Consider the following 55,606-nt stretch of genomic DNA (forward strand, 5'->3'; position numbering starts at 1 on the left):
CGAGCCGGGGGGTGCCCGAGGCGGAGGCGGTGAAGCCGGTCCGGACCAGCGGGGAGGCGGTCCTGCAGATCATGGCGCACCCGGACGACGACCTGTTCTTCATGAACCCGGACACCAGCCAGTCCATCGCCTCCGGCCGCAGCCTCACGTCCGTCTACCTCACCGCCGGGGAGTCCGACGGCCGCAACGCCCGCCGCCAGGACCCGGAGCCGCCCGCCGACAAGGCGGCGTACGCGGAGGCCCGGCAGAACGGCATACGTGCCGCGTACGCCGAGATGGCCACCGGCAACCGCACCAGCCCCTGGGACCGCACCTCCATAGCGACGGCCGGCGGCGGCCGGGCCGAGCTGGACACCCTCCGCGCGAAGCCGCAGATCAGCCTGGTGTGGCTCCAGCTGCGCGAGGCGGGCAGCATCTCGGGCGACCGGCCGCACAGCCTGCACGGTCTGTGGGACGGCCGCGTGGAGCGCCTGGAGTCGCAGCTCGCCGCCGGTTCCCCGGTCCGCGAGAACTTCTCGTACAGCAAGGACCAGACCGTCGAGACGATCACCGGCGTCCTCGACAGGTTCAAGCCGACCTTCGTCCGGCTCATGGACCCGACGCCGGGCCTCAACGACAAGACCGGCAAGATGTCCGACCACCAGGACCACATGTACGGTGCCCGGTTCGCGCAGGCGGCGCTCGCCCGGTACGCGGACTCGCCCGGTCACCCGCCGTTCGCCGTACAGAACTATCTCGGGTACTCGACCGGTGGCCTGCCGCACTCCCTCGACCCGAGGAGCACCGAGGCGAAGCTGCGGACGCTGAAGACGTACGCGTGGTGGGACCACACCGACTACTGCGAGGACCCGGCCGGCTGCGGCGACCGCAAGGTGGCCGCCCGTCCCGCCGGGCACGGCTGGGCACAGTCGATCCGCTACGCCCGTGGGGGCTCGACGGCGTGGGTCCAGCAGGGCGCGGAGAAGGGCGAGCTGTACGCGTTCTCGGTGCTGGACGGCCGCCTGGCCGTGTGGCGCAAGGGCGGCACGTCGGACTGGACCGGGCCGGTCCTCCAGCGGGGCGACGGCCTGGACGCCGGCGTGACGTCGGTGCGGCTGCCGGACGGCCGGATCGCGGTGTTCGGTACGCGTACCGAACTGGACGGGGAGTACCGCCGCGAGGTGGTGGCGGCCGTGCAGGCGGCGCCGGGCGGGGCGTTCGGCGCGTGGCGGTCGCTGGGGACGCCGGAGCGGGACGACGAGAGCGGGACGTCCGACATCAGCCTGCCGGCGGTGCTGGTGGACCGGGCGGGCCTGATGACGGTGTACGTGCGCGACGCCGGCCACGCGATGAGCGTGAGCGCCCAGCGGGCGGACGGCGGGTGGGGGCCGTGGCGGTCGGCCGGCGGCCGGGACCTGCGGGGCGACCCGGTGGCGGCGACGGACGCGGCGGGGCGCGGTTACGTGTTCGCGGGGACGCCGAAGACGGTTCTGGCGTGGACGCGGGCCGCGCCGGGCGGGCCGGTGACCGGTCCGGTGCCGACCGGTCTGCCGGCGACCACGGTGGCGCTCAGCGTCACGCCGGACGGCGCCGACGGCGTACGGCTCTGGTTCCGCAAGCCGGCCTCCGGTGACGTCCGTACGGCCCGCTTCGCGGGCGGCAGCGGCCATGCCTCGCCGGTGCGGGACGTGCCGGGCGGCGTCGCGGGGCACGGCGCGGTGGGCGCGTCGGGCGGCCGGCTGGCGGTGCGCGCGGGCTCCGGCGCGGTGGCGACGGCTCCGGCCGGGGGCCGGTGGGTGACCGGGCGGTCGCTGTTCGCCGGCGCCCCGGCGGCCACCTCGTACGGCTTCGCGACGATGGGCCTGGACGGCCGGCTGAACTGGTCGCCCTGGGAGCGATGAGTCGGCGCCGGGCGTGGAGTCCGGCTTTGATGGACGTACTCACCGATGGAGGAGAACGCATGAACTGGACACTGGAAGTCGTCCTCGTCCCGGTCACCGATCTGGACCGGGCGAAGGACTTCTACGGCACGAAGTGCGGTTTCAAGGTCGACCTGGACACGGAGGTGGCCCCGGGGATCCGCATCATCCAGCTGACCCCGCCCGGCTCGCGCTGCTCGATCGCCCTGCAGAGCGGTATGCCCGCGGCACCGGGCGAGCAGACCATGGCCCCCGGCTCGCTCCATGGTCTCCAGCTGTGTGTGACCGACATCGAGGCGGCCCGCGCGGAGCTGACGTCACGGGGCGTGGAGGTGAGCCCCGTGCAGCACGTGGGTCCGGACGGCTGGACGGAGGGCAAGGGCGAGACGTGGAACTCGTTCGTGTTTTTCAAGGACCCGGACGGCAACGGCTGGACGGTCCAGGAGGCGCCCTCCGAACTGTCGGAGCGCTAGCGGCTCAGTAGTAGCCCTTCCGCCCGTCGAGCAGCTCCCGCATCGCGTCCAGGTGCCCGGCGTGCCGCGCGGTCTCCTCGACCATGTGGATGAGCATCCACCGCAGGGTCGCCCGGGCGGAGTGGTGGTCGGGGTGGCGGCCCACCTGGTCCAGGCCGTGGGCGGCGATGATCTCGTTGGAGGTCACGCACTGCCGCTCGTACTCCTCCAGGAGCTGCGCGAGCGGCACGCCCCGGACCTTCATGTCGAGGTCCTCTTCGCTCTCGTCGAGCTGGGGGTTCTTCTCGGCGGGCCTGCCCAGGAACAGCACCTCGAACCAGGCGTTCTCCACCCACCGCAGATGGGAGAGGAGCCCGGCCACTGTCATGTTCGGCGAGTGCGGCAGGACGGCCCGGTACGCGTCGTCCTCCGACAGTCCTTCGCACTTCCACTGGACGATAGCGCGCTGTGCGTCGAGCCAGCCGACGAGCTGGGTCCGCTCGTCCGCCACGAGCGGCGGACGTACACGAGGCAAGGTCATGCGCGCCGACATTAGCGCAGGCGGAACGCCGCCGTCGCCGTGCGGTGAACGGGCGCGCCCCGGGGCTCCTCCGCCAGGAGCAGTGCGCTGGTCCCGGATCACCCCGCACGGCGACGGCTGCCGAGGCGCTCAGGCCACTGAGCGCCCGGAGCCGCCGCTGGGCGAGGGAGACGGGCACCGGCACGCCGGGAAACACCGACGGGCCCGGCTGACCTGCCCTTACAGCACCGGCAGGTTCTTCCGCAGCTCGAAGGCGGTGACCTCGGAGCGGTACTCCTCCCACTCCTGCTTCTTGTTGCGGAGGAAGAAGTCGAAGACGTGCTCGCCGAGGGTCTCGGCGACCAGCTCGCTGCGCTCCATCAGGGAGATCGCCTCGCCCAGGTTCTGGGGCAGCGGTTCGATGCCCATGGCGCGGCGTTCGGCGTCGGAGAGGGCCCAGACGTCGTCGTCGGCGCCGGCGGGGAGTTCGTAGCTCTCCTCGATGCCCTTCAGGCCGGCGGCCAGCAGGACCGCGTACGTCAGGTAGGGGTTGGCGCCCGAGTCGATGGAGCGGACCTCGACGCGGGCCGAGCCGGTCTTGCCCGGCTTGTACATGGGGACGCGGATCAGCGCGGAGCGGTTGTTGTGGCCCCAGCAGATGTACGAGGGGGCCTCGCCGCCCGAGCCGGCGGTGCGGGTGGAGCCGCCCCAGATGCGCTTGTAGGAGTTCACCCACTGGTTGGTGACGGCCGAGATCTCCGCCGCGTGCTTCAGCAGGCCCGCGATGAAGGAACGTCCCACCTTGGACAGCTGGTACTCGGCGCCCGACTCGTAGAAGGCGTTGCGGTCGCCCTCGAAGAGGGAGAGGTGGGTGTGCATGCCGGAGCCGGGGTATTCGGAGAACGGCTTCGGCATGAAGGTGGCCTGTACGCCCTGCTCCAGCGCGACCTGCTTCATGACCAGGCGGAACGTCATGATGTTGTCGGCGGTCGACAGGGCGTCGGCGTAACGGAGGTCGATCTCCTGCTGGCCGGGCGCGCCCTCGTGGTGGCTGAACTCGACCGAGATGCCCATCGATTCCAGCATGGTGATCGCCTGGCGGCGGAAGTCCATGCCGACGTTCTGCGGGGTGTGGTCGAAGTAGCCGGAGTTGTCGGCCGGGGTCGGGCGGCTGCCGTCGAGCGGCTTGTCCTTCAGCAGGAAGAACTCGATCTCGGGGTGGGTGTAGAAGGTGAAGCCCAGGTCCGAGGTCTTGGCGAGGATCCGCTTCAGGACGTAGCGCGGGTCGGCGAAGGACGGCGAGCCGTCGGGCATGAGGATGTCGCAGAACATCCGGGCCGTCCCCGGGGCCTCCGCCCGCCAGGGCAGGATCTGGAAGGTGCCCGGATCGGGCTTGGCGATCATGTCCGACTCGTACACCCGGGCGAATCCCTCGATCGCCGAGCCGTCGAAGCCGATGCCCTCGTCGAAGGCCTGCTCGAGCTCGGCGGGGGCCACGGCGACGGACTTCAGGAAGCCGAGCACGTCCGTGAACCACAGGCGCACGAAGCGGATGTCGCGCTCCTCGAGCGTACGGAGTACGAATTCCTGTTGCTTGTCCATTTCCACACCCATCCTCGCTGATCAGGCCAGCATGCCACCACACGGTTTCGTGCACGTTGCGAACCCATAGTGCATGGAGCTCTGTGGCGTAGGTAACGGAGGCCTCGCAGACTGGTCCCATGGACCGTGGCGCACAGGAGCTGCCCGGCGCCGGCCGGCCGCCGGGCTGGCTGCGCCTGCTGCCGTGGCTGACGATGGTCCTGCTGGTGGTGGTCCAGCTGTCCACGCCCGAGAGCGTGCAGCTGGGTTTCGCGTTCGCCGTGGTGCCGCCCCTGACGTCGCTGCTGTACGGGATGCTCGGCACCGCCCTGGTGGCGGGCGCGATGTTCGGGCTGCTGCTGTTCCCCGCCATCCGGGCCGACGACGTCACGCACGGCGACCTGCTGGCGTTCGGGCTGATCGGGGTGGTCAGCGTGGTGCTGGCGTGGGTGCGGGCGCGCCGGGACGCGCAGCTGGTGTCGGTGCGGACGGTCGCGGAGGCGGCGCAGCTCGCCGTGCTGCCGCCGATGCCGGAGCGGGTGGGCCCGGTGCGGTGCGGGGCGCTGTACCGGGCGGCGGAGCGCGGGACGCTGGTGGGCGGCGATCTGTACGACGTACAGCCGGGGCCCTATGGGGTGCGGGCGATCGTCGCCGATGTGAAGGGGCACGGCCTGGCGGCGGTCGGGACGGTGTCGGCGCTGCTGGGCACGTTCCGGGAGGCGGTGCTCGACGAGCCGGAGCTGGCGGGGGTGGCGGCGCGGCTGGACCGGCGGCTGGTGGTGGATTCGGCGACGCACGAGGACGGGGAGCTGTTCGCGACGGCTGTGCTCATGGAGTTTCCCGAGGACGGCACGGCGGTACGGGTCCTCAGCTGCGGCCATCCTGCGCCGCTGCTGGTGGACGGCGACGGGGCGCGGGAGGTGGAGCTGGCGCCGGGGGCGCCGCTGGGGCTGGGGCTGAGGGAATTCCGGGCGCCCGAGGCGGTGACGGTGCCGCTGCGGCCGACGGACGTCCTGCTCGCGCACACGGACGGGGTGACGGAGGCGCGGGACGCGACGGGCGCGTTCTACCCGCTGGCGGCGCGGATCCGGACGCGGACCCAGCCGTCCGCGCCGGTGGAGCTGGTGCGCGCGGTGTGGCGCGATCTGTCGTCGTACGCGGACGAGGTCGCCGACGACGTGGCGCTGCTGGCGCTCAGTACGCCGGACGGGCATGGCTGACCGGGCGGGTGGCCCATTAACATCAGCGCCCATGGGGGGCCAGGGGCTCATACGCATGGTGCGTCCCATGGCGCTGATGAGCGCCGTGGCGACGCTGTTCGCCGCGCTCTTCGTCTGTCTCGCCCCGCACGGCGGCGCGGAGGGCCCGGACCGGGACCGGTACCGGGACCACGGGCGCGGGATGACGCTCGCCGTGGCCGCCGCGGAGGCCGTGGCGTCGGAGTACACCTGCCCGTACGACCGGGGCGACTGCGGGCTGTTCCCCTCCCTCACCCCCGCCGTCCTCACCGCCCCGCCGCTCGACCCGCCCCCGCAGCCGGACGCCGTGGTACGGATGGCGTCGCACCCCGCCGCCGGCCGGCCCGCCGCGTCCGAGGCACGGCCGCGCGCGCCGGATCTCCATGTCCTTCAGGTTCTGCGGACCTAGGCGGCCCGCCGCAGTTCCGGATCCCGTACCGACCACCGACTTTTCGAGAAGGAAGAACCACCATGGCTGCCAACCGATCCTCGACCGCCGACCGCCGTGCCCGGATAGAGGAGATGCGCCGCGCGGAGAAGGCCCGCGAGCGCCGCAACCGCATCATCACCATCTCCCTCAGCGCGGCCGTGGTCGCCGGCCTCGTGGGGTTCGGTGGATATGTGCTGAACAAGGAGAACGAGGAGAAGGAGCAGCGGGCGGCGGCGGCCAAGGCGCCGATCGAGGGCGAGAAGTCCTGGGACGCGAAGAAGCTGGGCCGCAACCACGTGACCACGCCGGTCACGTACCCCATGAAGCCCCCGGTCGGCGGTGACCACGACCAGGTGTGGATGAACTGCGACCGCAACGTCTACAAGAAGCCGGTCCCCGAGAAGCACGCCGTGCACTCGCTGGAGCACGGCGCGGTGTGGGTGACGTACAACGACAAGGCGCCCGCGGCCGAGGTGAAGAAGCTGGAGGAGAAGGTCGGCAAGACCTCGTACTCCTTCATCAGCCCGGTCAAGGACCAGGCCGGCGCGATCATGCTCAGCGCGTGGGGCAAGCAGGTCACCGTCGACGGCGCCGACGACCCGCGGGTGGACGCCTTCTTCACCAAGTACGTGCAGGGCCCGCAGACGCCCGAGCCGGGTGCCGCGTGCACCAACGGGCTGGGCGAGCAGTGACGCGTACGCAGTGGGCGGCCGTCACGGCGGTGGTGCTGGCGCTGCTCTTCGCCGGGGCGGCGACGGTCGCGTCGGCGGGCCCGGAGACCGGCGGCGGTGCCGCGACGGCGCCGGCGGTGGATTCGGCGGACGCCGGGTTCGCGCGGGACATGTCGGTGCACCATCAGCAGGCGGTGGAGATGTCGTTCATCGTGCGGGACCGCACGAAGGACGAGGAGGTGCGCCGGCTGGCGTACGACATCGCCAACACCCAGGCCAACCAGCGCGGCATGATGCTGGGCTGGCTGGACATGTGGGGCCTGCCGAAGGTCGCGCCGGGTGTTGAGCCGATGGCCTGGATGGGCATGCCGTCCCACGGCTCCTCGCACTCCGGCGTGCTGATGCCGGGCATGGCGACGGCGGCTCAGCTGGACCAGTTGCGGGCGGCGAGCGGCAGGCAGGCGGAGATCCTGTACCTGCGGCTGATGACGGAGCACCACAGGGGCGGTGTGCACATGGCGCAGGGCTGCGTCGACAGGTGCCGGCCCGGCGTCGAGCGGGACCTGGCCCAGGGCATGGTCGATGCCCAGGAGTCGGAGATCGCGCTGATGGCCGACCTGCTGAAGAAGCGGGGCGCGAAGCCTTAGGGCGCCACCGGCCGCGGCCGCCCCGGATGTCCCGGGGCGGCCGTACGGCGGTGCAGCGGTCGCGGTGCGGTGGGGGCGCGACGAGAATGGAGGCGCTCGGGGACCGACGTACGGCGCTATTTGGCGTTTTCGGAGGAAACGAACCCCATGACCACCGCCAAGGACATCATGCACCCCGGAGCCGAGTGGCTCCCCGCACACGAGACCCTCGACCGTGCCGCGCAGATGATGCGCGACCTCAACGTGGGCGCCCTGCCCATCGCCGACGAGAACGAGCGGCTCTGCGGCATCCTCACCGACCGTGACATCGTCGTCGGCTGCGTGGCCATGGGCCACGACCCGGCGCAGGTCACGGCGGGCAACATGGCGAAGGGCACGCCGCGCTGGATCGACGCGAACGCGGACGTGGAGGAGGTCCTGCGTGAGATGAAGGGCCACCAGATCCGCCGGCTGCCCGTGATCGAGAACAAGCGCCTGGTCGGCATGATCAGCGAGGCCGACCTCGCCCGTCACCTGTCGGAGTCCCAGGTCGCGAACTGGGCGGAGAAGGTGTACGAGCAGGGCTGACCGCCGCTCCACGCGGTGTACGGCGGGGGCGTGGCGCGCGTGCCGCGTCACGCCCCCTGTGCGTGCGCGTCTTCCCGCGCGAGTACGGCGTCGGCCAGGGCCCGCGGCCGGTCCAGCATCATCAGGTGGCCCGCCCCGGGTACGGCCTCGAAGCGGGCGCCGAGCAGGTCGGCGAGGGCGCGCTGGCGGCCGGTCCAGCGCGGGGACGCGGGCGCGGCGAGCACGGTGACGGGGACGCCCGGCGGGAGGGGCCGGCGCTCGCGCAGGGCGAGGAGCTCGGCGGCGACGGCGCGGTAGTGGGTGTTCTCCAGGAGGGCGCCGGTGAGCACCCGGGAGGTGCCGTAGCAGCGGCGTACGAGCGCGGCGGGGGCCGGGTCCGGGGCGTGGCCGGGGCGGGAGAGGCGCACCACGGCACGCCGGGTGAGCGGACCGAGCGCGGCGGGCGCCCCGGCGGCGGACAGCGCGGCGGCGACGGCGCGCGCGAGTGCGGTGCGGACGGCGGGGGCGGCGGGCACGCGCGCGTGCTCCTCGACGGACGCGTCGACGAGGACGATCCCGGCGGCACGGTCCGGGTGCAGCCGGGCGAACGCCTCCGCGTGGAACCCGGCGATGGAGTGCCCGACGACGGTCGCGGGGCCGTCCAGGTCCAGCGCGTCGAGGACGCCCGCGATCCGGTGCGCCTCACCGGCCGCGGACGGCGCCACGGCGGCCGGGCCGCTCAGGCCGTGGCCGGGGCGGTCGAAGCGGACGACGGTGCGGTACGGGGCCAGCAGCGGGACCACCGGGTCCCAGTCGAACCAGCTCATGGCGAGCCCGGCGCTCAGGACGCAGACGGGACCGCTGCCCTCGACGACCACGTGATGCGGCACTCCCCCGACCCGTACGAAGCCCACCGTCTCGTCCCCCTTGCCGCCGTGTGCACCCGGGCGGCCAGCCTGCCATGTGTGGTCCCGGCGGACCGCCGGGACATCATGTCGCTCTGACGATTACACTGGCCGGGTGCCTCAACTACGCCTCGCCCTGAATCAGATCGACTCGACCGTCGGCGATCTCGCCGGGAACGCCGAGGCGATCGTGCACTGGACCCGGCACTCCGCCGAGCAGGGAGCGCACCTGGTCGCGTTCCCCGAGATGGTGCTGACCGGTTACCCCGTCGAGGATCTGGCCCTCCGGTCGTCCTTCGTGGAGGCGTCCCGCAGCGCGCTGCGCGCGCTCGCCGCGCGCCTCGCCGACGAGGGCTTCGGGGACCTTCCGGTCGTCGTCGGCTACCTGGACCGCTCCGAGAAGGCCCAGCCCCGGTACGGCCAGCCCGCCGGCGCGCCGCGGAACGCCGCCGCGGTGCTGTACGGCGGCGAGGTGGTGCTGTCGTTCGCCAAGCACCACCTGCCGAACTACGGGGTCTTCGACGAGTTCCGGTACTTCGTGCCGGGCGACACCATGCCCGTGGTCCGGGTGCGCGGCGTCGACGTGGCGCTCGCCATCTGCGAGGACCTGTGGCAGGACGGCGGCCGCGTCCCGGCCGCCCGCAGCGCGAACGCCGGGCTGCTGGTGTCGATCAACGCCTCGCCGTACGAGCAGAACAAGGACGACGTCCGCCTGGAGCTGGTGCGCAAGCGCGCCCAGGAGGCCGGCTGCACCCTCGCGTACCTGGCGATGATCGGCGGTCAGGACGAGCTGGTCTTCGATGGCGACTCGATCGTCGTCGACGCGAACGGCGAGGTCGTCGCGCGTGCCCCGCAGTTCGCCGAGGGCAGCGTGATCCTCGACCTGGACCTGCCGGCCGCGTCCGAGGACGCGCCGACCGGCGTCGTGGACGACGGCCTGACCATCGAGCGGGTGATCCTGTCGGAGGAGCCGTTGCCCGCGTACGAGCCGGAGCTGGCCGGCGGGTACGCGGAGCGGCTGGACGACGACGAGGAGGTGTACACCGCGCTGGTGGTGGGCCTGCGCGCGTACGCCGCGAAGAACGGTTTCCGTTCCGTGCTGATCGGTCTGTCCGGTGGCATCGACTCGGCGCTGGTCGCCGCGATCGCCTGTGACGCGCTGGGCGCGCAGAACGTGTACGGCGTGTCGATGCCGTCCAAGTACAGCTCGGACCATTCCAAGGGCGACGCGGCCGAGCTGGCCCGCCGCACGGGCCTGAACTTCCGCACCGTACCGATCGAGCCGATGTTCGACGCGTACATGGGCTCGCTGGGCCTGACGGGCCTCGCGGAGGAGAACCTCCAGTCGCGGCTGCGCGGCACGATGCTGATGGCGATCTCCAACCAGGAGGGCCACATCGTGCTCGCGCCGGGCAACAAGTCCGAGCTGGCGGTCGGCTACTCGACGCTGTACGGCGACTCGGTCGGCGCGTACGGGCCGATCAAGGACGTGTACAAGACGTCGGTCTTCCGGCTGGCGCGGTGGCGCAACCGGGCGGCCGAGGAGCGGGGGCAGACCCCGCCGATCCCGGAGGCGTCCATCACCAAGCCGCCGAGCGCCGAGCTGCGCCCCGGCCAGGTCGACACCGACTCGCTGCCGGACTACGACGTGCTGGACCGGATTCTGGAGCTGTACGTCGACCGCGACCAGGGCAAGGACGCGATCGTCGCCGCCGGGTACGACGAGGAGCTGGTGACGCGGACGCTGCGGCTGGTGGACACGGCGGAGTACAAGCGGCGCCAGTACCCGCCGGGCACCAAGATCTCGGCCAAGGGCTTCGGCAAGGACCGGCGCCTGCCGATCACGAACCGCTGGCGCGAGACGACGACGGGCTGACGCCCGGCCGGTCTTCGGCCGAGGGACCGAGGGGGCTTCCCGCGACGACGCGGGAGGCCCCCTTCGCCGTGTCCATGAGGCCGGCCGTCACGGCGATCGCCAGGCCCATCACCGCCAGCGCCGCGCCGACGAGGGTCGGCGAGGTCCAGCCCCAGCCGGCGGCGATGGCGGCGCCGCCGAGCCAGGCGCCGCCCGCGTTGGCGAGGTTGAACGCCGAGTGGTTGGAGGCGGACGCGAGGGTCGGGGCGTGCTGGGCCTTGTTCATGACCAGCATCTGGAGCGGGGTGGTGGTCATGAAGCCGACCGCGCCGAGCACGACCACCGTCACCAGGGCGGCCCACTGCACGTGCATGGTGAAGCGGAACGCGACCAGCACCAGCGCGAGCGCGGCGAGCGACCCGTACAGCGTGGGCCGCAGCGCCCGGTCGGTGAGGGGGCCCGCGACGAGCGCGCCGAGCGTCATGCCGATGCCGAACAGGGCGAGGACCAGGGTGACGGACGACTCGCCGAAGCCCATGACCTGGGTGGTCATGGAGGCCAGGTACGAGTAGACGGCGAAGACACCGGCGAAGCCGAAGACGGCCGTCAGCAGCCCGAGCAGCACCTGCCGGTCGCCGAGCGCCCGCAGTTCGCGGCCGAGGCTCTGGTGGGCGTCGAGGGGTACGTACGGGATCAGCCGGGCGAGCGCGGCCATGGCGACCAGGCCGATCGCCGTGACGACCAGGAACGTGGCACGCCAGCCGAGGTGCTGGCCGAGCAGCGTCGCGGCGGGGACGCCCACGATGTTGGCGACGGTCAGGCCGAGGAACATCGTGGCGACCGCGCGCGCCTGCCGGCCTTCCGTGACCAGCCGGGCGGCGACGACCGCGCCGACGCCGAAGAACGCGCCGTGCGGCAGCCCGGCCAGCACGCGCGCGGCGACGAGCGTGCCGAAGCCGGGCGCGAGGGCGGAGGCGAGGTTGCCGACGGTGAACAGCGCCATCAGCAGCAGGAGCATCCGCTTGCGCGGGATACGGGAGCCGAGGGCGGTGAGCAGCGGGGCGCCGATGACGACGCCGATCGCGTACGCCGAGACCAGGTACCCGGCGGTGGGGACGGAGGTGTGGAGGTCCGCCGCGACGTTGGGCAGGAGCCCCATCATGACGAACTCGGTCGTGCCGATGCCGAAGGCTGCTATGGAGAGGGCCAGCAGGGCCAGGGGCATGAGGGCAGGGCCTTTCGAGACGTGGGCGTGCATAAGTTCCCTTACGGAACAAAGCCTCTCACGTCGATTGTTCCCCGCGGTGAACGGCGTATGGCCACCAGGCGTGAGGCCTGGCCTCCATCGGGGCACGGCGGCCCGTCCCGGCCCGGGGCGCCCGCCGGCGGCGTACGGTCGCGGGCCGGCCGACCGTGCACGGCGGCCCACCCGTCGCCGCCCGGCCCGTGCACAGGCGTCCCGCGCCGCGCGGCCGCCGACCGCTGCCCGGGGCTTCGGCGCCCGCGCTGGGGCGGAGGGGCGGCGGCACGCCCGGGCAGGGCGCCCGCCGGGGCTTCGGCGCCCGCGCCCTACAGCGTGACGCGTGCCGCGATCGGCAGGTGGTCGCTGTCCGTCTCCGGGAGTGTCCACGACGCGACCGGCTCGACGCCCTTCACCAGGATCTGGTCGATCCTCGCCATCGGGAACGCGGCCGGCCAGCTGAAGCCCATGCCGTCGCCGGCCGCGCCCTGCGTGGAGCGCATCTGGGACGTGACCGCGTTGAGCGACCGGTCGTTCATCGTGCCGTTCAGGTCGCCGAGCAGGATCACCCTGTCCAGGTCCTCGCGGACGATGGCCTCGCCCAGCGCGTCGGCGCTGTCGTCGCGCTGGTTGGCGGTGAACCCGGCGTTCAGCTTGACCCGCACGGACGGCAGGTGGGCGACGTACACGGCGACCTCGCCCTGCGGCGCGGTCACGGTGGCGCGCATCGCCCGCGTCCAGCCCAGCCGGATGTCCACCGGGCGGCTGTCGCTCATCGGGTACTTGCTCCACAGGCCGACCGTGCCCTGGACGGAGTGGTACGGGTACGTGTCGGCGAGCGCCTGCTCGTACACCGGGACCATGCCGGGCTTGAGCTCCTCCAGCGCCACCACGTCCGCCCCGGAACCGGCGACCTGGCGGGCGGTGCCCTCCGGGTCGGGGTTGTCGGCGTTGACGTTGTGCGTGACGACCATGAGGTCACCGCCGGCGCCCGACTTGTCGGTGACGAGCCCGCCGAACAGATTGAGCCAGATCACACCGGGCAGCAGGGCGGCGATCAGCGCGGTGGCCGAGCGGCGCAGCAGCGCGGCCACCAGGATCACCGGGACGAAGACGCCCAGCCACGGCAGGAACGTCTCTGTCAGGCTGCCCAGGTTGCCGATCTTGTTGGGGATCTGCGCGTGGAAGACCATCAGCAGCGCGATCGCCACGGCGCAGCAGGCGAGCAGGGCGCCCCGCCGCCAGATGCCCGGATCCCGGCGCCAGCGGTCGACCACCGACCGGACCCGGGATCCGGTGCGCCGCTGCTCCCGCGCGCTGCCGTTCCCCGTCTCCGTCACGTCCACCCGCGCCATGCCGCCGTCCTCACTGCCTTGCTCGTCGTGCTGTGTCGTACGCCCCCGCCCCGGACCCCGACCCTAGGGGATCAGGAGACGGCCGTACTGCCACGAGGACGATGGGGCGGCGCGGCGGGTTCCGGGGGCCCGGGAAAGAACGGACGCTGTGACAGAACGCGCACAAAACGAAGGCCGGCCGCCCACCTCCGGGGCCCCGGCGGGGATGGCCGCGCACCCACTTCCCCCCGCGCGGCACGAAGTGCCACCATGGACGTGGTCCGGGGACGCCGTAAGGGCGCCTCGAGATGACGAAGGAGCCGTTCACCATGACGCTTCAGGCTGCCTCGAAGCAGCCCGCCGACAGCAGCAAGGCGCTGTACGGCGGCAAGGGCACTCGCCGCATCACCGTCCATGACATCGCCGCCGCCAAGGAGCGCGGCGAGAAGTGGCCCATGCTGACCGCCTACGACGCGATGACCGCGTCCGTGTTCGACGAGGCCGGCATCCCGGTCATGCTCGTCGGCGACTCGATGGGCAACTGCCACCTCGGTTACGAGTCCACGGTCCCCGTCACGCTCGACGAGGTCGCGATCCTGTCCGCCGCCGTCGTACGGGGCACCAGGCGCGCCCTCGTCGTGGGCGACCTGCCCTTCGGCTCGTACCAGGAAGGCCCCGTGCAGGCGCTGCGGTCGGCCACCCGGCTGGTCAAGGAGGCGGGCGTCGGCGCGGTCAAGCTGGAGGGCGGCGAGCGTTCGCTGCCGCAGACCGAGATGCTGGTCCAGGCGGGCATCCCCGTCATGTCGCACCTGGGCCTGACCCCGCAGTCCGTCAACACCATGGGCTACCGGGTGCAGGGCCGCGGGGACGAGGCCGCCCACCGGCTGCTGCGCGACGCCAAGGCGGCGCAGGACGCGGGCGCCTTCGCGGTGGTCCTGGAGCTCGTCCCGGCCGAACTGGCCGCCGAGGTCACCCGGTCCCTGCACATCCCGACCATCGGTATCGGCGCCGGGCCCGACACCGACGCGCAGGTCCTGGTCTGGACGGACATGGCGGGGCTGACCGGCGGCAAGGTGCCGCGCTTCACCAAGCAGTACGCCAGCCTCCGGCAGACGCTCGGGGACGCGGCTCGGGCGTTCGCCGACGACGTGGTCGGCGGAACGTTCCCGCAGGAGGAGCACACCTTCCACTAGCCACTCCCGGTACAGACGACGGCCCGCCGACTTCCCCCATCGGCGGGCCGTCGGCGTGCGTCGGGCGTGCGTCGGACGTGCGTCGGGCGTGCGTCGGGCGCGAGGCTGCCGGGCGTAGCCTGGGTAGTGGACTCGGGGGACTTCCCACAGCCCGCCGGGAGGCGGTGAACGATGCCCGGAATCGTGCGCAAGAACTTCGACTCCGCAGACGAGACCCGGCCGTTCGAGGACGGCAAGGGCAAGCTCGACCTGATCAACACCGACAGGGGCCCGGTCGGCCGGGCCGTTTTCGAGCCGGGCTGGCAGTGGACCAAGCACGTCAAGCCCATCGCCGGTACCGACAGCTGCGAGGCCTCGCACGCCTGCTACGTCGTCAGCGGCCGGCTGAAGGTCGTCATGAACGACGGCACCGAGAGCGAGGTCGGCCCCGGTGACTTCTTCGCGGTCGAGCCGGGCCACGACGCCTGGGTCGTCGGTGACGAGCCCTGCGTCCTGGTCGACTGGGTCGGATTCGGCAACTACGCCGTGCCCGCGGGGTCCACCTCCTGACCCGTAGGCGATCTGTCGGTGATCGGTGGCCGCTGTCGGTGAGATGTCGGTGGCGGCTGCTGCCATGGGGGCATGACACGATCCGACACCAACGCCGTCGAGGTACGAGGCCTCGTCAAGCACTACGGCGCCACCAAGGCACTGGACGGGGTGGACCTCTCCGTACGCGAAGGCACCGTCCTCGGTGTGCTCGGCCCCAACGGCGCCGGGAAGACCACCCTCGTCCGCTGCCTGTCCACCCTGATCGTCCCGGACGCCGGGACCGCCACCGTCGCCGGGTACGACGTCGTCCGCGAGCCCCGGCAGCTGCGCCGCACCATCGGCCTCACCGGGCAGTACGCGTCGGTCGACGAGAAGCTGTCCGGCTGGGAGAACCTGTACATGATCGGGCGGCTGCTCGACCTGTCCCGCAAGGGCGCCCGCCGGCGCGCCGACGAGATGCTGGAACGGTTCTCGCTGACGGATGCCGCGAAGCGCCCCGCCATGACGTACTCCGGCGGCATGCGGCGCCGCCTGGACCTGGCCGCCTCCATGATCGGCCGCCCGGCCGTCCTCTACCTGGACGAGCCGACGACGGGCCTGGACCCCCGTACCCGCAACGAGGTGTGGGACGAGGTCCAGCGGATGGTCGCCGAGGGCGCCACCGTCCTGCTCACCACCCAGTACATGGAGGAGGCCGAGCAACTGGCGCACGAGCTCACCGTGATCGACCGGGGGCGGGTCATCGCCGGCGGCGGGGTCGACGAGCTCAAGGCCAAGGTCGGCGGCCGCACCCTCCAGGTCCGGCCCGTGGACCCCGCCCAACTCCCCGCCATGGCACGGGCCCTGGGCGACAGCGGACTGGCCGGCGTCGCGGGGGCGACGGTCGTCCCGGACGAGGGGCTGCTGTACGTGCCGATCCTCAGCGACGAGCAACTGACCGCGGTCGTCGGCCTGCTGGGCGCGCACGGCTTCGGCATCGCGCACATCGGTACGCATCTGCCCAGCCTGGACGAGGTGTTCCTGGCTCTCACGGGCGAGAAGACGCCGTCCGTGTCCGACACGATCCCCGAGGAGGTCGCCGCGTGAGCGCCACGACTGCCCCCGTTTCCGAGGGGCGGATCGGCCTGCGGGCCAACGCCCGGCACATCGGCGCTCTCGTGCGCCGCAACGCCCTGCAGATCAAGCAGGACCCGGAGTCGATGTTCGACGCCGTGCTGATGCCGATCGTCTTCATCCTGCTGTTCGTGTACGTCTTCGGCGGCGCGATCGCCGGCAAGGGCAACCAGGAGGACTACGTCAACTACGTCACGCCCGGCCTGATGGCGATGATGGGTCTCAACATCGCCATGGCCGTCGGCACCGGTGTCAACGACGACTTCAAGAAGGGCGTGATGGACCGGTTCCGGACGATGCCGATCGCCCGGTCGTCGGTCCTCATCGCGAAGATCGTCGTCGAGGTCGGCCGGATGCTGATCGCCACGACGATCCTGCTCGGCATGGGCTTCCTGCTGGGCATGGAGATCAGGACCTCGGTGCTCGACCTGCTGGCGGCGGTGGGGCTGTCGGTGGTCTTCGGCGCCTCGCTGATGTGGATCTTCATCCTGCTCGGTCTCACCATGAAGACGGCGCAGGCCGTGCAGGGGGTGGCCATGCTCGTGCTGATGCCGTTGCAGTTCGGCTCCTCCATCTTCGCCCCGCCGGCCTCGATGCCGGGCTGGCTGGAGACGTTCACCGACTACAACCCGCTGTCGAACCTGGCGGACGCCGCCCGGAACCTGATCAACGGCGGGCCGGTCGCCCACTCGGTGTGGGTGACGCTCGCCTGGGCGGCGGGCATCACGCTCGTCACGGCGCCGCTCGCGGTGGCCAGGTTCCGCAACAAGACCTGAGCCGTCTTCAGGTGCTGTGCAGCAGGGCGGCGGCCTCCTCGGCGGTGAGGCCGCCGCCCTCGGCGTACGCGGCGTCGAAGGCGGCGTCCCCGAGGGCGGCACGGGCCGCCCCCTTGGCGTCCGCCAGGTTCTCCCGTTCCATCGGGGTGAGCACGTGCCCGTCCGGGAGGAGACCGGCGTGCGTCCCGAGCAGCACGGCTCCCGTTCGCGCCCGGTCGCGGCCGCCCAGTCCGGTGAGCGCCCGGGCGGCGGTGACCAGGTGGATGGCCGGCATGTGCGGCGCGACCATCATCGACAGCGGCTCCCGGGCGTGGGCCAGGGCCCGGGCGGCCCGGTCGAGGGCGTCGGTGTACCGGCCGTCCAGGTTGTCGAGCCAGGCGAGCACGCCGAGCGTGAAGCCCTCGAAGAGGGACAGGGAGTCGTAGGCGAACTCCTCGCGGACCACCCGGAGTTGCTCGCGGGCCTCGGCGGTGCGGCCGGTGCGGCCCAGCCACAGCGCCAGATAGAGCCGGGCGGCCGGCACGGCCTCGTGGCCGGCGCTGCGGCCACGGGCCAGCACCTCGCGCAGGATCGCCTCGCCCTCGGCGCCCCGGCCGGTCTCGTTGAGCGTCTCGGCGTACCGGACGCGCAGCAGCGACATCTGGGCCTGGGCGCCGAGCCGCGCGGCGTGGCCGATGGCGGCCTCGAAGTCCTCGGCGGCGCCCTCGAACTCGCCCCGCCGCTCCCGGGCCTCGGCGCGCGCCGCCAGCGCCTCGGCCGCGCCCCAGGAGTCACCGAGCCGGTCGAAGATCTTCAGGCTCTCGTCGGCGTCGCGGGCCGCGTCGCCCGCCCAGTCGCTCCGGTTGGCCAGCACATTGGCACGCATCTGGAGGACACCGGCCAGCTCCCACTCGTACTGGTACCGGCGGCAGGTGTCGACGGTCTCGTCGAGGAGGCCGCGCAGCTCCCCGGGGTCGCCGGTGAGCAGCACGGCGTACCACCAGAGCGTGCCGGGCATGCGGCACGTCTGCGGCAGCCCCGGGCGGTACGCGCCACGCATCCGGCGCAGCCGCTCCAGGCCGTCCGGGGTGGTCCAGGTGGACGTCTGGTGGTCCATGTTGAGCAGCTGGACCAGGCGTACGCCGCGGCGCGCCTCCTGGAGCTGGTCGTCGTCCATCGGCGGCGGGGCGTCGGTGCACCGCTCGGTGAGGGGAGGTGCGGGGGTGACGGGTGGGGCGTACGGGTCGGGGCCGAGCGCGGCGGCGGCCTCGGACCAGTGCAGGGCGTCGGTACGCAGGTCGCGCATGTGCCAGTACCAGACCAGGGACAGGACGAGGCACAGCGCCTCGTGCTCGTCGCTGGCGGCGACGGCGCGGCGCAGCGCGGTGCGGAGGTTCTCGTACTCCAGCTGGAGGCAGTCGAGTGCGGCGCGCTGGCGCGGGCCGCGCAGCTCGGGGTCGGCGGTGCGGGCGAGCTCGCGGTAGTGGACGAGGTGGCGGTGCTCGGCGGCGGCGCGGTCGCCGGCCTGGTCGAGGCGTTCGGCGGTGTACTCGGAGACGGTTTCGAGGAGCCGGTAGCGCATGTCGCCGCCCTCCGTGGGGGTGGCGACGACCAGCGACTTGTCGACCAGCGAACCGAGCAGGTCCAGGGTGTGACCGCCGCAGACGGCTTCGGCCGCGTCCAGGTCGCAGCCGCCGGAGAACACCGACAGCCGCCGCAGCACGGCCCGTTCCGGCTCGTCGAGCAGGTCCCAGGACCAGTCGACGACCGCGCGCAGCGTCTGCTGGCGCGGCAGGACGGTACGGCTGCCGCCGGTGAGCAGCCGGAAGCGGTCGTCGAGCCGGTCGGCGATCTGGCGCGGGGTGAGCATACGGAGGCGGGCGGCGGCCAGCTCGATGGCGAGGGGCAGGCCGTCGAGGCGGCGGCAGATCTCGGCGCACGCGTCCGGGTCGTCGGCCACGTCGAAGCCGGGCCTTGCGGCCGCCCCGCGCTCGGCGAGCAGCCGCAGCGCCATCGGGTCGGGCAGCGGGTCGACCGGGCGAACCGTCTCGCCCGGTACACCCAGGGGTTCCCGGCTGGTGGCGAGGACGGTGAGCCCGGGGCACTCCTCCAGGAGCCGCTCGGCGAGCGTGGCGGCGGCGGTGACGACGTGCTCGCAGTTGTCCAGCAGGATCAGCATGCGGCGGCCGGAGCAGTGCTCGGCGAGCCGTACGAGGGCGTCGTCGGCGTCGCCGTGCCGCTCGGCCGCCCGCAGCTCCTCCGCGCCGGCGCCGCGCAGCACGGTCTGGCGCGCCCCGAGCGCGGTCAGCACGGCGTCCGGTACGGCGTCGGGGTCGTCGACCGGCGCGAGCTCGGCCAGCCACACGCCGTCGGGCCACGCCTGCGCGCCGCGCTCGGCGGCCTCCTGCGACAGCCGCGTCTTCCCGGCCCCGCCGGGCCCGAGCAACGTCACGAGCCGCGCCCGCGCGAGGTCGCCGAGGACGACCCCGATGTCCTCCTCCCGCCCCACGAAACTGGTCAGCCGCGCCCGCACATTCCCCCGGCGGGGCGCGGTCTCGGGCCGACCGCCCGACCCCCCGGCCGGACGACGCCCGTCGGGCGCCTCCCCCCGGCGGCCGAAGGCACCGGCGGGCGCCACACCCGCCCCCGGACCGGCCGGGCGGTGCGCGTCGCCCCCGCGACGGGGCCCGGTGTCGAGGTGGCCGTGGGAACCGCCCACGGGCGGAACGCCTGGCCCCGGGCCGGCGGCCGCGCCGCCCCGGCCGTCCCCGGCCGAAAAACGCCCATCGGACGCCTCGCCCCGGCGGCCGGAGGTACCCGGCGCGTCGCCCCCGCGACGGGGCCCGGCGTCGGGATGGCCGTGGGAACCGCCCACGGGCGGGCCGCCTGGCCCCGGGGCAGCCGGGCGGGCGGGGCCCGTGGCGAGGTGGCCGCCCGGGACCGGCGCGCCGTCACCGGCCGGACGGCGCACATCCCTCGCGCCGCCCCGGCGGGCGGAGGCAGGGGTGAGGAGTTCGGTGTGGAGGGTGCGGAGTTCGGGGCCCGGGGTGGTGCCCAGGCGGATGGCGAGGTCCTGGCGTACCGCCTCGTACGCCGCCAGCGCCTCCGCCGCGCGGCCCGCCGCGCGCAGGGCCCGGATGCGCAGCGCCTGGAGTGGTTCGTCGAGTGGGAACTCGCCGCACAGGGCGGCCAGTTCGGGCAGCGTCTCCTGGCCGCGGCCGAGCGCCAGCAGGGCCGTGAGCCGGGCGCGGCGGGCCTCGTGGCGGCGGGTCTCCCAGCGGGCCGCCTCCGCCGTCCGGTCGGGCAGGTCCGCGAGCGCCCCGCCCCGCCACAGCGCGAGCGCGTCGTCCAGGGCGGTCACCGCCTTGTACGGGTCGCCCGCCTCCAGCGCCCGTACGCCCTCGGCCGTGAGCCGCTCGAAACGGTGCAGGTCCACGTCGTCGGCGTCGGCGCCGAGCCGGTACCCGCCCGCCGCCGAGACCACCGCGTCCGGCCCGAGCGCCCGCCGCAACCGCCCCACCAGTGCCTGCAGCGCGCCCGGCGCGTCGGCGGGCGGGTCACCGTCCCACACCTCGTCGATCAGCAGCCCGACCGGCACGGTCCGCCCGGCGCGCAGCGCCAGTACCGTCAGCAGCGCGCGCAGCCGCGCCCCGCCCACCGGTACGGCGGAGCCGTCCGCGCCGTGGACCTGCGTGGGACCGAGCAGTGAGATGCGCACCGCCCCATTCTCCTTCCCCCGGCCCCTCGCGCCGTGTCCGGTACGGTCAATCGGTCCGCACACGCCCGCACGACTCCCTGGAGCGCCGCCCATGGCCACCGCCACCTCCCGCCACAGCGACCGGAGGGTCAGCCCCGTCTTCCTCGGGATCGCCGCCATCATGGCGGTCACCGGATGGGCGGTGTGGACGGGCTTCTCCGCCAACCTCGGCCTGGCCGTCTTCCTCTTCGTGACGGCCGGGTGGATCGTCTCCCTCTGCCTGCACGAGTACGCGCACGCCCGCACCGCCCACCACGGCGGTGACATCACCATCGGCGCGAAGGGCTACCTGACCCTCAACCCGCTGAAGTACACGCACCCGTTGCTGAGCATCGTGCTGCCGGTGGTCTTCGTGATCATGGGCGGTCTCGGCCTGCCGGGCGGCGCGGTCTTCATCGAGCAGGACCGTATCCGCAGCCGCGTCAAGCGCAGTCTGGTCTCGGCGGCCGGCCCGCTGACGAACGCCGTCTGCGTGGTCCTGTTCACCGCGCCGTTCTGGCTGGGCGCGCTGGACGGCGTACCGGTGCCGTTCCGCTTCGCGCTCGCGTTCCTGGCGCTGCTGGAGGTGTCGGCCGTGATCCTGAACTTCCTGCCGGTGCCGGGACTCGACGGTTACGGCGTGATCGAGCCGTGGCTCTCGTACAAGATCCGCCGGCAGATCCAGCCGTACGCCGCCTACGGACTGCTGGCCGTCTTCGCCTGCCTCTTCTTCATCCCCGAAGTGCGCGACGCCTTCTTCACCCTGGTGCACACGGTCATGCAGGGCCTGGGCATCGAGGAGCTGGAGACGTACTGCGGGCGGGACCTCTACCTCTTCTGGCAGGAGCAGAGCGCGGCCTGCCAGGACCTCGTCAGCCAGTGACGTTCTTCGCCCGGCGGTGGTAGTACCAGGCCATGTTCGAGGAGACGCCGGCCAGCAGCACCCATACGATGCCGAGCCAGGTGCCCTGGACGAAGGAGACCACCGCCGCGGCGGCGGCGAGGACGCAGACGGCGAGGGCGTACAGAGCGAGGCGGGGCATGGGGGACGGCTCCTGTCCGGGTACGGCGTGAAACGTGCCCGTCCAGTGTCCCCCATGCCCGCGAACGCCTAGACGTCGGTCAGGCGCAGGCCGGCGTGGGCCTTGTAGCGGCGGTTGACCGAGATCAGGTTGGCGACCAGCGCCTCCACCTGGTGGGCGCCGCGCAGCCGGCCCGCGAACACGCCGCGCATGCCGGGGATGCGGCCCGCGAGGGCCTGCACGATGTCCGTGTCGGCGCGCTTCTCGCCCAGCACCATCACGTCCGTGTCGATCTCCTCGACCGTCGCGTCCTGGAGCAGCACCGCGGACAGGTGGTGGAAGGCGGCGGTCACGCGCGAGTCCGGCAGCAGGGCGGCGGCCTGCTCGGCGGCGCTGCCCTCCTGGGGCTTGAGGGCGTAGGCGCCCCGCTTGTCGAAGCCGAGCGGGTTGACGCAGTCGACGACGAGCTTGCCACGCAGCTCCTCGCGCAGCGATTCGAGCGTCCTGGCGTGCCCGTCCCACGGCACGGCGACGATCACGACATCGCTGCGCCGCGCGCACTCGGCGTTGTCGGCGCCCTCGACGCCCAGGCCCAGCTCGGCGGCCGCGGCCTCGGCGCGCTCGGCGGCCCGCGAGCCGATGATCACCTTCTGGCCGGCGCGGGCGAGGCGGTAGGCGAGGCCGCGGCCCTGGTCGCCGGTGCCGCCGAGGACACCGACGACGAGCCCGGAGACGTCGGGGAGGTCGTACGGATCAGTAGTCATGGTCCCGACACTACGCGGCACACCCCCGTCCGGGTGACGCGCCGCCGAACGCCCACGCAAGGCACGGGAAGAGGGGACGATACGGCGCCATGGATGCCGTACGCGTCGCCCTGCTGCGTGAGGTCCTGGACGGTACCAAGTGGCCCGCGGCGGCCCGCCGGTTCGCGTCCGTCCTGCGGTCCTCGGTGGTGCCGCAGGGCGGCGGACTGCTGCTGGTGGGCACGGAGCGGTACGAGCCGTGGCACCTGGCCGCGCACCTGGTGGACGAGGCGGCGTGGTCGGGGCGGCCGGAGCTGGCACCCACGCTGGTACGGCACGGGGCGCGGCCCTCGGACCCGGCGCACCTGGCGGTGGGACTGGGCCGGCTGGAGGCGGCCGGGCGCGGCTCGACCCTCCTCGTGGTGGCCCCCGAGCGGCCGGACGGCGCCCTGCTGGAACGGGTGCACGACGCGCGGCGGGCGGGCGCGACGGTGCTGTCGCTGGACGGCGGCGACCGGGAGGTGCACGGCCTGGCGCACGAGGCGCTGACGGTGACGGAGGCGGACGACGTGGACCTCGACATCGTGCAGCACCTGGTGAGCGCGGCGGCCGGCGAGAACACCCTGCTGGCCGCGCCGCCCGGCCGCCGCCGGTTCCGGGACCGCCTGGCGCGCCTGGCCGACCATGTGACCTCGCCACCGCCCCCACGCTGGTAGGGCGCCCGGCCTTCCGGAGCGGCGGCCTGGCGTGCCCGGCCTCGGCCCTGAGGCCCCATTCCCACCGACCCGCAGACGACCAACGCCCGGTGCGGGCCGTGCCCCCCATCCCCCACCGCCCCGCAGATGGCCACCGGCCGGGGTGGGGCCGTGCAGGGTCGCCCCCGCAGAGGCCGGCGGCGACGGTCGGGCTCCCAACTCGACGTACCCAAGGCCGCCGGCCTCGAGGAGGTGAGCCCGGAGGGGCCCCGCCCCCCACCCACCGGCAGGCGCCGACCCGCACCGCGCCACCGGCGGTTGCCCCCGCCCCCGGGGCGAACCGGGAACGGTCACAGCCCCGGGTGGAACCGCCGACAGGGCACCGCCCCGGTCCCGTTGTGCCCACCCGTCCCGCCCCAGCGGGACGAATGCCCACAACAGGGGAGGAGCCGTCCACGACTGCCCACAACGGGGGGACCGCCCGGCAGGGCGACCGTCCACAACGGGGGAGGAGCCGGGCAACCGCCCACAACGGGGGGGAAGCACCACCCAACAGAGCGACCGCCCACAACGGGGGACCGCCCGGCGGGGCGACCGTCCACAACCGGGGGCGAACCCCAGCGAAAAGCGGCCGTCAGGAGGTGGGGCCTCCCTCGTCGCGGGGGGCGTCGTGCCATTTGGGGTCGGTTTCCCACTGGAGGTTGCGCTCACGGGCGGTCTCCATCGCGTGGGAGGCCTCCTCCCGGGTCGCGTACGGGCCGAAGCGGTCCGCCGCCCGGCACTCCGGGCCCTCCTCGACCCTCCCGTGCTTCAGGCAGTAGTACCACTCGCCCGGCTTTCCGACGGTACGCCTCTTGAACAGGGCCATCTCGGCTCCTTCCTCTGTCGCAATGGTGCCCCGCGATGCCTGGTTAGACTCGCTGGCATGTCTGGCCAGTCGCTGCTCGTACCAGGGGAGCTCTCCCCCACCCGTTCCGTTCCCGGATCCATCCGCCGCCCCGAGTACGTGGGCAAGCCCGCCCCGACGCCGTACACCGGCCCCGAGGTGCAGGATGCCGACACCATCGAGCGGATGCGCATCGCGGGCCGCATCGCCGCGCAGGCGATGGAGGAGGCCGCCAAGCACATCGCGCCGGGCGCGACCACGGACGAGCTGGACCGGGTCGCGCACGAGTACATGTGCGACCACGGCGCCTACCCGTCGACGCTGGGCTACCGGGGCTTTCCGAAGTCCCTGTGCTCCTCGGTCAACGAGGTCATCTGCCATGGCATCCCCGATTCCACCGTCCTGCGCGACGGCGACATCGTGAACCTCGACGTGACGGCGTACATCCACGGTGTCCACGGCGACAACAACGCCACCTACCTGTGCGGAGACGTCGACGAGGAGTCGCGGCTGCTCGTCGAGCGGACCCGTGAGTCGCTCAACCGTGCCATCAAGGCGGTCAAGCCGGGCCGCCAGATCAACGTCATCGGCCGCGTCATCGAGTCGTACGCCAAGCGCTTCGGCTACGGGGTGGTGCGGGACTTCACCGGGCACGGGATCAACTCCTCGTTCCACTCCGGCCTGATCATTCCGCACTACGACTCCCCGCACGCCACCACGGTCATCCAGCCCGGCATGACGTTCACGATCGAGCCGATGCTGACGCTGGGCACGCACGAGTACGACATGTGGGACGACGGCTGGACGGTGGTGACGAAGGACCGCAAGCGAACCGCGCAGTTCGAGCACACGCTCGTGGTCACGGACACGGGTGCGGAAATTCTTACGTTGCCCTGACGCGCCAGGCGGGTACGGTTTTACCGACAGACCGTCGGGAACCAGTTGACTTAGGTATGCCTAAGTAGGAAGATCGGCGGTAGTGGTGGCGGTCACGGCTGCCACATCCCGTCCCCTCGGTCCCCGGAGGCCCGCCTTGGACGCAAGCGGTACCGTCACCCCGTTCTCGACGCTCATCCGCACCGCTTCGCACCAGCAGCACACCGAAGCGGAGAACTCGACCTTCATGAGTGACCTGCTCGGCGGACGGCTCGGTGTGGAGGCCTACGCCCGCTACACCGAGCAGCTCTGGTTCGTGTACCGGGCCCTGGAAGGTGCCGCCGACGCGCTGGCGGACGACCCGGTGGCCGGGCCGTTCATACAGCCGGAGCTGTTCCGCACCGCCGAGCTGGAGCGGGACCTGGCCCACCTGCGCGGGCCGGACTGGCGCGCGGCGGCCACGCCGCTGCCCGCCACCACCGCGTACGCCGCCCGCGTCGAGGAGTGCGCCCGCACCTGGCCCGCCGGGTACGTCGCCCACCACTACACGCGCTACCTGGGCGACCTGTCCGGCGGCCAGATCATCCGCGACAAGGCCGAGCGGACCTGGGGCTTCGCGCGCAAGGGCGACGGCGTGCGGTTCTACGTCTTCGACCAGATCCCCAACCCGGCCGCCTTCAAGCGGGGTTACCGGGAACTGCTGGACCAGGTGAACGCCGACGACCTGGAGAAGCAGCGGATCATCGACGAGTGCAGGCGCGCCTTCGACTTCAACGGCGCCGTCTTCCGCGAGCTGGGGAGCGAGTTCCCGCTCAGCGCCTGACGTTCAGCGCCTGATCTCCCGCACCCGGCCGCCGAGTTCGATCGTGCCGTCGGGGCCGGGGGCCGTCAGCAACTGCGACCCCCGGCCCTGCGCGATGTTCAGCGCCCTGCCCAACCGGTCGGTGAGCAGCAGGGCGGCGGCGCCCGTCGCCTCGTCCTCCTCGATGCCGTCGCCGCGCCCCGGGAACGCCCGCGCCCGCACCCGGCCGGCCGCCTCGTCCTCCCACGCCCACGCGTACACCCACTCGCCGGGCGGCGGCACGTCCAGCGCGTCCACCTCGGCGGCGGATCCGTACTGGCGTACCGTCCGGTCCGGCGCCCACTCCGCGCGGGCGGTGATCCAGGTGAACTCGCCGTCCTGCCGCGCCCACACCTCACCCACCGGAGGGTTCACCACCTCCAGGTCCAGCAGCCAGGCCGTGCCCACGAGCGGATGCCCGGCGAACGGCAGGCGCACGCCGGGCGTGTAGATGTCGACGACCCCGCGCTCGGGGTCGTCGACGAACACGGTCTCGCTGAAGCCCAGGTGCTTGGCGAACGCCTGCCGGGACGCCTCGTCGGGGTGGAGCCGTCCGTCGCGTACGACACCGAGGAGGTTGCCGTGGCGGCCGTCTCCTCCGCAGAAGACGGCGAGCACGTCGTATGCACTGTTCACCCGGGCATTGAAGCACGCGTTCCGTACGCGTACGTGTGCTCAGACGGTACGGCGGCGGCGCACCGCGAACACCACGGCGCCGTGGGCCGCACCCGCACGACGGGGCCCCGCTCGTGGTTCCCGTAAGGGGTCTACGGGAGGGAACCCGAACCCGGCGCTCCGTCCGCTCCGGACCCCGGTAGGGTTCGGACGGTCATATGGGGGTCGAGGAGCAGAGGCAACCGATGAGAAGGCGAGTCCCAGGGCGGGTGGCGGCGGCGCTCGCGGCGACGACGGTGCTGGCGCTGACGGCGAGCGGGTGCGTGACGGTGCACGGCGAGCTGGAGGTCGTACCGACGGCGACGACGGACGAGGCCGCGCAGGCGCTGGCGGATTTCACCGACGCGTACAACAAGGCCGACAAGGCCTACGACCCCGCCCTCGACGCGGGGCGGGTCACCGGCGCCCTGGGGGCGATCAACCAGGCCGGGCTGAAGGCCCGCAGCGTCACCAGCCCCGGTGGCAACCCCAGCCACCGGCCGCTGGAGCTCACCGACGCCCGGTACGTCATACCGAAGAAGGCCGGCTGGCCGCGCTGGTTCGTCGCGGACACCGACTCCAACCGGGACACCGACCAGGGCGCGGACGACAGCCGCTGGGTGCTGGTCTTCGTACGCAACGGCCCGGAGCAGCTGTGGGAGGTCGCGTACCTGCAGATCCTGCCCGCCGACGGGGTCCCGAAGTTCAGGACGGACCAGGACGGGTGGGCCGAGCCGGCCGCGCCGGACTCCACGGCGCTCGCGGTGGCGCCGAAGAACCTGAGCGAGGAGTACTCCTCGTACCTGCAGACCGGGAAGCCGGCGCACTTCACGGCCGGGCCGCACACCTCGATGTGGCGCGACGAGCGGAACAAGGTCGCCCACCGGCCCGGGCTGTCCACCCAGTACGTGGACCAGCCGCTGGACACCGGTGACTACGCCCCGCTGGGGCTGACCACCCAGGACGGCGGCGCGCTGGTCTTCTTCGCGACACGGTTCTACGACCGGCAGACAGCGGCCAAGGGCTACCGGCCGAAGGTGAATCCCGACGTACGGGCGCTGATGACCGGTGAGGTCAAGAGCACCCTCACCAAGGAGTGGGTGTCCAGCCAGGCGGTGCTGGTGAAGCCGGCGGGTGCGCAGTCGGACCAGGTGACGGTCCTGGCCCGGCTTCAGGGTGTGACGTCGGCGACGGGTTCGTGACCCGGTTCAGCGGCTGAGCGGCCAGGCCACCGAGTGGTGGTCGTCGTGCTCGTCGTACTGGTCGGCGTGGCGGGCGCACGCGTCGGTGAGCGCCTCCAGCAGGGTCAGCGGGTCCGGCAGCGGGTGCTCCGGGCCGCGCACCCACTCCACGCCCAGCTCACCGGGTAGGCGGGCGGGCGGTACGAGGACGTAGGAGCCGCGGCAGTGCCAGCGCAGGCCCGGGTGCTCGTCCATCGTCTCGGGGTGGCAGTCCAGCTCGCACGGCCACCACTCGTCCTCGTCCTCGGGGGTGCCGCGGGTGGCGGTGAAGAACAGCATCCGGCCGTCCCCGGACTCGGCGACCGGGCCGACGTCGATGCCCTTGCCGAGCAGCCGCTCCAACGCGGCGCGACCGGCCTCCAGCGGAACGTCGAGGACGTCGTGGACCATGCCGGTCGCGGTGATGAAGTTGGCGTGCGGCTGGCCCTGGGCCCAGCGCTCGATCTGGGCCCGGTCGGTGGTGGACTGGGTCTGCCAGGCGAAGGAGACGGGATGGCGGGCGGGCGTGGGACAGCCGATGCGTTCGCATGAACATCGGTAGCCGACGGGGTACGCGGCGGGGGCGAGGGGCAGGCCTGCGGCGGCGGTGGCCCGGAGCAGATCTTCGCGGCTCGGTGTCTCGACGGCGGCCTTCTTCGGGCGCCGGCGCAGCCATTGCGCGAGTTTGTTCTCCGTGCCGCGGTAGCGGCCGATCCCGTCGCCCATCTATCCCCTCACACCTCTGCCAAGCCCTGCGGTCCCTGCCATGGTCCCACCATCCTGGGCCTTCGGTGACCGGAGTCCCCAACCTGGGTGGGGTGACGGTTTCCGCGACGCCATCGAACCGGTCATGTTGCGGGGCTATGGGGTGATTCGCACCCCGCTACGGGCCGCCAGGCGTGAGGAGCTCCACGGAGCGGCTCACCGGGGGCTCACGGGGGAGCTCCCGGTGAGCTCGCCGGGGGGCTCGCCGGGGGAGCTCACCTCGGGGTGAGGCCGTAGAGGGCGTACTCGACGAGTTTGTCCGCGTACGCGTGGCTCAGCGGCTGGGTGCGCAGCAGCCAGCGGTGGGCGAGCGGGCCGACGAAGAGCTCCAGCGCGACGCGCGGGTCGATGCCGGGGCGGACCTGGCCCTGCTCCCGGGCGGCGGCCAGGCGCCTGACGTACAGCTGGAGCTGCGGTTCCAGCAGCTGCTCGACGAACTGGGCGCCGAGTTCGGGGTTGACCACGCCCTCGGCGGCGAGGGCGCGCGAGGGGGCCTCGTACTTGGGGTCGTTCATCTCGTCGACCGTGGCCCGCAGCACGAACTTGAGGTCGGCCTCCAGGTCGCCGGTGTCCGGGATCCCGCTGTCCGCGTCGCCCCCGAGCGCCTCGTTGGCCTGGACGCCGAGGTCGACGAAGGCCTCCAGGAGGACGGCCGCCTTGGAGGGCCACCAGCGGTAGATGGTCTGCTTGCCGACCCCGGCGCGGGCGGCGATGCCCTCGATGGTGGTCTTGGCGTAGCCGACCTCGCCGACGAGGGCGAGGGCGGCGTCGTAGATCGCGCGGCGGGAGCGTTCGCTGCGGCGCGTGGAGTCGGGTGCCTTGGTCTCAGCCATGCGTCCAATCTACCAGTGGCGCGAGGCGAGACGTATCGTCTCTTGACAAGACGAGACGTCTCGGTTCATCCTTGAGGTACGTCAGCGAGACGGACGGACAACGAACCGAAGGAGCCCACCCATGACCCGTGGTGGAAACGGAAACCTGCTCGGCGTCGGCGGCACGCGCCGGAAGCTCTCCCGCGAGGCGCTGCGCGGCAGCGGCCGCGGAGGCGTCGGCCGGGGCGTCGATCCGGTCGCGCAGAAGCGGGAGTTGCTGCGCAAACTGAAGGAAGGACGTATGGCACCCGGCGCTTGACGAGCGCCGCCGTGAACTCACCCGTACGGTCCACTGCGCGAAGGCCCCTCACGGCGCACCATGGCTTCCACGCACACACCGTGCGCCTGCCGTCCGTGAGGAGCCTTCCTTGCCTCGTGACGCATCACCTCGCCGCTACCTGATGTGCCCACCCACGCACTTCAAGGTGACGTACTCCATCAACCCCTGGATGGACCCCGCGAAACCGGTCGACCTGCCGCTCGCCCTCACCCAATGGGAAGACCTGCGCGACCGGTACCAGGCGCTCGGCCACACGGTCGAGCTGCTGGAGCCCCGGATCGACCTGCCCGACATGGTGTTCGCCGCCAACGGCGCCACCGTCATCGACGGCCGGGTGCTCGGCGCCCGGTTCGCCCACGCCGAACGCGCCGCCGAGGCCGCCGTCCACCGCGCGTGGTTCCGGGCCCACGGCTTCACCGACGTCCGCGAACCCGACCATGTCAACGAGGGCGAGGGCGACTTCGCCGTCACCGCCTCGTACATCCTGGCCGGGCGCGGTTTCCGCTCCAGCCCCCTGTCGCACGACGAGGCGCAGGAGTTCTTCGGGCGGCCGGTGATCGGCCTGGACCTGGTGGACCCCCGCTACTACCACCTGGATACGGCCCTGTGCGTCCTGGACGACGCGGCCGACGAGATCATGTACTACCCCGGCGCGTTCTCCCCCGGCAGCCGCTCGGTGCTGCGCCGGCTGTTCCCCGGCGCGCTGATCGCCGAGGAGGACGACGCGGCGGCGCTCGGGCTGAACGCGGTGAGCGACGGCAGACACGTCCTGCTGCCACAGGCCGCGGTGGGGCTGTTCCGGCCACTGCGCGAGCGCGGCTTCGAGCCGATCGCCATGGATTTGGGCGAACTGCTCAAGGGCGGTGGCAGCGTGAAGTGCTGTACGCAGGAGCTGCGCGCCTGACGCACGGAGGGCCGGGCCCGTATATGGGCCCGGCCCTCCGTGCGCGCCGGTCCGCGCGGTCAGTCGTCGAGCTTGATGCGGAACCGGGCGATGTCGCCGTGGAAGGTGACCTCGGCCTGTCCCTCGGCCTCCACGTACTTCCCGGTGCCGCCGGTCACCGCGGAGAGCCCGCCGTGCGGGTGGCGGCCGAAGCGGTCGATGGTGTCGCTCAGGCTGATGCTGCCGTCGTCGGTGCGCAGCACGCGGTGGCACAACGCGACGTAACCGTGGCGCGTCAGGTCGACGGCGCTGCAGCGCGCCGAGGCGTCACCGATCTTCTTGCCGGGCCGGCCGTTCTTGTTGGTGTACAGGTGGGAGTGGACGGTCCAGTCGGCACCGACGCGCAGGCGCTCCGGCTTGCTGTCGGACTGCTTGACCGCGAGCCAGTCGAGCACCTTCACCGAGTCCTTCGGCGCGTCCTTGGGCGTGGGCTTGGGTGCCGCCTCGGCGGTGAAGGTCAGGGCGGTGGTGGCGAGCATCGCGGACGCGGCGGTCAGCACGCAGGCGGTGAGTCGGCGCGAGCGGGTGCGCAGCAAGGGAACCTCCAGGGAGTGAGGGGCTGGAACGAGCCCACCTCAACTCCACGAAGGCGCCCTGGGCAATTGCCACGGGCACGACGTCACCCGCGTGGTCGCCCACTGTCACCCCGTCAGCCCGTCAGCGGGGCGGCCACTCGTCCCCCCAGGCGGCGTCGCGGGCCGCCTTGTAGAGCGTGCCGTGCCGCTTGGTCACCGTGTCGCGGCGCAGCCCGTCGTCCTCGGTGCACAGGTCCAGCAGGACCTGCCCCTTGCGGATCTGCGGCTTGCGGATCACCCGGGCCGTGGCGGGGGCCACGGGGAACCGGGTCGCCACGACATAGGCGAACTTCTCGTCCTCGTACGCGAGTGAGCCCCCCTTCACCTGGCGGTGGAGGGAGGAGCGGCTGACCCGGGCGGCGAAGTGGCACCAGTCGGTGCCCGGCTCGATGGGGCAGGCGCCGCTGTGCGGGCAGGGCGCGGCGACCGTCAGCCCGGCCGCGATCAGCAGGTCGCGGGCGGCGATGATCCGGGCGTAGCCGTCGGGGGTGCCGGGTTCGACGATCACGACGGCCTGCGCGGCGCGGGCGGCCTCGGTGACGACGGCGGTGCGGTCCTGCTCGGTCAGCTCGTTGAGGACGTACGACACGGTGACGAGGTCGGTGCTCTCGATGCGGAGCGCCGCACTGATACGGGAGCGCTGCCACGCGGCGGCCTCCAAAGACGGGATCCCCGACGCGGCGGCCAGCTCGCGGCCCAGCGCCAGCGCCGGCTCGGCCCAGTCCAGCACGGTGGTACGCGCCGTCGCGTCCCACGCCTCGGCGACCGCCCAGCTCGCCGCGCCCGTCCCGCCGCCGATGTCGGTGTGCCTGCCCGGCACCCACTCCGGCGCCGCGTCCCGCAGCGCCGCCAGCGCCGCCCGTACCGCCTCGAACGTCGCGGGCATCCGGTACGCGGCGTAGGCGGCGACGTCGGACCGGTCGCGCAGCACGGGCGCGCCCGTCGGGACCGTCCCGCGGTAGTGGGCGATCAGCCGGTCGACTGCCTGCGCCGCCTGCGTCGGCGGCAGCCCGTCGAGCAGCCCGGCGAGGGCACCGCGCAGGGCGTCGGCGGTGGAGAGGGAGGCGTTCACCGATACATGGTAGGCGGGCGACGCGCGGTCGCGGCCGGGCGCGGTGGGCGGCCGGGCGCGGTGGGCGAGCGGGCGCGGTGGGCGGGCGCAGCCGCGGGCACGGGCGGGGCGCGGGCGGGCGGGCGCGGTAGGCGGGCGGGCGCGAGCGCGGTAGGCGGCACGGCGCGTCGGGCGCGCAGGCGGGGCAGGCGCGGTGGGCTGGCGGGCGCGGTAGGCGGGGCGACGCGGGCGGGCGGGCGCGGTGGGCGGGCGCAGCCGCGGGCACGGGCGGGGCGCGGCGCGGGCGGGGCGCGGGCGGGCGGGCGGGCGCGTAACTGCTCGGTGGCGGGCGGTAGTTGCTACGCTGGCCGCCCGTCGGCCGGGTGGGGGGACCATGAGACAAAGGATCGTGCGCATGGCCCTGGTGGCCGGCGTGGCCGTCCTGGCCGTCCTGGCCCTGCTGATCCTGCTCGCCACGTGGGGAACCGACGACAAGCGCCCCTCGGCGACGCCCGGGAAAGCCCGGAAAGCCGGCGCCGCGCCCGTGACCCGGCTCACCGTCCCCGACGCGTACGACACCTCCCGCGGCTGGGAGATCACCGGCGTCTCCCCCGAGTACGTCATCGCCCGCACCACCGGAGTGATCGCGTACCTGGAGCGGGTCGACGACACCCGGTTCCGCCTCCGCACCCTCGACGCGCGCACCGGCCGCCACGGCTGGGCGGGCCGGCCCTGGCGGCCGCTCGGCGACCCGGAGAGCTTCCCCGGCCTGCTGGCGCTGGCCAAGGAGGACCGGCAGTTCTTCGTGACCTGGTCGTACGGCAGGACCGGCGACGACCCGCTCACCACGGCCGGCAGCTTCGTGTCGCTCGACGTGTACGACGCGGCCGACGGCACCCGGCAGCGGGTGGAGGTGCCCTGGGCGGACGTACCGATAGTGACCGGCACCGGCCCGGGCGTGCTGATCAGCGACGGGCGGACGAGGAGCGCGGTCGTCGCACCGGACACCGGCGAGGTGAGCACGGTCCCGCCGCAGCGCCTCGGCCACCCCAAGGGCTGCGCGGAGTGCCGGCGGCTGACCGCCGTGCGCGGGGTGACGTCCAAGGGCCTGCTGGTGAGCGGTGCGCGGGGCTTCTGGGTGCCGGGCGGCTGGTTCAGCCGCGACCGGGCCCCGGCCGGCGCCGACCCGACGAGCGGGGTGCCCGCCTCACTGACGTCCGGGCACGTGCTGGCGCGGTGGCAGCAGAAGAAGGGCGCGGCGCGGGCGGCCACGCACGACATCTGGGCGGTCCACGAGGCACGGACGGGCAGGCCGCTGGTGAAGGCGGAGTGCCGCAGGCCGGCGATCGAACCGGGCGAGTATCCGCAGGCGGTGGTGTCGCCGGGCGGCCGGTACCTGATCGCCGGGAGCCTCGCCTTCGACCTGGACGCGCGGACCGGCCGCTGCTTCGAGGAGCCGGACGGTTCCACTCCGCTGACGCTGACCACCGTCACGGACGGGGGCGTGGCCTACGGCGCGGGCGGTGCCCGCAGCGCGGCGGACGCCCTGGCCGGCGGGGGCAGCCCGGTGGCGGTGGACCTGGCGACCGGGGTGCCCGAGGCGCTGGCGCCGAGCGTGCGGCTGCCGGCGGCGGAGGTGGCCGGGGTGGGCGTCTTCCGCTGGACGGACGCGCGGGACCGCGTCCACCTGACCGGTTACGCGCCAACCGCCTGACGCCGCCAGGGACGGCACAGGCCCACGAAGCAGGCGACGGCGCCCAGCGCGCACACCAGCTGGACCACGGCCATCGGGACCGCCGTCGCCTCGCCCGCGATGCCGACGAGCGGTGAGGCGACCGCGCCGACCAGGAACGACGACGTACCGAGCAGCGCGGAGGCCGAACCGGCCGCGTGCGGGGTGCGCATCAGGGCCTGGGCGCTGGTGTTGGGCAGCGTCACGCCCATGGCCGACATCAGGACGAACAGCCCGGCCGCGACGGGCACCAGCCCCACGTCGCCGAAGACCCCGCTGGTCATCAGCAGCAGCGCACCGGCCGCCAGGGCGATCACCACCAGGCCGAAGCCGAGCACCTTGTCCATGCTCACCCGGCCCACCAGCAGCTTGCCGTTGATCTGGCCGACCGCGACGAGCCCGACCGAGTTGATGCCGAACAGCAGGCTGAAGGTCTGCGGCGAGGCCCCGTAAATCTCCTGAACGACAAATGGACTGGCCGATATGTAGGCGAAGAGGGCGGCGAAGGCGAGACCGCCGGCCAGCATGTAGCCGGAGAACACCCGGTCGGCGAGCAGCCCGCGCATCGTGCGCAGCGCCTCGCCGACCCCGCCGCTGTGCCGCTTGGCGGGCGGCAGCGTCTCGCCGAGCCACTTCCACACGACGAGGGTGAGCAGGACACCGACCAGGGTGAGGACGTGGAAGACCCCGCGCCAGTCGGTGATCCGGAGGATCTGGCCGCCGATGAGCGGGGCGACGATCGGGGCGACTCCGGAGATCAGCATGAGGGTGGAGAAGAACCGGGCCATCTCGACGCCGTCGTACAGATCACGCACCACGGCCCGGGCGATCACGATGCCCGCCGCGCCCGCGAGGCCCTGGACCAGCCGGAAGGCGATGAGCAGTTCGGGGCTCGGCGCCAGGGCGCAGACGGCGGTGGCGGCGATGTAGAGGAGCATGCCGACGAGCAGCGGTCGGCGGCGCCCCCACTTGTCGCTCATCGGCCCGACGACGAGCTGGCCGAGCGCCATGCCGGTGAGGCAGGCGGTGAGGGTCAGCTGGACGGTGGCGGCGGGCGCGTGCAGGGCCTGGGTGACCTCCGGCAGGGCCGGGAGGTACATGTCCATGGACAGCGGCGGCAGCGCGGTGAGCCCACCGAGGACGAGCGTCACGAGCAGCCCCACGCGCCGCGCGGCGACGGGGCCCGTGCCCTCGGCGGCGGGCGGGGCGGTGGGGGCCCCGGTTCCGGTGCCGGGGCCAGGAGGGTCGTCGGCCCCGGTGCGGGGGCCAGGAGCGTCGTCGGCCCCGGTGGGGGCCGGAATGGCGGCCTTCGGGCGCTCGGTCGGTATGTGTCCTGGCGTACTCGGGCCGCTTTCCGGCATCTCATCTCCCTCGTGAGGTCCGGCCCCATGCTCTCAGCTCCCCCACAATTGTTGAAACCTCAATTGCGGGGGCTGGGCAGGGGCGGAACGTGCGGCGGGCGTGCCGCCGCCGAGGGCCGGGTCACACCGGCTTGAGGCCCGGGTCGCCCGCCTCCGTCACGAACGAGGCGGCCGTGGTGACGGGCGCGCCGGGCGTCGTCACGTGGGAGACCGTCCGGTAGTCGGCGCGCGCCCGCTCGCCGGTCAGGGTGACGGTCACATAGCCGCGCCGCCCGTTGTAGAACTTCAGGTGCGGGTTGGCGCGGGTGAGGTTGTCCCAGTTGGCGGGCCGGTCGGCGCCGTCCTTGCCGCTGGCGATGGACGTGGCGACGATCTCGGTGCCGACGGTCCGCGAGGCCGGGTCGTCGAAGTCGGCCTTGAGGTCGAAGGCGTACCCGACGTGGACATCGCCCGTCAGGACGACGAGGTTCTCGATCCCGGCCGCCGCCGCGCCGTCCAGGACGCGCCCCCGGGAGGCGGGGTAGCCGTCCCAGGCGTCCATGGACAGCTTGAAGTCGGGGGTGGGGACGTTGCGCCGCTGGGCGAAGGTGACCTGCTGCGGTACGACGTTCCACACCGCGTCCGACTCCTGCCACCCGTCGAGCAGCCACCGCTCCTGCTCGGCGCCGGTCATGGTGCGCGAGGGGTCCTCGGACTCGGGCCCGGGGGTCTGCCAGCCGTCTCCGTAGGCCTGGTTGGAGCGGTACTGGCGGGTGTCGAGGATGTCGAACTGCGCGAGCCGCCCGAAGCGCAGCCGCCGGTACAGCCGCATGTCGGGGCCGGTCGGCCGCTGCGGGGCGCGCAGCGGCTGGTTCTCCCAGTACGCGCGGTACGCGGCGGCGCGGCGCAGCAGGAACTCCTCGGGCGGTACGCCGTTCTCCGGGATCCCGCCGGCGTAGTTGTTCTCCGTCTCGTGGTCGTCCCAGGTCACGACGAACGGGTGCGCGGCGTGCGCGGCCTTCAGGTCGGGGTCGGACTTGTACAGGCCGTAGCGCAGCCGGTAGTCCTCCAGGGTGATGGTCTCGCGGTTGAAGTGGGCGGGGAGCTGCCGGTCGGTGTAGTTGCGGGCGCCGCCGGTGGCGCCCACGGCGTACTCGTACAGGTAGTCACCGAGGTGGAAGACGGCGTCCAGGTCCTCGTCGGCGAGGTGCCGGTAGGCCGTGAAGTAGCCGTCGTGGTACGCCTGGCAGGAGACGGCGGCCAGCTTCAGCTCACCGGCGCGGGCGCCGGGGCGGGGCGCGGTGCGGGTGCGGCCCGTCGGGCTGATCCAGGTGCCGGCGCGGAAGCGGTAGTAGTAGACACGGTCCGTGCCGAGGCCGGGCACCTCCACGTGGACGCTGTGGTCGAGCTCCGGGTGGGCGGTGGCCTGCCCGCGTCTGACGATCCGGGCGAACCGGGCGTCGTGGGCGAGCTCCCAGCGGACCTGGACCCGGGCCCGGGGCATGCCGCTGCCGGGCTCGTACGGGCGGGGCGCGAGGCGCGTCCAGAGCAGGACGGAGCCGGGCAGGGGGTCGCCCGAGGCCACGCCGAGGGTGAACGGGTCCTCGGTGATCCCCCGGGCGTCGGCCTCGGCGGCGTGGGCGGTGCCCGGCAGGTTCACCGAGAAGGCGAGGGCGGCGGCGGCCCCGGTGACGGTGAGAAAGCCGCGGCGGCCGAAGTGGCGGGCGGCGGCGCGGAGTTCGGGCGAGTGGTGGGCGCTGGACCGGTCTGCGGGTGTCATGGACCCCTCCCCTGATGGCGTCTGTCAGGGGCATCTCAGTAGCACTGGTTGTCGGGTACACAACATCCATATGTCGGCCACATGAGTTCCGCGTGCCGGACTCTCCCGTACGCTGCGGCCTCATGAGCGCAGCACACGGGATCGCGGTGGTGACGGGGGCCGGCTCGGGCATCGGCCGGAGCGTGGCGCTTGCCCTGGCGGAGGACGGCTGGGCCCTGGCCCTGGCCGGCCGCCGGGCGCAGCCCTTGGAGGAGACGGCGGCCCTCGCCGGGGTGGACGCCCTGTGCGTCCCGACCGACGTCACGTCGCCGGACGCGGTGACGGCCCTGTTCGCGGCCGTACGGGAGCGCTTCGGCCGGGTGGACCTGCTGTTCAACAACGCCGGCAGCTTCGCGGGGGGCGGCACGCCGGTCGAGGACCTGGACCACGACACATGGCGATCCGTCGTCGACGTCAACCTCACCGGCGCGTTCCTGTGCGCGCAGGCGGCGTACCGCCAGATGAAGGACCAGTCGCCGCAGGGCGGCCGCATCATCAACAACGGCTCCATCTCGGCGCACGTGCCCCGGCCGCACTCGACCGCGTACACGGCGACCAAGCACGCCATGACCGGCCTGACGAAGTCCCTGTCCCTGGACGGCCGCCCCTACCGCATCGCGTGCGGCCAGATCGACATCGGCAACGCGGCGACGGACATGACGCAGCGCATGGAGACCGGCATCCTCCAGGCCAACGGCCAACTGGCGGTCGAGCCGGTCATGGACGCGGCCGACGTGGCCCGCACGGTCGCCCACATGGCGGCGCTGCCGCTGGAGGCCAACGTCCAGTTCGCCACGGTGCTGGCCACGACGATGCCGTACATCGGCCGCGGCTGACCTCGCCGGGGGCGGGGACCTGCTTCACGCCTGGCCCGTCTCGAAGCGGCTCACCTTCCCGCCCTCCACCACGAACCGCCACGCCGTGCGCATCTCGCCCCAGGTGTCGTTGCGGTACCGGGCGATGAGGGAGAGGCCGTCGGCCTGCTCCGACTCGACGTCCAGGTGCCCGTTGGCGGAGAAGACCTCCCGCTCGGCCCACTGCCGGAGGTCCCGGTCGGAGCCGTCGTCGGACATGGTGGCACCCGGCGTGAGCGCGGCGTAGAACGCCTGCTGGTCATTGGCGTTGAGCGCCATGACGAAGGCGCGTACGGTCGGGTCGGTGAGCTGGTCCACGGGGACGGTCATGCTGTCTCCTTCGGTACGGGTACCGGTACGGGTACGGGGGTGCCTCACCCGTACACCCGCGTACCACGCTCCCCGTGGACCTTGCGCCGCCCGTGGCGTGTCAGTCCTTCGCCTCGGCGACGTGCGAGAACCAGCGCTCCGTCTCCTCGGCGCCCAGCACCCGCTCCAGCACCAGGTCGCCGGCCATCCCGGGGAAGAACCGCCCCGCCGCCCAGCCCCGCTGGTACGGCGGCGGGTCCAGGACCAGCAGGCGGGCGCCGTCGACGACCGGGATGTCGGACGGGGTGCCCTCGTTCCAGATCCAGCCGCCGTCCGCGCCCACCAGGTTGAACGAGCCGACCGTGTCGACCTGTCCGGGGGCGTCCCGGCACACGGCGACCTCCTGCGCGGACGGGGCGTCGCCCGGCAGGTGCAGGCCGCCGATGAGCGCGCCGGCCAGCAGGGTGTGGAGCTGGAAGTTGTCGCCCATGCCGGTCATCCGCATCGCGTATCCGGTACGGGTCTCCCGGTGCAGGACGACCAGTGGCTCGTCGTCGAGGACGCGCAGCGCGTACACCAGACACCTGAAGGTGTGGTCGGAGGCGTCCTGGACGCGCTCCGCGAGCGCGAGCAACTCCGCCTTGCCGGGCACCTGCTGACGTACCGCCTTGGAGTTCAGCATGGCGAGCGCGGCCATCTCCCACTGCGGGAGCGACCACCAGCCCATCGCGGCCTCGAAACCGGTCCGGTCGACGATCTCGTCGGTCAGCTCGTCGGCCTCGGGCTCCGGCAGGTCCCCGCCGCCGGTGGCCGCCCACCGCTCGCAGAACGCCTCGGCGGCCTCGAACCCGTCCCGTACGCCGCCGAGCACACCCGGCGCGCACGCCACCGCGTCGGCACCGCGCTCGACACACGCCCCGATGATCACGGCGACCACGGCCCGCGGCCCGGGCGGCACTTCGGCGAGCAGCGCGGCCAACCGGGGTCCGGCGGCCAGGAATTCATCGTCCCGGGCCTGCCCGTACGTCTTGTGCAGGCTCGCGTAGGCGCCTTCGGCACCGTCCGCGTCATGGGCCCGTACGGCCGTCTCGAACGCGTCGACGGCCCGCAGGAACCCGTCCTTCCCGAATATCATCCGGGCACCCTATCCAAACGGGTGAACGGGTGAACGGCCGAGTGCCGGGCTGATCGCGGGAGCGCCGAGGTGAACGGCCCGAGTGCCGGCCTATCGCCGGAGTGCCGGGTTGATGCCCGAGTGCCGGGCCGACCGCCGGGTTCGTCAGCCGCCGGAGGACAGCACGCGGCCGAAGAAGTCCTGCCGCATGGCGCGCTTCGCCAGCGCGAGGGTCTCCTCGGCGACCTCGTTCGCCCGGCTGGTTCCCTTCCGCAGCGCCTCGATGACCTCGCCCGGCTCCGCCTCGTACTGCCGGCGGTTCGTCCGGAGCGGCTCCAGGAAATCGTTGAGGGCCTCTTTCCAGCCACACCGCTCATGCCTGCCGGATGGTGTGCGAGACAACCTCCGCGATATTCGTTTCCCCAGGTCGAACCCGCGACTGTTCGCTGGTGGATCTTCTGGTGTTCGACGGTGAAACGGGAGTTTCTCCTATCCCGCGGGTCACTTCTCCCACCGTACGCGTGATGAACAGTGGTGTTCCGCGGCCGGTCTGCTCTGCAATCCTCGCTAATGATCCTGGGCGGATACGGGCATCCCAGCCCATGAGCGGAGACTCCCGTGGACATGCGCTACGAGGCCTTTTGCCTTACGGACTCCCTCTTCTACGACACCCCCGCACGCGCCGGCGACACCGCCGCCGACAGCGACGGCGACGGCGACTTCGAGCAGACCCGGTGTCCGGTTCCCGATACATGGGTGCGTGAGGACCTCGACGACTGGGTGGTCCTCCACCCCGACGGCGCCGAGTTGCCCCCGCAGGGGTGGAAGGTCCATGTATCGGCGTGCCTCGACAACGCGGAGGAGATCCTCGGCGCGGTGTGGGACTACTGCATCGCCCGGCGGATCTCCTTCAAATTCCGCCCCGGCCTCGACGCACTGCTCAACGCCAACATCAAATACGCGCCCCGGGGCGCGAGCGGGAAGTTCGTGACGATCTACCCGGCCGACGAGGCCCGGCTCAAGGACGTCCTCACCGACTTGGACGGCGTCCTGCACGGCCGGCCCGGTCCGTACATTCTCAGCGATCTGCGCTGGGCGTCAGGGCCCCTGTACGTCAGGTACGGGGGCTTCGTCAGGCGGTACTGCGTCTCCCCCGACACGGGTGAGACGGTGCTGGCCGTCGAGGACGCGTCCGGCCGGCTCGTGCCCGACCTGCGCAAGCCGGTGTTCGAGGTGCCCGAGTGGGTGACGCTGCCCGGCTTCCTGGAGCCCCACCTCGCCGCACGGGCCGGGACGACCGTCGCCGACCTGCCGTACCGGATCGAAAAGGCCCTGCACTTCTCCAACGGCGGCGGCCTGTACGCCGGTAGGGACACCCGCACCGACGAGCGCGTGGTGCTGAAGGAAGCGCGGCCGTACGCGGGGCTCACGGAGGACGGTGCGGACGCGGTCAGCAGGCTGCACCGCGAGCGGGAAACGCTGGAACGGCTGGCCGGCCTCGACTGCGTACCGGCGCTTCGGGACCACTTCGTCCTGGGTGAGCACCACTTCCTGGTCGAGGAGTTCATCGAGGGGCAGCCGCTCACGGACCTCTTCCGTGAGCGGTACCCCCTGACGTCCTCGGAACCGGACGACCCGGAACCGGACGACACCGCTGCCGTCGCCTACACCTCCTGGGCCGTCGACCTGGCGGGCCGGGTGGAGCGGGCGGTCACCGCGGTGCACGACCGGGGCCTGGTCATCGGTGACGTCCACCCGTCCAACATCCTGGTCCGCCCCGATGGCCGGGTGGTGCTGATCGACTTCGAGGTCGCGGCGGACCCGGCGGAGGGACGGCCACAGACCCTCGCCGCTCCCGGGTTCCAGGCCCCGGACGAACTGACCGGGTTCGACATCGACCGCTACGCCCTGTCCTGCCTGCGCCTGCACATGTTCATGCCGCTGACCCAGCTGATCGACCTGGACCAGGCCAAGGCGGCGCAGCTCGCCAGAGAGGCCCGCCAGTCGTTCCCGGTACCCCGCGCGTTCCTGGACGAGGCGGTATGGTTCATCACCGGAAGCGACAGCCGTACGCCTGCCGACGGCACCGAGCCGCGGCTGGACGCCGACCACGACGGCTGGCTGCGCGCCCGGGACTCCCTGGCCGCCGCCATCCTGGCCGCCGCCACACCGGACCGCGACGACCGGCTCTTCCCGGGCGACATCGAGCAGTTCGGGGCGCCGGGTGGCGGCCTGGGCGTCGCGTACGGAGCGGCCGGGGTGCTGTACGCGCTGGACGTGACCGGCGCCGGGCGCCACCCGGGGCACGAGGAGTGGCTCGTGCGGCGGGCCCTCAGCCCTGAGCCGGGCGCCCGCATCGGCTTCTACGACGGCCTGCACGGCGTCGCCCATGTGCTCGACCGCCTCGGCCACCGCGACGAGGCCCTGAAGGTCCTCGACATGAGCGCCGACGACGACCAGTGGGAGGCACTGGGGCTCGACCTGCACGGAGGGCTCGCGGGCATCGGCCTGAACCTCCAGCACTTCGCGGCGGTCACCGGCGAACCCGTGATCCACGACGCCGCCATGAGCGTCGCGCAGCTCGTCGCCGACCGGCTGGGCCCCGCCGACGGCATACCGGAGACCAGCGGCGGCCAAAACCCGCACGCCGGACTGATGCGCGGCTCCTCGGGGCCCGCCCTGCTGTTCCTCCGGCTGTACGAGCACACCGGCGACCCGGCGTTCCTCGACGTGGCCGCCACGGCCCTGCGCCGGGACCTGCGCCGCTGCGTCGTCCGCAGAAGCGGAGGGATGCAGGTCAATGAGGGCTGGCGTACCGTGCCGTACCTCGCCGAGGGGAGCGTGGGGATCGGCCTCGTCCTCGACGACTACCTGGCCCACCGCCAGGACGAGCAGTTCACGGCGGCAGCGGCCGAGATCCGCAGGGCGGCCTCGGCACAGTTCTCCAGCCAGCCGGGAATCTTCAGCGGCACGGCCGGGATGATCCTCCACCTCAGCCGCGCGTATCCCGTCGGCACGGCCGCCGAGCGGGACCCCGTGGTCGCCGGCCATGTGCGCCGCCTTTCCCGGCAGGCCCTCACCTACCAGGGCCACCTGGCCTTCCCCGGTGAGGCACTCATGCGGCTCTCCATGGACCTGGCCACCGGCAGCGCCGGCGTGCTGCTCGCCCTCGGCGCCGCCCTCCACCACGCCCCCGTGCAACTCCCGTTCCTGCGCTCCCCGTCGGCCGACGGGGAGCGGCACACAGCCGAACCATCGGATCTCGCGAGGAAGGGAGGTGACATGACATGACACTCCTCGATCTGCAAGGTCTGGAAACGCCGGGCCCGGAGACCGCCACGCACGGCGGCTCAAACACGTCGTCGACCAAGAGCTGCCGCGGAGGTGGCATCGGCGTCGGCGTGAGGGTCAGGCTCGGTCTCAAGATCAGGCTCGGGCACTGACGAAAAGGGCGGGGACGCCTCCGCGCGTCCCCGCCGTACCCATCCTGTCCCGCGACGGACCGCATGACCGACACCGCACACGCCCGGGAGGAGCCCATGGACCGACACTCCGCGAACCGTCTGCTGCTCGCGGCAGCTCTGCGGGGCGGCCCCTGGGTGGGCGTCATGCTGGTCACGTCGCTGCTCATCACTGGTGCCGGCGTCGTACTGCCGGCCGTCATGGGCCGCACCCTCGACGCCGTCCTCGGCGGACAGGACTCGGCACCGTGGCTGGCCCTGACCGGCGCGCTGATCTTCGTCCTGGTGGTCGCCGACGCGCTGGACGACTACGTGGGCGAGATGACCGAGGCCCGCTCCACCGCGTGGCTGCGCCACACGCTGCTGGGGCACATCCTCGCGCTCGGCACCCGCGCCACCCGCCGCTTCGACCCGGGTGACCTGGTGAGCCGGCTCGTGGGCAACGCCTCCCAGACCGGGCAGGTCGCATCGGGCATGGTGTGGGCCTTCATGAACCTCGTGCCCCCGATCGGCGCCATCGTCGCCCTGGCGCTGATCGACCCGTGGCTCTGCCTCACCTTCCTCGTCGGCCTGCCCGTCCTGGCACCTCTGGTCCGCGCCTTCATCCGCGACATCTCCGACCTCAACGACCGCTACTTCGACACACAGGGCAGGATCGCGGCACGGCTCACCGACGCCCTGACCGGAAGCCGCACGATCGCCGCGGCGAAGACCGTGGACCGCGAGGCGCGCCGCGTGCTCGCCCCGCTGCCGGAGCTGCACCGGCACGGCATGGGGATGTGGCGTTCCCTCGCCCGGATGTCGGCCCGGGAGGATCTCGTCGTCCCCCTGGTCATGGTCGCCGTGATCGCCGTGGCCGGCCTGGAACTCACCCGCGGGCGCATCACGCCCGGAGAGGTGCTCGCGGCCAGTCAGTACGTGGTCATGGCCACCGGCATCGGCTCGGTGGTGGGGACGCTCAACCAGCTCGTCCAAGCGCGCGCGACGGCCGGGCGGCTCGCCGAGGTGCTCGCCGAACCGCCCGTGGAGTACGGCTCCGATCACCTGCCCGAGGGCCGGGGACGGCTGGAGTTCCGGGGCGTCACGGTACGCGCGGGGGACGACACCGTCCTGGAGGACCTCGACCTGACCGTGCCGGGAGGCGCCCTGGTCGCCGTCGTGGGGCGCTCCGGGTCCGGCAAGTCGCTGCTGGCCGCGCTGGCCGGGCGGCTCGTCGACCCCGACGAGGGCGAGGTGCTGCTGGACGGCGTGCCGCTGCGCCGCGTGGACCGGGGTGAACTGCGGCGAGCGGTGGGTTACGGCTTCGAACGCCCCGTACTGCTGGGTGAGACCTTCGCCGACGCGATCGGGTTCGGGCCTCGTACCCCGACCACGGAGGAGCTGGTGGCGCACGCCGAGGCGGCCCGGGCGGACGCGTTCATCCGGCACATGCCCAACGGCTACGACACCCGGCTCGCCGACGCCCCGATCTCCGGCGGGGAGGCACAACGTGTGGGGCTCGCCCGGGCGTTCACGCAGGCGGGGCGTGTGCTCGTGCTCGACGACGTCGCCGCCAGCCTCGACACCGTGACCGAGCACCACATCAGCCAGGTGCTCACGGGCGCCCTCGCCGACCGCACCCGGCTCATCGTCACGCACCGGGCCTCCACCGCCGCCCGGGCCGAACTCGTCGTCTGGCTCGCCGACGGCGGGGTCCGCGCGCGTGGGCGGCACCATGACCTGTGGGCGGACCCCGGCTACCGCGCCGCGTTCCGGGCGGACGCCCTTCCCGAACGGGAGCCGCTGACCGCGGACGTGGGAGGTACGCGGTGAACGGGCGGGCCGGCGAGATCCTGCGCTCCTCGCTCCGCCGGCGGCGCCGTGAGTACGTGCGGCTGACCGGCTGGTCGCTGGTGCAGGCAGTGCCGGCCTTCCTGTCCGGCCTCGCCGTCGCCCGCGCCGTCGACCAGGGGTTCCTGGCCGATCGGCCCGGCGTCGGCTTCGCCTGGCTGGGCGTGCTGGCGGGCGCCTTCGTCGTCGGGGCATGGGCGACCCGGCACGCCGTCCTGGGCCTCGCCGCACTGATCGAGCCGTTCCGGGACGAGCTGGTCACCCTCGTGACCACCGGCACGCTGCACCGCTCGACCCGGCCGGGCGGGACCGCCGACACCGCCGGTGTGGCACGCCTGACCGAGCACGTGGAGATCGCCCGGGAGGCGTACGGGGCGGTCGTCATGTTCGTCCAGGGCTTCGCCGTCACGGCGGTGACCGTGCTGCTGGGCCTGGCGACCCTGGACCCCGCCTTCCTCGTCCTGGTCCTGCCACCGCTCCTCCTCGGGCTCGGGCTGTTCCTGGCGGCGCTCCGGGCGCTGGCCGCGAGGCAGCGGGCCGTCATCCTGGCCAACGAGCGCATCTCGGAGACCGCGAGCGCGGTGACCGGCGGGCTGCGGGACGTGATCGCGTGCGGTGCCGAAGAGCGCGTCCGCGCACGGACCGGCGCCTCGGTCGACGCCACCGCACGGGCCACCCGGAGCCTGGCACGGCTCACCGCGCTGCGGACCATCGCCCTGGGGATCGGCGGCTGGGTGCCGCTCGTCCTCATCCTGGCCGGGGTGCCCTGGCTCGTACGCAATGGCGTGACGGCGGGAGCGGTCCTGGGAGCGCTCACCTACGTGTCGCAGAGCCTGACCCCGGCGATGCAGGACTTCGTCGAGGAACTCGGGAGCAGCGGGCTGTGGCTGCTGGTCACCATCGGCCGGATCGCGGAGGTCGCCACCGGCGCGGTGGCACCCCCCGGCGCGCCCGCCCCGGCCCTGCCGCCGTCCGGCCCAGGGCCGGAGCCCGAGGCCGGGGCCGTCGCGGAGCCCGACCGGAGCCCGCCCATACCGCCACCGGGGGCTCCCCCGACGTACCAGCCCCACCCGTCGCCCCCGGCGCGCCCGCGCGACTCCCGCGTCGAGCTCCACGGGGTCACCTTCGGGTACGCCCGGTCCGCCGAGCCGGTGGTCCAGGATCTCGACCTCGAACTGCGCCCCGGCGAACACCTCGCCGTGGTCGGCCCGAGCGGTGCCGGCAAGTCCACCCTCGCCGCGCTGACCGCGGGGGTCCTCGCCCCGCAGGCCGGGCAGGTCCGCCTCGGCGGCGTACCGGTCCTGGCCCTGGACGGCGAGGACCTGGCCCGGCACCGGGTGCTGATCCCGCAGGAGGCGTACGTCTTCGCCGGCACCCTCCGGGAGAACCTCACCTACCTGGCCCCCGGCGCCGCCCCGGCGGAGGTGGAGTCGGCCGTCCGCGCCGTCGGGACCGCACCGCTCGTCGAGCGGCTGGGCGGCTACGACGCGCCGCTGGACCCGCAGGGGCTGTCGGCCGGCGAGCGCCAGCTCATCGCCCTGGCCCGGGCCCTTCTCCCGGCTCCACGACTGGCCTTGCTGGACGAGGCGACCTGCCACCTCGACCCGGTCGCCGAGGCGGTCGCCGAAGAGGCCTTCGCCCGCGGCCCCGGCACCCTGATGGTCGTCGCCCACCGCATCAGCTCCGCGCTGCGGGCCGACCGGGTCCTGGTCATGGACGGTACGCGGGTCAGCCTCGGCACCCACGACGAGCTGATGGCGGGCTCCGCGCTCTACCGCGACCTCGTCGGCCACTGGGACGGGAAGGACCCGTCCACGGTCACACCCAGCCCGACTCCCGCGCGATCCGGATCGCGTCGATCCGGTTCCGCGCCCCGGCTTTCCTGGTGATCGCCGACAGGTGGTTGCGGACCGTGGCCACGGACAGCGACAGCCGCTCGGCGATCTCCCCCGTGGGAGTGCCGTCCGCGGCCATCCGCAGCACCTCCACCTCCCGCGGAGTCAGCGGATTGTCCCCCGCGTCCAGCGCGACCAGCGCGAACTCCGGGTCGATGAACCGCTGCCCCCGCACCAGCTTGCGTACGCCGTGGACCAGGCGGTCCGCCGGGGCGTTCGTACTGATGACGCCGGCGGCGTGCAGGTCGAGCATCCGGCGTAGACGTTCGGGTGTCGGCGAGGCCATCATCAGCAGCATCCGGCAGTCCGGCAGCCGCGCCGTCAGCTCACCCTTCGCGGCGAACTCCTCGCCCTCTTTGCAGTCGACGTCGATCACGGCCACGTCCGGCCGGCACAGCATCGCCCTCGCGACGAGTTCCCCGTCCCCCTCCGCCTCGGCGACGACATCGATGTCCTCCTCGCGGGAGAGGAGAGCCGCGAGCGCCCCCCGCACGAGGCGGGTCTTCCCGACGAGAAGAACACGGATCAATGTCGCTCCCTGCGGCCGGTTGCCAGACCTGGCCCCGAACATGATTATCCCCGCCCCGCCCGGGATTTTCAGTTCGGCGGTGGGGCCGGCCGACTGGTACGGGCCGTGAATCCGTGTCCAGCCAGCGCCTGGCCCCGGCAGTGCGAAACTACTGCCGGGGCCAGGCGGGCCAGGTCGGCGAGCGATCAGAGGTACGGGGTCAGACCTGTGGGTCCCGGGAGGTCACCACGCGGGTGCGCCGCACTTGCCGCCCTGGAGGCAGGCCCTGAAGTTCAGGCCCTTGAGGCCCCTGTAGTCACCGCTGAAGGTGCCGCCCTTCGCGGCGGTGCGTATGGTCGTCCAGCCCTTCCCCTGCCACTTGGCCTGGAGCAGCACGTACTTCTTGTCCTTGGGGGCGTGGTCGTAGAACGTCCCCCAGAAGCTGCCGTAGTAGCTCTTGCCGTTCGCGCTGCTGTGCCAGGTCCACTTGACGCGAACGGAACCGGCTCCGTTGCTGGTCCTCAGCGTCCGGTCGGCCGACCCGGAACCCGCCGCCCGGACGTCGCCGCTGTCGGCCGGCGCGGCCGCGGCCGGCTGGACGACGGAGTGGGCCGCCGGCGTGGTCAGGGCCACGGCCGAGGGCGCTGTGGCACCGCTCGTAGCCGTGACGGCCCCGGCGGTGAGTGCGAGCGCCGCGAGCTTCGTACGCGTGTTCATGGCTGCGTTCCTCTCCGGCCACGGTCCGGCGTGCCCCCGTCGGGTCCTGCTTCCCGGGCCGTGGTCCTGGTGTGGTGCAACGATGCCCAGCCCGGTCCACGGGGGGCCACAGCCGGCCGCCGGTGTGGGAGCACACGGGACGTCCCACGCCCTGACCTGCTGGGACGGAGTGCGGGATGGGACGTGGGGAGACGGGGAGGGGCCGCCCTCCATGCCCTCAGCCGGTAAAGCACTCCTCCCGGCCGCTCGACGCTGCCTTGAGGCACACGCGGACTCCCGTCGTGCCCGTGCCGGTGTCGGAGGACATCGGGGTCGACAGATACCTCCCGGCTTCGGGGCTTGCTTCGGCCGTCACGTACTGGAACCGCCCGTCGGCCAGGAGCAGTTCGACCCGGTCACCCGCTTCGAGGCCGGTGGCCCGTACCCACAGGGCGCGACAGACTTCGGCGTGCCGCAGTTCCAGGCGGCGGCCGCCGGAAGCGGTGCGCCTGGCGAGGGTCTGGACCATCCCGCTGCCGCCGCATCCCATGTCCACGGGGTTCAGGCCTTCGCAAGCCTCCGCGGTACACCCGGGGTTACGTACCGGGGGCTCCGCGGTGGCCCTCGGTGGGTCCTGCCGCGTCCCGGCCATCGATACCCCGAGCACGGCCAGGAACAGCGCCACGGCAGCGCCGGCGAACACTGCCCACCGTCCCCGACGCGCGGCGGGCTTCCCGCCCGGAGCGGTGACCGACTGCGCCGATGGGACAGCGCTGCCCGGGTGCTGCCCCCGGCCGCTCCACGTGGCGTCGGCGAGTTCCCACAACGCGAGCAGCGGTTCGGCGGGTTCCCGCGTGATCCGGCAGAGCGCCTCGACTGCCCCACGCGGTACGGGTTTCTTCCCGTTGAGGTACCGCTCCCAGGACGACTTGCTGTACGGAGTACGGGCGGCCAGCGCCGCCATGCTCAAACCGCTCCGCTCCCGCGCCCGGCGCAGCTCGGTCACCAGTTCCTCGCACGCGGCACTGGTGATCATCGACGCAGCTCCCCCCAGGTGTCCGGGCCGATGATTCCGTCCACGACCAGGCCGTGCTTGGCTTGGAACGCCTTTGTGGCCGCTTGGGTCCGCTCGTCGTAGAGCCCGTCGAAGGCCTTGGGGTCGAAGCCGTGTTCGCGGAGCAGGCACTGTGCTTCCACCACATCGAAACCGGTGCTGTTGATGTCGAGCAGCATCGCGCGGGTGTCGCTGTGGCCGGCTCGCAGTTCCCCGTTCCCGCGCTGGATGTCGCAGCGGTACGTCTGACCGCGCAGATAGCCGGTGGTGGCGGCCCGGGTGCCGGCTGTCGTCACCGGAGCGTCGTCGTCCCAGGCGCCTGCTGTCATCAGCCCGGCGCCGAAGGACACCGCCACAGCGGCGATTGCCGCCGCCAGCGTACGTCGCATGGGCAAGGTACGCGCCGGACGGGGCTCGCGCAGTGCCGGAGAGGTGGACGGCCCGGACGGTGCCGGCTCACCCGGCCCGCCGCCTTTCCGTGTGCGTGCGGCGACTTGGTGCAGCACCACGAGGCGGGTCGGGTCCGTGCCGCATACCTGGGCCAGCTCTTCGACCGCCTCACGGGGCACGGGCTGCTTTCCGTTCAGGTACCGCTCCCACGAAGAGCGGCTGTAGCCGGTCCTGTTGGCGAGCGCGGCAAGACTCAGACCGCTGCGGTCCTTCAGACGTCGTAACTGGACGAGCAACTGACGTTCGCTGTCGTCGAGCGCCGCGGGCAGTTCCTTCCATCGGGACATGAGCAACTCCCCCTGTTGGTCAGTTCCATGCGTTCAACGACTTCCACACGCGCGGCTGCGCGACCGGTTGCACCGATGCGCGATCCGGACACGTCCCAGCGGGCCTTCGACCGCGCGGCACCCCCTGCGGGGTGTGACATGGATCACCTGGTTGCCGCATCACTCCTGGTAGACCGACTTTATGTGATGAACCGATGACTGTCTGTATGAAAATCTTGGGCCGACGTGTAACTCCAGAGGGGTGCCGGATCGGTGTGAAGGCAGAACAAGCCGTTGTTCCGCCCGTACGGCAACGTCGCCGCCGGGCTCCGATCCTGGATCAAGAAGGAGGCTTCGTGGGGCCCACTCGGACCCGGTACACGCACGGCTCGGCCTGCGTCTATCGGATGACCACCGCGTGCTCCGGAGCCGTCGAACGGCCTGCCGCCCGCACCGCCTCGCAGGTCCGCTCCACCCTCGGTCACCAGGCCGACCTTCGGCCCGACCGGCCGATCCACCAGCACCGCCCGACCGTACTCCCGGCCTCCGGCAGCAGCCCGGTACCACGGAGGGGCCGATGAACGATCCGTTCGGCAAAGAACGCGACCTCGTCGGCCCCGACCCCGGCCAGCCGGGCCTCGACCCCCGCGGCGAGGAATTCTTCCGGGAGAACCTGGACACGTTCATGCGCATAGCCGCCTACCGCCTGCGCAACCTGCACGACGCCGAAGACGCCTTGATGGAAGCCATGGTCACGATGCACCGGCGGATCGAGCGGATCCTCGCGGCCTCGAAACCCATCGCACTCGCCACGAAGATCCTCAACGACGCGATCACCGACTACTACCGCAGCAGCGTGCGGATCACGAAGAACGAGCACCTCGTCGCAGAGATGCCCGCGGCCTCCGCCCTGACCGAACTGGGCCGCTATGACCGGCTCGACAGGGCCATGGAGGAACTGGAAGTCATCGCGCCGCAGCAGGCTCGGTGCGTTCAGATGTACGACCTCATCGGGCTGTCCTACGCCCAGACCGCCGAGATCCTCGGCATCACCCAGAGCGCTGCGAAGACCGCCGCGTGCCGGGGCCGTCAGCAGCTGACTCAGCCCATGCTCACGGAACTTCCCAAGGAGAAAGGGGACTCCTAATGCCGGAAGACCTTCTGAACCAACAGGCCGGGACCGTCCACGAAGAGACCGCTCGCAACGCCGGGAAACCCGGGCACACCCCGGACCAGCCGACCGAGAGGGACCAGCCGCGGGACGGAGCGGGAACGGAGGGCGCGATGAAGCTGATGACCCGCCAGGCCGAAGCGATCCGCGCGCAAGTCCTGCAGCACAGCACCGAGGACTTCATGCAGCGCCTGGCAGCACGGATCACCTCCGAAGCCCGGCGGCCGGCACGCATTCAGTACGCGCCCGCGGGCCCGGCCGTCGGCGCGCACGACCCTCACCCGGGCGAGACCACGGAGATCACCCAGCTGCCCGCACCGGCCGCCGGTCCTCTCCCGCGCACGCTGCGGCCGGACGGGCGGCCGCAGCCGCGGCGGCCACGGGTACGGCGCCGCCGCCCGACACCGATCAATACCTCCGATCCCGCCAAGAGCCAGTACCTCGCCTTCGGCTACGTCACCGAGCTGTGCAGCACAGTGCTGCGCTCAGCCGAGATCGACACCCTCGCCGCATTCGCGGCGGACTACGACGAAGCCGGAGCCCGCACCTTCGGGTGCCTGCTCTACAGCCTCGACAAGCGCGAGTCCGCGATGTACTGGTGGCGCTTCGCCGCCGGCGCCGGAGACCCCCTCGCCGCGCACCTGCTCGCCGCCCACCACGCGGCCACCGGCCCGAGCACGGACTCCCGAGCCTGGTGCGCCTTCTCCCGGATGCTCGGTTTCCGCGCTGACCGGCACGTACCCAAGCCGGTCCGCCACCGCACGGAACTCGCCGAGAACTTCGCCCGCGAGATTCCGATGCGCGACGAAACGCGGCTCTTCATGCGTTACGCGCACCTGCCACAGGGCCTCGCGGCCCGGTAACCCCATCTCTATCCACAGCGCCGCGCCCGGCCGGCACGCATACCGACCGGCGCGGAGGAGACATGCCCTCATGCACAACATCATCGAGAACGTCATCGCCGGCGTCATCGTCGTCGCCATCACCTGGCTGTCCGCCCGGGTCTGGACCCGCTGGCACCGCAAGGAGCACAGCGACTAGGACACCCGCTGCCCGGCACGGCCAAAGTCCAGGGGGACTGCAGGGCCCCAGGTACGGGCGGGCAACGCGGCCACATGCATGGTGGCCCCGACCAAGGAAAACCCTGGTCGGGGCCACCATGGCAGACGAGTCGGGCTGTACGCCGGGTTCTGTGCCCCGGGACCTCGCGGTCGTCGGGGCGACGGCCATCCATCTAGGACCGGCGTTGCCGCCGGCCTCGTGCGGTCTACCCGCGGACTCGGGCGAGCAGCCCTCAAACGTCCGCGCAGGGACACCGAGGTGTCCCCTCTTGACCTTGCTCCGGGTGGGGTTTACCTAGCTGCCCAGGTCACCCTGGGCACTGGTGGTCTCTTACACCACCGTTTCACCCTTACCGAGGACCGAGGTCCCCGGCGGTCTGTTTTCTGTGGCACTGTCCCGCGGGTCACCCCGGGTGGCCGTTAGCCACCACCCTGCCCTGTGGAGCCCGGACGTTCCTCGGGAAGATCCCCGGAGGGTCTCCACGCGGCCGTCCGCCCGGCTCGTCTGCCGTGCAGACCATGGTACCCGCAGCACTTCAGAGGAAGTCGGCGGTCTCCAGGTCGAAGCCGAAGGGCTCGGGGAGAGGCAGCGGCTTACCGAAGGGCATCGTGACGACCTGGCGGTAGTCCTCGCCCTCCGGGTCGCTGAAGAGCGTCACCGAGGACCCCTCACGGTCGACCAGCAGGTACAGCGGGATGCCGCCACGGGCGTAGCAGCGCCGCTTGGTCTCCCGGTCCCGCTGCGGCCGGGTGGAGGTCACCTCGACGACGAGCGCCACGCCGTCGCACGGCATCCAGGACTCCGCGCCCCGGAAGAGTCGCAGCTCGGCGGGGGCGAAGGTGCCGTCCGGGATCACGTGGCTCCTGGGGCAGCTTCCTCCGCTCGGCAGCTTCAGGCCCTTGTTGCCGGAGAACTGCATGCGGGTGCGGGAACGCCTGATCACCTGCTCCACGATCAGGCTGTTGTAGTCCTCGTGGTCCCCGTCCGGCGGCGGCGTCACGACAATCTCCCCCTCGATCAGCTCGGCTCGGAAGCCCTCCGGCGTCTCCAGCGCCAGGAAGCCCTCCAGCAGGTCATCCGCCTGCGTGAGCGGTGCATGTGCCATGGCAGTCATGTCACGCCCCTTCCTCGGTCGCTCGTCAGACTGGGACATCGCCGGGCCGCCTGTCCGTGAGATGGGAGTCGTTCCTTCGATCGTGGCACATGATCGAGGAAGGCCGCAGGATTGCTGTTGACCTTGCCGCGGCGTCAACGTTTCTACTGGGCCTCATGCGGATCGGAGAGATCGCCGGCCTCGTCGGCATCACATCGCGGGCGGTACGCCACTACCACCACCTCGGGCTGCTGCCCGAGCCCCGGCGGCTGGCCAACGGCTACCGGGACTACACGCTGCGGGACGCCGTGCTGCTGGCCCGGATCAGGCGGCTGACCGAACTCGGGCTCGGGCTGGACGAGGTGCGGAACGTGCTGGCCGGCGACGCGGGGCGGGAACTCGTCGACGTACTGGAGGAGCTGGACGCCGATCTGGCGCGGCAGCAGGCGGAGATCGGGGCGCGCCGGGAGCGGCTGGGGGTGCTGTTGGAGCAGGCCCGGGCGGGGCGTCTGCCCGCCGAGGGGCCGGTGTCGCCGGTACTGGCGGAGCTGTTCGGGGACATGGCCCGGGCGTCGGCCGCGCTGCCGGGGCCCGAACCGGCGATGGCCGTGCGGGACCGGGAGATGCTCGCCCTGCTGGAGACGGTGGTGCCGGAGGAGGAGGGGGCGCGGCTGCTGGGCGCCATGCGGACGATGGCCGGGGCGCCGGGTGCGATGGAGCGGGCGTACGAGGTGTACGCACGGCTCGACGCGCTCGCGGACGCGGCGGCCGACGACGTACGGGTGGAGGAGACCGCGCGGGCGCTGGCGGCGCTGCTGCCGGACGAGGTGGTGCCGGAGGACATGGGGGACCTGGAGGGCGGGACGTTCACCGAGGTGTTCTTCGCGGACTTCTCGGCCGCGCAGGCGGAGGCCGTCCGGCGGGCGCTGCGGATCGCCGCGGAGCGTGCGCGGTGAGGCGGGTGGTGCGGGGCGTGGCGTACGCCCTGCTGCCGGCCGAGGTGGTGCTCGCCGTGTGCCTGGTGGCGGGGGTGCGGATACCGGGCGCCGTGGTGGTGGCGGCGGAGGTGGCGGTCCTCGCGCTGGTGGGCGCGGAGGTCGTGGTGTTCGTACGGCTGCGGCGGCGGGGGCTGACCCGGCGCCAGGCGGTGTACGAGCTGGTGCCGGAGCCGGTGGTGCGGCTGGTGGGGCATGAGCTGCGGCTGATGGTGAGCCTGGTGCGGTGGGTGGCGCGGCGGCCGCAGGGGGTCGGCGGGGCGGGGGTCGAGGCGTTCGGGCACGCACGGGACCAGGCCGCGTACATGTACGGGTTCCTGTTCGTGTGCGTGGTGGAGACGGCCGGCATGTCCTACCTGCTGGCCTCGTGGCCGGTCGTCCACGCCGTGGTCCTGGTGCTGGACGTCTACACGGTGCTGTTCGTGCTGGGGTTGCACGCGGCGTCCGTGACCCGGCCGCACGTGGTGGACGGGGACGCGGTGCGGGTGCGGCAGGGGGCGCACGTGGACGTGGTGATACCGCTGGAGCGGATCAGCGCCGTACGGCACGAGCTGCTGTTCTCTCACGAGAAGGAGGAGGGGGTGCTCAATCTGGCGGTCGCCTCGCAGACGTCCGTCACCATCGAGCTGAGCGAGGCGGTCACGGCCGTACGGCTGCTGGGCAAGAGGTATCCCGTACTCCTGGTGCGGTGCCATGCCGATGACGCGCGGGGTTTCGTGGACGCGGTCAGGCGGGCGCTCACGCAGGAGCGAACAGGGCCTTCGCCCGTCCCGGGTCCGCCTGCGTGAGCCGTACGCGCAGCCGCTCCCCCAGCGGGAGCGGGCGCGGGCCGCCCTCGACGCGCGCCACCACCGCCGGGTCCTCCAGGTGGACGGTGCCGATGGACGGGTCGCGGTCGTGCAGGTCGACGACGTACGCGTCGAAGACCTCGCCCACCCGGTCCTTGAGCAGGGCGGCCTCCACGATGTCGACGCACTCGCGCTCGACGGTGCCCGCCCGGCGTGAGCCCTCCGCCATCCGCTGCGGCAGGCCGGGCAGGGCGGCCCGTACCCACTCCGGGGGCCCCTCACCCGCGACGGCGGCCACGCACAGCTCACCGGCGTACCGGTCGACGAGGCGCCGCAGCGGGGCGGTGCAGTGGGTGTACTCGTCGGCGACGGCGGCGTGGACGGCCGGCACGGGGGTCTTGCCGTCGGTGAAGACGGTGTAGCCGGCGCCGCGCAGGAGCGTGGTGCAGTCCTGGAGGAAGGCGGCGTGGCGGGTGTCGCGCGGGTCGAGGGAGCGGACGAGGGCGGCGTACGAGACGTGGTGCGGCCAGTCGATGCCCAGCGCCTTCGCGGAGCGCCGCAGCCGGGCGACGGCGCCGTCGGGGGCGGTGGGGAGCGTACGGAGGATGCCGGTGCCGGCGGCGGTCATCAGGTCGGCGGCGGCCGCGCCGGTGAGCAGGGAGATCTGGGCGTTCCAGGCGTCGGCGGGACGGGGGGCACGGTACTCCAGCTCGTACCCGTGGTCGCGCTCGACGATCTCCTGCTCGGGGACGTTGAGGGAGATCCCGCCGCGTTCCACTTCCAGCCGTTCCCGCAGGGTGCCGATCTCGCGGAGGAGGGCGAGCGGCTCCTCGGCGGTGCCCGCGTCGAGCTGCTGCTGGACGCCCGCGTAGTCGAGCCGGGCGCGGCTGCGGACGAGGGCGCGGTGGACGTCGGTGGCGACGCGGCGGCCCTCGGCGTCGAGGTCGATGCGCCACAGGAGCACGGGGGCGGTCTGGCCGGGGAGGAGGCTGGCGGCGCCCTCGGAGATGACGGGCGGGTGGAGGGGGATGCGGCCGTCGGGGAAGTAGAGGGTGAGGACGCGGCGGTGGGCCTCGGCGTCGACCGCGCCGCCGGGGGCGA

General features: G+C 72.8%; 53 protein-coding genes, 1 other RNA gene and 1 pseudogene (2 of these 55 only partly in view). 29 read left to right on the forward strand and 26 right to left on the reverse strand.

What is annotated here, in order from left to right; translation table 11 throughout:
- Both BKD26_RS08290 and BKD26_RS08295 read left to right on the forward strand, forming a co-directional pair.
- Window positions 1–1,880: the 3' portion of a PIG-L family deacetylase gene (locus tag BKD26_RS08290; RefSeq protein ID WP_084897176.1), read on the forward strand. 127 nt of this gene lie to the left of the window's left edge; only the last 1,880 of its 2,007 coding nucleotides appear in the window; the start codon falls outside the window, past its left edge; it ends in the stop codon at window positions 1,878–1,880.
- A 59-nt stretch (window positions 1,881–1,939) separates the two neighbouring features.
- Window positions 1,940–2,371 carry a VOC family protein gene (locus BKD26_RS08295; protein ID WP_084897177.1) on the forward strand — a complete coding sequence of 144 codons (432 nt, stop codon included), beginning with the start codon at window positions 1,940–1,942 and terminating at the stop codon, window positions 2,369–2,371.
- A gap of 4 nt (window positions 2,372–2,375) precedes the next feature.
- Here BKD26_RS08295 and BKD26_RS08300 read toward each other — a convergent pair whose 3' ends face one another.
- Window positions 2,376–2,891, reverse strand: coding sequence for a DinB family protein (locus tag BKD26_RS08300; protein WP_084897178.1), 516 nt, complete (start codon window positions 2,889–2,891; stop codon window positions 2,376–2,378).
- A 219-nt stretch (window positions 2,892–3,110) separates the two neighbouring features.
- Complete coding sequence (locus BKD26_RS08305; RefSeq protein ID WP_084897179.1) at window positions 3,111–4,472, reverse strand: glutamine synthetase family protein; 1,362 nt, start codon at window positions 4,470–4,472, stop codon at window positions 3,111–3,113.
- 119 nt (window positions 4,473–4,591) lie between these two features.
- Here BKD26_RS08305 and BKD26_RS08310 point away from each other — a divergent pair, with 119 nt between their 5' ends.
- The 5 genes from BKD26_RS08310 to BKD26_RS08330 all read left to right on the forward strand — a co-directional run bounded on the left by BKD26_RS08310 (window position 4,592) and on the right by BKD26_RS08330 (window position 8,004).
- Entirely contained in the window at window positions 4,592–5,671 is a 1,080-nt protein-coding gene (locus BKD26_RS08310; RefSeq protein WP_084897180.1) for a PP2C family protein-serine/threonine phosphatase, read from the forward strand.
- 67 nt (window positions 5,672–5,738) lie between these two features.
- A complete protein-coding gene (locus tag BKD26_RS08315; protein WP_084897181.1) occupies window positions 5,739–6,098 on the forward strand; it encodes a hypothetical protein in 360 nt (119 codons plus the stop codon).
- A 62-nt stretch (window positions 6,099–6,160) separates the two neighbouring features.
- Entirely contained in the window at window positions 6,161–6,811 is a 651-nt protein-coding gene (locus BKD26_RS08320; protein WP_084897182.1) for a DUF3105 domain-containing protein, read from the forward strand.
- Window positions 6,808–7,437, forward strand: coding sequence for a DUF305 domain-containing protein (locus BKD26_RS08325; protein ID WP_084897183.1), 630 nt, complete (start codon window positions 6,808–6,810; stop codon window positions 7,435–7,437). Before BKD26_RS08320 ends, BKD26_RS08325 begins: the two co-directional genes overlap by 4 nt.
- Window positions 7,438–7,584: 147 nt before the next feature.
- The gene (locus BKD26_RS08330) at window positions 7,585–8,004 is read left to right on the forward strand and encodes a CBS domain-containing protein (protein ID WP_084897184.1); all 420 of its coding nucleotides are present in this window, start codon (window positions 7,585–7,587) and stop codon (window positions 8,002–8,004) included.
- 47 nt (window positions 8,005–8,051) lie between these two features.
- On the opposite strand, the gene BKD26_RS08335 is transcribed toward BKD26_RS08330, so the two are convergent.
- Window positions 8,052–8,897: an alpha/beta hydrolase gene (locus tag BKD26_RS08335; protein WP_084897185.1), complete on the reverse strand. Its 846-nt coding sequence runs from the start codon at window positions 8,895–8,897 to the stop codon at window positions 8,052–8,054.
- A 106-nt stretch (window positions 8,898–9,003) separates the two neighbouring features.
- Here BKD26_RS08335 and BKD26_RS08340 point away from each other — a divergent pair, with 106 nt between their 5' ends.
- The gene (locus tag BKD26_RS08340) at window positions 9,004–10,764 is read left to right on the forward strand and encodes an NAD+ synthase (protein ID WP_179166463.1); all 1,761 of its coding nucleotides are present in this window, start codon (window positions 9,004–9,006) and stop codon (window positions 10,762–10,764) included.
- Here BKD26_RS08340 and BKD26_RS08345 read toward each other — a convergent pair.
- Window positions 10,730–11,968 (reverse strand): MFS transporter, encoded by a 1,239-nt coding sequence (locus BKD26_RS08345; protein ID WP_084897386.1) that lies wholly within the window; start codon window positions 11,966–11,968, stop codon window positions 10,730–10,732. The genes BKD26_RS08340 and BKD26_RS08345 overlap by 35 nt on opposite strands.
- A gap of 344 nt (window positions 11,969–12,312) precedes the next feature.
- A complete protein-coding gene (locus BKD26_RS08350) occupies window positions 12,313–13,338 on the reverse strand; it encodes an endonuclease/exonuclease/phosphatase family protein (RefSeq protein ID WP_084897186.1) in 1,026 nt (341 codons plus the stop codon).
- Between the two features lie 308 nt (window positions 13,339–13,646).
- Between BKD26_RS08350 and panB the strand changes: the two genes are divergently transcribed.
- From panB to BKD26_RS08370, 4 genes are all read left to right on the forward strand, one after another.
- Entirely contained in the window at window positions 13,647–14,510 is an 864-nt protein-coding gene (panB, locus tag BKD26_RS08355; protein ID WP_084897387.1) for a 3-methyl-2-oxobutanoate hydroxymethyltransferase, read from the forward strand.
- A 171-nt stretch (window positions 14,511–14,681) separates the two neighbouring features.
- Window positions 14,682–15,059, forward strand: a complete 378-nt coding sequence (locus BKD26_RS08360; RefSeq protein WP_084897187.1) for a cupin domain-containing protein — start codon at window positions 14,682–14,684, stop codon at window positions 15,057–15,059.
- A gap of 72 nt (window positions 15,060–15,131) precedes the next feature.
- Window positions 15,132–16,127, forward strand: a complete 996-nt coding sequence (locus BKD26_RS08365; protein ID WP_084897188.1) for an ATP-binding cassette domain-containing protein — start codon at window positions 15,132–15,134, stop codon at window positions 16,125–16,127.
- Window positions 16,124–16,930 carry an ABC transporter permease gene (locus BKD26_RS08370; RefSeq protein ID WP_084897189.1) on the forward strand — a complete coding sequence of 269 codons (807 nt, stop codon included), beginning with the start codon at window positions 16,124–16,126 and terminating at the stop codon, window positions 16,928–16,930. The genes BKD26_RS08365 and BKD26_RS08370 overlap by 4 nt, the downstream gene beginning before the upstream one ends.
- 7 nt (window positions 16,931–16,937) lie before the next feature.
- Here the strand turns inward: BKD26_RS08370 and BKD26_RS08375 are convergent, their stop codons facing one another.
- Window positions 16,938–20,627, reverse strand: a complete 3,690-nt coding sequence (locus BKD26_RS08375) for a BTAD domain-containing putative transcriptional regulator (protein ID WP_241518579.1) — start codon at window positions 20,625–20,627, stop codon at window positions 16,938–16,940.
- 91 nt (window positions 20,628–20,718) lie between these two features.
- Here BKD26_RS08375 and BKD26_RS08380 point away from each other — a divergent pair, with 91 nt between their 5' ends.
- Entirely contained in the window at window positions 20,719–21,528 is an 810-nt protein-coding gene (locus BKD26_RS08380) for a site-2 protease family protein (RefSeq protein ID WP_084897191.1), read from the forward strand.
- On the opposite strand, the gene BKD26_RS40160 is transcribed toward BKD26_RS08380, so the two are convergent.
- Entirely contained in the window at window positions 21,518–21,688 is a 171-nt protein-coding gene (locus BKD26_RS40160; protein ID WP_179166464.1) for a hypothetical protein, read from the reverse strand. The genes BKD26_RS08380 and BKD26_RS40160 overlap by 11 nt on opposite strands.
- Before the next feature lie 68 nt (window positions 21,689–21,756).
- Complete coding sequence (npdG, locus tag BKD26_RS08385) at window positions 21,757–22,431, reverse strand: NADPH-dependent F420 reductase (protein ID WP_084897192.1); 675 nt, start codon at window positions 22,429–22,431, stop codon at window positions 21,757–21,759.
- Window positions 22,432–22,520: 89 nt separating this feature from the next.
- Between npdG and BKD26_RS08390 the strand changes: the two genes are divergently transcribed.
- A complete protein-coding gene (locus tag BKD26_RS08390) occupies window positions 22,521–23,126 on the forward strand; it encodes a hypothetical protein (protein ID WP_084897193.1) in 606 nt (201 codons plus the stop codon).
- A gap of 613 nt (window positions 23,127–23,739) precedes the next feature.
- Here BKD26_RS08390 and BKD26_RS08395 read toward each other — a convergent pair.
- Window positions 23,740–23,973, reverse strand: coding sequence for a hypothetical protein (locus tag BKD26_RS08395; protein ID WP_084897194.1), 234 nt, complete (start codon window positions 23,971–23,973; stop codon window positions 23,740–23,742).
- Between the two features lie 57 nt (window positions 23,974–24,030).
- Between BKD26_RS08395 and map the strand changes: the two genes are divergently transcribed.
- Entirely contained in the window at window positions 24,031–24,888 is an 858-nt protein-coding gene (gene map, locus BKD26_RS08400; protein ID WP_084897195.1) for a type I methionyl aminopeptidase, read from the forward strand.
- Window positions 24,889–25,024: 136 nt separating this feature from the next.
- Entirely contained in the window at window positions 25,025–25,690 is a 666-nt protein-coding gene (locus BKD26_RS08405; protein ID WP_084897196.1) for a biliverdin-producing heme oxygenase, read from the forward strand.
- A gap of 3 nt (window positions 25,691–25,693) precedes the next feature.
- Here BKD26_RS08405 and BKD26_RS08410 read toward each other — a convergent pair whose 3' ends face one another.
- A complete protein-coding gene (locus tag BKD26_RS08410) occupies window positions 25,694–26,344 on the reverse strand; it encodes a PhzF family phenazine biosynthesis protein (RefSeq protein ID WP_084897197.1) in 651 nt (216 codons plus the stop codon).
- A 224-nt stretch (window positions 26,345–26,568) separates the two neighbouring features.
- Here BKD26_RS08410 and BKD26_RS08415 point away from each other — a divergent pair, with 224 nt between their 5' ends.
- Complete coding sequence (locus BKD26_RS08415) at window positions 26,569–27,564, forward strand: hypothetical protein (protein ID WP_084897198.1); 996 nt, start codon at window positions 26,569–26,571, stop codon at window positions 27,562–27,564.
- 6 nt (window positions 27,565–27,570) lie between these two features.
- Here the strand turns inward: BKD26_RS08415 and BKD26_RS08420 are convergent, their stop codons facing one another.
- A complete protein-coding gene (locus tag BKD26_RS08420) occupies window positions 27,571–28,308 on the reverse strand; it encodes a bifunctional DNA primase/polymerase (RefSeq protein WP_084897199.1) in 738 nt (245 codons plus the stop codon).
- 254 nt (window positions 28,309–28,562) lie between these two features.
- On the reverse strand, window positions 28,563–29,180 hold the full coding sequence (locus tag BKD26_RS08425) for a TetR/AcrR family transcriptional regulator (protein ID WP_084897200.1): 618 nt from the start codon (window positions 29,178–29,180) through the stop codon (window positions 28,563–28,565).
- Window positions 29,181–29,301: 121 nt separating this feature from the next.
- Here BKD26_RS08425 and BKD26_RS40165 point away from each other — a divergent pair, with 121 nt between their 5' ends.
- The gene (locus tag BKD26_RS40165; protein WP_179166465.1) at window positions 29,302–29,478 is read left to right on the forward strand and encodes a DUF6243 family protein; all 177 of its coding nucleotides are present in this window, start codon (window positions 29,302–29,304) and stop codon (window positions 29,476–29,478) included.
- 103 nt (window positions 29,479–29,581) lie between these two features.
- Window positions 29,582–30,403 (forward strand): annotated as a pseudogene (gene ddaH / locus BKD26_RS08430) (dimethylargininase); the annotation flags it as partial.
- Between the two features lie 59 nt (window positions 30,404–30,462).
- On the opposite strand, the gene BKD26_RS08435 reads toward ddaH, so the two are convergent.
- Both BKD26_RS08435 and BKD26_RS08440 read right to left on the reverse strand, forming a co-directional pair.
- On the reverse strand, window positions 30,463–30,978 hold the full coding sequence (locus BKD26_RS08435; protein WP_084897202.1) for a hypothetical protein: 516 nt from the start codon (window positions 30,976–30,978) through the stop codon (window positions 30,463–30,465).
- 121 nt (window positions 30,979–31,099) lie between these two features.
- A complete protein-coding gene (locus BKD26_RS08440) occupies window positions 31,100–32,089 on the reverse strand; it encodes a small ribosomal subunit Rsm22 family protein (RefSeq protein WP_084897203.1) in 990 nt (329 codons plus the stop codon).
- Between the two features lie 394 nt (window positions 32,090–32,483).
- On the opposite strand from BKD26_RS08440, the gene BKD26_RS08445 reads away from it, so the two are divergent.
- Window positions 32,484–33,782, forward strand: coding sequence for a hypothetical protein (locus BKD26_RS08445; protein WP_084897204.1), 1,299 nt, complete (start codon window positions 32,484–32,486; stop codon window positions 33,780–33,782).
- Here BKD26_RS08445 and BKD26_RS08450 read toward each other — a convergent pair.
- On the reverse strand, window positions 33,764–35,161 hold the full coding sequence (locus BKD26_RS08450; protein ID WP_084897205.1) for a multidrug effflux MFS transporter: 1,398 nt from the start codon (window positions 35,159–35,161) through the stop codon (window positions 33,764–33,766). The genes BKD26_RS08445 and BKD26_RS08450 overlap by 19 nt on opposite strands.
- Window positions 35,162–35,282: 121 nt before the next feature.
- Window positions 35,283–36,920 carry an alkaline phosphatase D family protein gene (locus BKD26_RS08455; RefSeq protein WP_084897206.1) on the reverse strand — a complete coding sequence of 546 codons (1,638 nt, stop codon included), beginning with the start codon at window positions 36,918–36,920 and terminating at the stop codon, window positions 35,283–35,285.
- A gap of 122 nt (window positions 36,921–37,042) precedes the next feature.
- Between BKD26_RS08455 and BKD26_RS08460 the strand changes: the two genes are divergently transcribed.
- Window positions 37,043–37,795, forward strand: coding sequence for an SDR family oxidoreductase (locus BKD26_RS08460; RefSeq protein ID WP_084897388.1), 753 nt, complete (start codon window positions 37,043–37,045; stop codon window positions 37,793–37,795).
- Window positions 37,796–37,819: 24 nt separating this feature from the next.
- Here BKD26_RS08460 and BKD26_RS08465 read toward each other — a convergent pair whose 3' ends face one another.
- The 3 genes from BKD26_RS08465 to BKD26_RS08475 form a co-directional block, all read right to left on the reverse strand.
- Window positions 37,820–38,143: a hypothetical protein gene (locus tag BKD26_RS08465; RefSeq protein ID WP_084897207.1), complete on the reverse strand. Its 324-nt coding sequence runs from the start codon at window positions 38,141–38,143 to the stop codon at window positions 37,820–37,822.
- A gap of 100 nt (window positions 38,144–38,243) precedes the next feature.
- On the reverse strand, window positions 38,244–39,257 hold the full coding sequence (locus BKD26_RS08470) for a hypothetical protein (RefSeq protein ID WP_084897208.1): 1,014 nt from the start codon (window positions 39,255–39,257) through the stop codon (window positions 38,244–38,246).
- A gap of 144 nt (window positions 39,258–39,401) precedes the next feature.
- A complete protein-coding gene (locus tag BKD26_RS08475) occupies window positions 39,402–39,638 on the reverse strand; it encodes a hypothetical protein (protein WP_084897209.1) in 237 nt (78 codons plus the stop codon).
- Window positions 39,639–39,860: 222 nt separating this feature from the next.
- Here BKD26_RS08475 and lanKC point away from each other — a divergent pair, with 222 nt between their 5' ends.
- The 4 genes from lanKC (at window position 39,861) to BKD26_RS08490 (ending at window position 46,416) form a co-directional block, all read left to right on the forward strand.
- A complete protein-coding gene (gene lanKC, locus BKD26_RS08480) occupies window positions 39,861–42,527 on the forward strand; it encodes a class III lanthionine synthetase LanKC (RefSeq protein ID WP_241518591.1) in 2,667 nt (888 codons plus the stop codon).
- Window positions 42,524–42,679, forward strand: coding sequence for a SapB/AmfS family lanthipeptide (locus BKD26_RS39025; protein WP_107417792.1), 156 nt, complete (start codon window positions 42,524–42,526; stop codon window positions 42,677–42,679). The genes lanKC and BKD26_RS39025 overlap by 4 nt, the downstream gene beginning before the upstream one ends.
- Window positions 42,680–42,775: 96 nt before the next feature.
- On the forward strand, window positions 42,776–44,509 hold the full coding sequence (locus tag BKD26_RS08485; protein WP_084897389.1) for an ABC transporter ATP-binding protein: 1,734 nt from the start codon (window positions 42,776–42,778) through the stop codon (window positions 44,507–44,509).
- Complete coding sequence (locus tag BKD26_RS08490) at window positions 44,506–46,416, forward strand: ABC transporter ATP-binding protein (protein ID WP_084897211.1); 1,911 nt, start codon at window positions 44,506–44,508, stop codon at window positions 46,414–46,416. The genes BKD26_RS08485 and BKD26_RS08490 overlap by 4 nt, the downstream gene beginning before the upstream one ends.
- On the opposite strand, the gene BKD26_RS08495 is transcribed toward BKD26_RS08490, so the two are convergent.
- From BKD26_RS08495 to BKD26_RS08510, 4 genes are all read right to left on the reverse strand, one after another.
- A complete protein-coding gene (locus tag BKD26_RS08495) occupies window positions 46,346–46,951 on the reverse strand; it encodes a response regulator transcription factor (RefSeq protein ID WP_179166467.1) in 606 nt (201 codons plus the stop codon). The two genes, BKD26_RS08490 and BKD26_RS08495, sit on opposite strands and share 71 nt — an antisense overlap.
- A 222-nt stretch (window positions 46,952–47,173) precedes the next feature.
- The gene (locus BKD26_RS08500; protein ID WP_084897212.1) at window positions 47,174–47,647 is read right to left on the reverse strand and encodes a hypothetical protein; all 474 of its coding nucleotides are present in this window, start codon (window positions 47,645–47,647) and stop codon (window positions 47,174–47,176) included.
- A gap of 217 nt (window positions 47,648–47,864) precedes the next feature.
- The gene (locus BKD26_RS08505; RefSeq protein WP_084897213.1) at window positions 47,865–48,662 is read right to left on the reverse strand and encodes an XRE family transcriptional regulator; all 798 of its coding nucleotides are present in this window, start codon (window positions 48,660–48,662) and stop codon (window positions 47,865–47,867) included.
- Complete coding sequence (locus BKD26_RS08510) at window positions 48,659–49,417, reverse strand: helix-turn-helix domain-containing protein (RefSeq protein ID WP_084897214.1); 759 nt, start codon at window positions 49,415–49,417, stop codon at window positions 48,659–48,661. Before BKD26_RS08510 ends, BKD26_RS08505 begins: the two co-directional genes overlap by 4 nt.
- A 556-nt stretch (window positions 49,418–49,973) precedes the next feature.
- Between BKD26_RS08510 and BKD26_RS08515 the strand changes: the two genes are divergently transcribed.
- Together BKD26_RS08515 and BKD26_RS08520 are read left to right on the forward strand one after the other, a co-directional pair.
- Window positions 49,974–50,543 carry a sigma-70 family RNA polymerase sigma factor gene (locus BKD26_RS08515; RefSeq protein WP_084897215.1) on the forward strand — a complete coding sequence of 190 codons (570 nt, stop codon included), beginning with the start codon at window positions 49,974–49,976 and terminating at the stop codon, window positions 50,541–50,543.
- Window positions 50,543–51,430 (forward strand): hypothetical protein, encoded by an 888-nt coding sequence (locus BKD26_RS08520; protein WP_084897216.1) that lies wholly within the window; start codon window positions 50,543–50,545, stop codon window positions 51,428–51,430. The genes BKD26_RS08515 and BKD26_RS08520 overlap by 1 nt, the downstream gene beginning before the upstream one ends.
- A 300-nt stretch (window positions 51,431–51,730) precedes the next feature.
- On the opposite strand, the gene rnpB is transcribed toward BKD26_RS08520, so the two are convergent.
- Both rnpB and BKD26_RS08530 read right to left on the reverse strand, forming a co-directional pair.
- An RNA gene (gene rnpB / locus BKD26_RS08525) (RNase P RNA component class A) lies at window positions 51,731–52,132 on the reverse strand.
- Window positions 52,133–52,164: 32 nt separating this feature from the next.
- A complete protein-coding gene (locus tag BKD26_RS08530; RefSeq protein ID WP_084897217.1) occupies window positions 52,165–52,743 on the reverse strand; it encodes a Uma2 family endonuclease in 579 nt (192 codons plus the stop codon).
- Between the two features lie 155 nt (window positions 52,744–52,898).
- Between BKD26_RS08530 and BKD26_RS08535 the strand changes: the two genes are divergently transcribed.
- Both BKD26_RS08535 and BKD26_RS08540 read left to right on the forward strand, forming a co-directional pair.
- Window positions 52,899–53,678: a MerR family transcriptional regulator gene (locus BKD26_RS08535; protein ID WP_084897218.1), complete on the forward strand. Its 780-nt coding sequence runs from the start codon at window positions 52,899–52,901 to the stop codon at window positions 53,676–53,678.
- Window positions 53,675–54,505, forward strand: coding sequence for a hypothetical protein (locus BKD26_RS08540; RefSeq protein WP_084897219.1), 831 nt, complete (start codon window positions 53,675–53,677; stop codon window positions 54,503–54,505). The genes BKD26_RS08535 and BKD26_RS08540 overlap by 4 nt, the downstream gene beginning before the upstream one ends.
- On the opposite strand, the gene BKD26_RS08545 is transcribed toward BKD26_RS08540, so the two are convergent.
- Window positions 54,456–55,606: the 3' portion of an RNB domain-containing ribonuclease gene (locus tag BKD26_RS08545; protein ID WP_084897220.1), read on the reverse strand. 292 nt of this gene lie beyond the right edge of the window; the window shows 1,151 of its 1,443 coding nt (coding positions 293–1,443); its start codon lies off the right edge, out of view; it ends in the stop codon at window positions 54,456–54,458. The two genes, BKD26_RS08540 and BKD26_RS08545, sit on opposite strands and share 50 nt — an antisense overlap.

Source organism: Streptomyces sp. CB03238 (assembly GCF_002099185.1).
GTDB lineage: Bacteria > Actinomycetota > Actinomycetes > Streptomycetales > Streptomycetaceae > Streptomyces.

Coding starts and splice junctions, on each gene's coding strand:
- BKD26_RS08295 (WP_084897177.1), top strand. CDS start 1,940: ATGAACTGGACACTGGAAGTCGTCCTCGTCCCGGTCACCGATCTGGAC.
- BKD26_RS08300 (WP_084897178.1), bottom strand. CDS start 2,891: ATGACCTTGCCTCGTGTACGTCCGCCGCTCGTGGCGGACGAGCGGACC.
- BKD26_RS08305 (WP_084897179.1), bottom strand. CDS start 4,472: ATGGACAAGCAACAGGAATTCGTACTCCGTACGCTCGAGGAGCGCGAC.
- BKD26_RS08310 (WP_084897180.1), top strand. CDS start 4,592: ATGGACCGTGGCGCACAGGAGCTGCCCGGCGCCGGCCGGCCGCCGGGC.
- BKD26_RS08315 (WP_084897181.1), top strand. CDS start 5,739: ATGGCGCTGATGAGCGCCGTGGCGACGCTGTTCGCCGCGCTCTTCGTC.
- BKD26_RS08320 (WP_084897182.1), top strand. CDS start 6,161: ATGGCTGCCAACCGATCCTCGACCGCCGACCGCCGTGCCCGGATAGAG.
- BKD26_RS08330 (WP_084897184.1), top strand. CDS start 7,585: ATGACCACCGCCAAGGACATCATGCACCCCGGAGCCGAGTGGCTCCCC.
- BKD26_RS08345 (WP_084897386.1), bottom strand. CDS start 11,968: ATGCCCCTGGCCCTGCTGGCCCTCTCCATAGCAGCCTTCGGCATCGGC.
- BKD26_RS08350 (WP_084897186.1), bottom strand. CDS start 13,338: ATGGCGCGGGTGGACGTGACGGAGACGGGGAACGGCAGCGCGCGGGAG.
- panB (WP_084897387.1), top strand. CDS start 13,647: ATGACGCTTCAGGCTGCCTCGAAGCAGCCCGCCGACAGCAGCAAGGCG.
- BKD26_RS08360 (WP_084897187.1), top strand. CDS start 14,682: ATGCCCGGAATCGTGCGCAAGAACTTCGACTCCGCAGACGAGACCCGG.
- BKD26_RS08365 (WP_084897188.1), top strand. CDS start 15,132: ATGACACGATCCGACACCAACGCCGTCGAGGTACGAGGCCTCGTCAAG.
- BKD26_RS08380 (WP_084897191.1), top strand. CDS start 20,719: ATGGCCACCGCCACCTCCCGCCACAGCGACCGGAGGGTCAGCCCCGTC.
- BKD26_RS40160 (WP_179166464.1), bottom strand. CDS start 21,688: ATGCCCCGCCTCGCTCTGTACGCCCTCGCCGTCTGCGTCCTCGCCGCC.
- npdG (WP_084897192.1), bottom strand. CDS start 22,431: ATGACTACTGATCCGTACGACCTCCCCGACGTCTCCGGGCTCGTCGTC.
- BKD26_RS08390 (WP_084897193.1), top strand. CDS start 22,521: ATGGATGCCGTACGCGTCGCCCTGCTGCGTGAGGTCCTGGACGGTACC.
- BKD26_RS08395 (WP_084897194.1), bottom strand. CDS start 23,973: ATGGCCCTGTTCAAGAGGCGTACCGTCGGAAAGCCGGGCGAGTGGTAC.
- map (WP_084897195.1), top strand. CDS start 24,031: ATGTCTGGCCAGTCGCTGCTCGTACCAGGGGAGCTCTCCCCCACCCGT.
- BKD26_RS08415 (WP_084897198.1), top strand. CDS start 26,569: ATGAGAAGGCGAGTCCCAGGGCGGGTGGCGGCGGCGCTCGCGGCGACG.
- BKD26_RS08420 (WP_084897199.1), bottom strand. CDS start 28,308: ATGGGCGACGGGATCGGCCGCTACCGCGGCACGGAGAACAAACTCGCG.
- BKD26_RS08425 (WP_084897200.1), bottom strand. CDS start 29,180: ATGGCTGAGACCAAGGCACCCGACTCCACGCGCCGCAGCGAACGCTCC.
- BKD26_RS40165 (WP_179166465.1), top strand. CDS start 29,302: ATGACCCGTGGTGGAAACGGAAACCTGCTCGGCGTCGGCGGCACGCGC.
- BKD26_RS08445 (WP_084897204.1), top strand. CDS start 32,484: ATGGCCCTGGTGGCCGGCGTGGCCGTCCTGGCCGTCCTGGCCCTGCTG.
- BKD26_RS08450 (WP_084897205.1), bottom strand. CDS start 35,161: ATGCCGGAAAGCGGCCCGAGTACGCCAGGACACATACCGACCGAGCGC.
- BKD26_RS08455 (WP_084897206.1), bottom strand. CDS start 36,920: ATGACACCCGCAGACCGGTCCAGCGCCCACCACTCGCCCGAACTCCGC.
- BKD26_RS08460 (WP_084897388.1), top strand. CDS start 37,043: ATGAGCGCAGCACACGGGATCGCGGTGGTGACGGGGGCCGGCTCGGGC.
- BKD26_RS08465 (WP_084897207.1), bottom strand. CDS start 38,143: ATGACCGTCCCCGTGGACCAGCTCACCGACCCGACCGTACGCGCCTTC.
- BKD26_RS08470 (WP_084897208.1), bottom strand. CDS start 39,257: ATGATATTCGGGAAGGACGGGTTCCTGCGGGCCGTCGACGCGTTCGAG.
- lanKC (WP_241518591.1), top strand. CDS start 39,861: ATGCGCTACGAGGCCTTTTGCCTTACGGACTCCCTCTTCTACGACACC.
- BKD26_RS39025 (WP_107417792.1), top strand. CDS start 42,524: ATGACACTCCTCGATCTGCAAGGTCTGGAAACGCCGGGCCCGGAGACC.
- BKD26_RS08485 (WP_084897389.1), top strand. CDS start 42,776: ATGGACCGACACTCCGCGAACCGTCTGCTGCTCGCGGCAGCTCTGCGG.
- BKD26_RS08500 (WP_084897212.1), bottom strand. CDS start 47,647: ATGAACACGCGTACGAAGCTCGCGGCGCTCGCACTCACCGCCGGGGCC.
- BKD26_RS08505 (WP_084897213.1), bottom strand. CDS start 48,662: ATGATCACCAGTGCCGCGTGCGAGGAACTGGTGACCGAGCTGCGCCGG.
- BKD26_RS08510 (WP_084897214.1), bottom strand. CDS start 49,417: ATGTCCCGATGGAAGGAACTGCCCGCGGCGCTCGACGACAGCGAACGT.
- BKD26_RS08515 (WP_084897215.1), top strand. CDS start 49,974: ATGAACGATCCGTTCGGCAAAGAACGCGACCTCGTCGGCCCCGACCCC.
- BKD26_RS08520 (WP_084897216.1), top strand. CDS start 50,543: ATGCCGGAAGACCTTCTGAACCAACAGGCCGGGACCGTCCACGAAGAG.
- BKD26_RS08530 (WP_084897217.1), bottom strand. CDS start 52,743: ATGACTGCCATGGCACATGCACCGCTCACGCAGGCGGATGACCTGCTG.
- BKD26_RS08535 (WP_084897218.1), top strand. CDS start 52,899: ATGCGGATCGGAGAGATCGCCGGCCTCGTCGGCATCACATCGCGGGCG.